53 protein-coding genes and 1 tRNA gene (2 of these 54 running past the window's edge) are annotated in these 56,907 nt (G+C 50.1%); 32 read left to right on the forward strand and 22 right to left on the reverse strand.

Going from position 1 to position 56,907, the window contains the following annotated elements:
* The 3 genes in view from feoA to feoC are tightly spaced (at most 54 nt apart) and all read left to right on the forward strand, a layout consistent with a single transcriptional unit that may run on beyond the window.
* On the forward strand, positions 1-174 hold the 3' portion of the coding sequence (feoA, locus tag LVQ77_RS14855) for a ferrous iron transporter A (protein WP_232904789.1). Its footprint begins 51 nt before the window's first position; only the last 174 of its 225 coding nucleotides appear in the window; its start codon lies beyond the left edge, outside the window; its stop codon occupies positions 172-174.
* 54 nt (positions 175-228) lie between these two features.
* Entirely contained in the window at positions 229-2,550 is a 2,322-nt protein-coding gene (feoB, locus tag LVQ77_RS14860; protein ID WP_232904790.1) for a Fe(2+) transporter permease subunit FeoB, read from the forward strand.
* A gap of 9 nt (positions 2,551-2,559) precedes the next feature.
* A complete protein-coding gene (gene feoC / locus LVQ77_RS14865) occupies positions 2,560-2,799 on the forward strand; it encodes a [Fe-S]-dependent transcriptional repressor FeoC (protein WP_232904791.1) in 240 nt (79 codons plus the stop codon).
* 36 nt (positions 2,800-2,835) lie between these two features.
* On the opposite strand, the gene bioH is transcribed toward feoC, so the two are convergent.
* Positions 2,836-3,606, reverse strand: a complete 771-nt coding sequence (bioH, locus tag LVQ77_RS14870; RefSeq protein ID WP_232904792.1) for a pimeloyl-ACP methyl ester esterase BioH — start codon at positions 3,604-3,606, stop codon at positions 2,836-2,838.
* A 38-nt stretch (positions 3,607-3,644) separates the two neighbouring features.
* On the opposite strand from bioH, the gene gntX reads away from it, so the two are divergent.
* Both gntX and nfuA read left to right on the forward strand, forming a co-directional pair.
* Positions 3,645-4,316, forward strand: coding sequence for a DNA utilization protein GntX (gene gntX, locus LVQ77_RS14875; RefSeq protein WP_232904793.1), 672 nt, complete (start codon positions 3,645-3,647; stop codon positions 4,314-4,316).
* A gap of 58 nt (positions 4,317-4,374) precedes the next feature.
* Positions 4,375-4,950, forward strand: a complete 576-nt coding sequence (nfuA, locus tag LVQ77_RS14880; RefSeq protein ID WP_064542768.1) for a Fe-S biogenesis protein NfuA — start codon at positions 4,375-4,377, stop codon at positions 4,948-4,950.
* Between the two features lie 747 nt (positions 4,951-5,697).
* Here nfuA and malQ read toward each other — a convergent pair.
* Both malQ and malP read right to left on the reverse strand, forming a co-directional pair.
* Entirely contained in the window at positions 5,698-7,779 is a 2,082-nt protein-coding gene (malQ, locus tag LVQ77_RS14885) for a 4-alpha-glucanotransferase (protein ID WP_232863806.1), read from the reverse strand.
* An 8-nt stretch (positions 7,780-7,787) separates the two neighbouring features.
* Entirely contained in the window at positions 7,788-10,190 is a 2,403-nt protein-coding gene (gene malP, locus LVQ77_RS14890; RefSeq protein ID WP_232904795.1) for a maltodextrin phosphorylase, read from the reverse strand.
* A 376-nt stretch (positions 10,191-10,566) separates the two neighbouring features.
* On the opposite strand from malP, the gene malT reads away from it, so the two are divergent.
* Positions 10,567-13,275, forward strand: a complete 2,709-nt coding sequence (malT, locus tag LVQ77_RS14895; RefSeq protein WP_232904797.1) for an HTH-type transcriptional regulator MalT — start codon at positions 10,567-10,569, stop codon at positions 13,273-13,275.
* 41 nt (positions 13,276-13,316) lie between these two features.
* Here the strand turns inward: malT and glpD are convergent, their stop codons facing one another.
* Positions 13,317-14,825: a glycerol-3-phosphate dehydrogenase gene (gene glpD, locus LVQ77_RS14900; RefSeq protein WP_232904799.1), complete on the reverse strand. Its 1,509-nt coding sequence runs from the start codon at positions 14,823-14,825 to the stop codon at positions 13,317-13,319.
* A 194-nt stretch (positions 14,826-15,019) separates the two neighbouring features.
* Here glpD and glpE point away from each other — a divergent pair, with 194 nt between their 5' ends.
* The 3 genes from glpE to LVQ77_RS14915 all read left to right on the forward strand — a co-directional run bounded on the left by glpE (position 15,020) and on the right by LVQ77_RS14915 (position 17,026).
* Positions 15,020-15,349: a thiosulfate sulfurtransferase GlpE gene (glpE, locus tag LVQ77_RS14905; RefSeq protein WP_064514524.1), complete on the forward strand. Its 330-nt coding sequence runs from the start codon at positions 15,020-15,022 to the stop codon at positions 15,347-15,349.
* Between the two features lie 65 nt (positions 15,350-15,414).
* Entirely contained in the window at positions 15,415-16,245 is an 831-nt protein-coding gene (gene glpG, locus LVQ77_RS14910; protein WP_151993684.1) for a rhomboid family intramembrane serine protease GlpG, read from the forward strand.
* 22 nt (positions 16,246-16,267) lie between these two features.
* Positions 16,268-17,026 (forward strand): DeoR/GlpR family transcriptional regulator, encoded by a 759-nt coding sequence (locus LVQ77_RS14915; RefSeq protein WP_151993685.1) that lies wholly within the window; start codon positions 16,268-16,270, stop codon positions 17,024-17,026.
* Between the two features lie 101 nt (positions 17,027-17,127).
* Here the strand turns inward: LVQ77_RS14915 and glgP are convergent, their stop codons facing one another.
* The 6 genes from glgP to asd form a co-directional block, all read right to left on the reverse strand.
* Positions 17,128-19,575: a glycogen phosphorylase gene (gene glgP / locus LVQ77_RS14920; protein ID WP_232904801.1), complete on the reverse strand. Its 2,448-nt coding sequence runs from the start codon at positions 19,573-19,575 to the stop codon at positions 17,128-17,130.
* Between the two features lie 22 nt (positions 19,576-19,597).
* On the reverse strand, positions 19,598-21,031 hold the full coding sequence (gene glgA / locus LVQ77_RS14925) for a glycogen synthase GlgA (RefSeq protein ID WP_151993687.1): 1,434 nt from the start codon (positions 21,029-21,031) through the stop codon (positions 19,598-19,600).
* A 112-nt stretch (positions 21,032-21,143) separates the two neighbouring features.
* Positions 21,144-22,427 carry a glucose-1-phosphate adenylyltransferase gene (glgC, locus tag LVQ77_RS14930; protein WP_151993688.1) on the reverse strand — a complete coding sequence of 428 codons (1,284 nt, stop codon included), beginning with the start codon at positions 22,425-22,427 and terminating at the stop codon, positions 21,144-21,146.
* A gap of 14 nt (positions 22,428-22,441) precedes the next feature.
* Entirely contained in the window at positions 22,442-24,424 is a 1,983-nt protein-coding gene (gene glgX, locus LVQ77_RS14935; protein ID WP_232904803.1) for a glycogen debranching protein GlgX, read from the reverse strand.
* Positions 24,421-26,607, reverse strand: coding sequence for a 1,4-alpha-glucan branching enzyme (glgB, locus tag LVQ77_RS14940; protein WP_151993690.1), 2,187 nt, complete (start codon positions 26,605-26,607; stop codon positions 24,421-24,423). Before glgB ends, glgX begins: the two co-directional genes overlap by 4 nt.
* Before the next feature lie 348 nt (positions 26,608-26,955).
* A complete protein-coding gene (gene asd / locus LVQ77_RS14945; RefSeq protein ID WP_034460329.1) occupies positions 26,956-28,062 on the reverse strand; it encodes an aspartate-semialdehyde dehydrogenase in 1,107 nt (368 codons plus the stop codon).
* 143 nt (positions 28,063-28,205) lie between these two features.
* On the opposite strand from asd, the gene LVQ77_RS14950 reads away from it, so the two are divergent.
* Complete coding sequence (locus tag LVQ77_RS14950; RefSeq protein ID WP_034460330.1) at positions 28,206-28,799, forward strand: YhgN family NAAT transporter; 594 nt, start codon at positions 28,206-28,208, stop codon at positions 28,797-28,799.
* Between the two features lie 96 nt (positions 28,800-28,895).
* On the opposite strand, the gene LVQ77_RS14955 is transcribed toward LVQ77_RS14950, so the two are convergent.
* Positions 28,896-30,335: an MFS transporter gene (locus LVQ77_RS14955; protein ID WP_151993691.1), complete on the reverse strand. Its 1,440-nt coding sequence runs from the start codon at positions 30,333-30,335 to the stop codon at positions 28,896-28,898.
* 166 nt (positions 30,336-30,501) lie between these two features.
* Between LVQ77_RS14955 and LVQ77_RS14960 the strand changes: the two genes are divergently transcribed.
* Together LVQ77_RS14960 and LVQ77_RS14965 are read left to right on the forward strand one after the other, a co-directional pair.
* Positions 30,502-31,317 carry a helix-turn-helix transcriptional regulator gene (locus LVQ77_RS14960; protein WP_232864021.1) on the forward strand — a complete coding sequence of 272 codons (816 nt, stop codon included), beginning with the start codon at positions 30,502-30,504 and terminating at the stop codon, positions 31,315-31,317.
* Between the two features lie 239 nt (positions 31,318-31,556).
* Positions 31,557-31,651 (forward strand) — tRNA-Sec (locus LVQ77_RS14965).
* A gap of 57 nt (positions 31,652-31,708) precedes the next feature.
* Here the strand turns inward: LVQ77_RS14965 and LVQ77_RS14970 are convergent.
* From LVQ77_RS14970 to LVQ77_RS14980, 3 genes are all read right to left on the reverse strand, one after another.
* Positions 31,709-32,365, reverse strand: a complete 657-nt coding sequence (locus LVQ77_RS14970; RefSeq protein ID WP_232904805.1) for a nucleotidyltransferase domain-containing protein — start codon at positions 32,363-32,365, stop codon at positions 31,709-31,711.
* Between the two features lies 1 nt (position 32,366).
* Positions 32,367-33,461, reverse strand: a complete 1,095-nt coding sequence (gene halA, locus LVQ77_RS14975) for an anti-phage Hailong system effector protein HalA (protein ID WP_232904807.1) — start codon at positions 33,459-33,461, stop codon at positions 32,367-32,369.
* Between the two features lie 62 nt (positions 33,462-33,523).
* Complete coding sequence (locus LVQ77_RS14980) at positions 33,524-33,727, reverse strand: toxin-antitoxin system HicB family antitoxin (RefSeq protein ID WP_232904808.1); 204 nt, start codon at positions 33,725-33,727, stop codon at positions 33,524-33,526.
* A gap of 132 nt (positions 33,728-33,859) precedes the next feature.
* Between LVQ77_RS14980 and LVQ77_RS14985 the strand changes: the two genes are divergently transcribed.
* The 8 genes from LVQ77_RS14985 (at position 33,860) to LVQ77_RS15020 (ending at position 37,886) form a co-directional block, all read left to right on the forward strand.
* A complete protein-coding gene (locus LVQ77_RS14985) occupies positions 33,860-34,390 on the forward strand; it encodes a hypothetical protein (RefSeq protein ID WP_232904810.1) in 531 nt (176 codons plus the stop codon).
* A gap of 90 nt (positions 34,391-34,480) precedes the next feature.
* Positions 34,481-34,825: a type II toxin-antitoxin system HicB family antitoxin gene (locus tag LVQ77_RS14990; RefSeq protein ID WP_232904812.1), complete on the forward strand. Its 345-nt coding sequence runs from the start codon at positions 34,481-34,483 to the stop codon at positions 34,823-34,825.
* Positions 34,826-35,099: 274 nt separating this feature from the next.
* Positions 35,100-35,459, forward strand: a complete 360-nt coding sequence (locus tag LVQ77_RS14995; RefSeq protein ID WP_232904814.1) for a hypothetical protein — start codon at positions 35,100-35,102, stop codon at positions 35,457-35,459.
* Positions 35,460-35,631: 172 nt separating this feature from the next.
* Positions 35,632-35,853, forward strand: coding sequence for a YgdI/YgdR family lipoprotein (locus LVQ77_RS15000; protein ID WP_232904815.1), 222 nt, complete (start codon positions 35,632-35,634; stop codon positions 35,851-35,853).
* A gap of 219 nt (positions 35,854-36,072) precedes the next feature.
* On the forward strand, positions 36,073-36,315 hold the full coding sequence (locus LVQ77_RS15005) for a ribbon-helix-helix domain-containing protein (RefSeq protein WP_151993698.1): 243 nt from the start codon (positions 36,073-36,075) through the stop codon (positions 36,313-36,315).
* Positions 36,309-36,692, forward strand: coding sequence for a type II toxin-antitoxin system VapC family toxin (locus LVQ77_RS15010; protein ID WP_232904817.1), 384 nt, complete (start codon positions 36,309-36,311; stop codon positions 36,690-36,692). Before LVQ77_RS15005 ends, LVQ77_RS15010 begins: the two co-directional genes overlap by 7 nt.
* Before the next feature lie 151 nt (positions 36,693-36,843).
* Complete coding sequence (locus LVQ77_RS15015) at positions 36,844-37,320, forward strand: hypothetical protein (RefSeq protein ID WP_232904818.1); 477 nt, start codon at positions 36,844-36,846, stop codon at positions 37,318-37,320.
* Between the two features lie 5 nt (positions 37,321-37,325).
* Entirely contained in the window at positions 37,326-37,886 is a 561-nt protein-coding gene (locus LVQ77_RS15020; protein WP_232904965.1) for an RNA polymerase sigma factor, read from the forward strand.
* Positions 37,887-37,972: 86 nt separating this feature from the next.
* On the opposite strand, the gene LVQ77_RS15025 is transcribed toward LVQ77_RS15020, so the two are convergent.
* A complete protein-coding gene (locus LVQ77_RS15025) occupies positions 37,973-38,881 on the reverse strand; it encodes an alpha/beta hydrolase (RefSeq protein ID WP_232904820.1) in 909 nt (302 codons plus the stop codon).
* Between the two features lie 282 nt (positions 38,882-39,163).
* On the opposite strand from LVQ77_RS15025, the gene LVQ77_RS15030 reads away from it, so the two are divergent.
* Both LVQ77_RS15030 and LVQ77_RS15035 read left to right on the forward strand, forming a co-directional pair.
* Entirely contained in the window at positions 39,164-39,418 is a 255-nt protein-coding gene (locus tag LVQ77_RS15030; protein WP_232904821.1) for an AbrB/MazE/SpoVT family DNA-binding domain-containing protein, read from the forward strand.
* Positions 39,419-39,751, forward strand: coding sequence for a type II toxin-antitoxin system PemK/MazF family toxin (locus tag LVQ77_RS15035; RefSeq protein ID WP_232904823.1), 333 nt, complete (start codon positions 39,419-39,421; stop codon positions 39,749-39,751).
* 32 nt (positions 39,752-39,783) lie between these two features.
* On the opposite strand, the gene fdhE is transcribed toward LVQ77_RS15035, so the two are convergent.
* The 4 genes from fdhE to fdnG are packed head-to-tail and all read right to left on the reverse strand — an operon-like array spanning position 39,784 to position 45,310.
* On the reverse strand, positions 39,784-40,713 hold the full coding sequence (fdhE, locus tag LVQ77_RS15040) for a formate dehydrogenase accessory protein FdhE (RefSeq protein WP_232904825.1): 930 nt from the start codon (positions 40,711-40,713) through the stop codon (positions 39,784-39,786).
* Entirely contained in the window at positions 40,710-41,345 is a 636-nt protein-coding gene (gene fdoI, locus LVQ77_RS15045; RefSeq protein WP_232863825.1) for a formate dehydrogenase cytochrome b556 subunit, read from the reverse strand. Before fdoI ends, fdhE begins: the two co-directional genes overlap by 4 nt.
* Positions 41,342-42,247, reverse strand: coding sequence for a formate dehydrogenase subunit beta (gene fdxH, locus LVQ77_RS15050; protein ID WP_232863826.1), 906 nt, complete (start codon positions 42,245-42,247; stop codon positions 41,342-41,344). The genes fdoI and fdxH overlap by 4 nt, the downstream gene beginning before the upstream one ends.
* A 12-nt stretch (positions 42,248-42,259) precedes the next feature.
* Entirely contained in the window at positions 42,260-45,310 is a 3,051-nt protein-coding gene (gene fdnG, locus LVQ77_RS15055; RefSeq protein WP_232904826.1) for a formate dehydrogenase-N subunit alpha, read from the reverse strand.
* 172 nt (positions 45,311-45,482) lie between these two features.
* Between fdnG and fdhD the strand changes: the two genes are divergently transcribed.
* From fdhD to LVQ77_RS15100, 9 genes are all read left to right on the forward strand, one after another.
* Positions 45,483-46,307 carry a formate dehydrogenase accessory sulfurtransferase FdhD gene (gene fdhD / locus LVQ77_RS15060; protein WP_232863828.1) on the forward strand — a complete coding sequence of 275 codons (825 nt, stop codon included), beginning with the start codon at positions 45,483-45,485 and terminating at the stop codon, positions 46,305-46,307.
* 119 nt (positions 46,308-46,426) lie between these two features.
* Positions 46,427-46,795, forward strand: a complete 369-nt coding sequence (asr, locus tag LVQ77_RS15065; protein ID WP_064514407.1) for an acid resistance repetitive basic protein Asr — start codon at positions 46,427-46,429, stop codon at positions 46,793-46,795.
* 615 nt (positions 46,796-47,410) lie between these two features.
* Positions 47,411-48,391 carry a 6-phosphofructokinase gene (locus LVQ77_RS15070; protein WP_232863829.1) on the forward strand — a complete coding sequence of 327 codons (981 nt, stop codon included), beginning with the start codon at positions 47,411-47,413 and terminating at the stop codon, positions 48,389-48,391.
* Between the two features lie 11 nt (positions 48,392-48,402).
* Positions 48,403-48,717, forward strand: coding sequence for a PTS sugar transporter subunit IIB (locus LVQ77_RS15075; protein WP_034460367.1), 315 nt, complete (start codon positions 48,403-48,405; stop codon positions 48,715-48,717).
* Positions 48,710-50,077, forward strand: coding sequence for a PTS sugar transporter subunit IIC (locus LVQ77_RS15080; RefSeq protein WP_064561195.1), 1,368 nt, complete (start codon positions 48,710-48,712; stop codon positions 50,075-50,077). The genes LVQ77_RS15075 and LVQ77_RS15080 overlap by 8 nt, the downstream gene beginning before the upstream one ends.
* Entirely contained in the window at positions 50,064-50,906 is an 843-nt protein-coding gene (locus tag LVQ77_RS15085) for a class II fructose-bisphosphate aldolase (RefSeq protein WP_232904828.1), read from the forward strand. The genes LVQ77_RS15080 and LVQ77_RS15085 overlap by 14 nt, the downstream gene beginning before the upstream one ends.
* 68 nt (positions 50,907-50,974) lie before the next feature.
* A complete protein-coding gene (locus tag LVQ77_RS15090; RefSeq protein WP_232904830.1) occupies positions 50,975-51,244 on the forward strand; it encodes a hypothetical protein in 270 nt (89 codons plus the stop codon).
* Positions 51,245-51,253: 9 nt separating this feature from the next.
* Entirely contained in the window at positions 51,254-51,691 is a 438-nt protein-coding gene (locus LVQ77_RS15095) for a PTS sugar transporter subunit IIA (protein WP_232863831.1), read from the forward strand.
* The gene (locus tag LVQ77_RS15100) at positions 51,688-52,245 is read left to right on the forward strand and encodes a P-loop nucleotide/nucleoside kinase family protein (RefSeq protein WP_232863832.1); all 558 of its coding nucleotides are present in this window, start codon (positions 51,688-51,690) and stop codon (positions 52,243-52,245) included. Before LVQ77_RS15095 ends, LVQ77_RS15100 begins: the two co-directional genes overlap by 4 nt.
* Before the next feature lie 61 nt (positions 52,246-52,306).
* Here LVQ77_RS15100 and LVQ77_RS15105 read toward each other — a convergent pair whose 3' ends face one another.
* The 3 genes from LVQ77_RS15105 to LVQ77_RS15115 form a co-directional block, all read right to left on the reverse strand.
* Entirely contained in the window at positions 52,307-53,668 is a 1,362-nt protein-coding gene (locus LVQ77_RS15105) for a PTS transporter subunit EIIC (protein WP_232863833.1), read from the reverse strand.
* Between the two features lie 83 nt (positions 53,669-53,751).
* Complete coding sequence (locus tag LVQ77_RS15110; protein ID WP_232904832.1) at positions 53,752-54,822, reverse strand: SIS domain-containing protein; 1,071 nt, start codon at positions 54,820-54,822, stop codon at positions 53,752-53,754.
* 161 nt (positions 54,823-54,983) lie between these two features.
* The gene (locus LVQ77_RS15115; RefSeq protein WP_232904833.1) at positions 54,984-56,030 is read right to left on the reverse strand and encodes a LacI family DNA-binding transcriptional regulator; all 1,047 of its coding nucleotides are present in this window, start codon (positions 56,028-56,030) and stop codon (positions 54,984-54,986) included.
* Between the two features lie 165 nt (positions 56,031-56,195).
* Between LVQ77_RS15115 and LVQ77_RS15120 the strand changes: the two genes are divergently transcribed.
* Positions 56,196-56,907, forward strand: partial view of a chemotaxis protein gene (locus tag LVQ77_RS15120; RefSeq protein ID WP_232904835.1) — the 5' portion only. Its footprint extends 254 nt past the window's final position; 712 of the gene's 966 nt are visible here — the first part of the coding sequence; its start codon is at positions 56,196-56,198; its stop codon lies beyond the right edge, outside the window.

Raw genomic sequence — 56,907 nt, forward strand, 5'->3', positions numbered from 1 at the left:
ATTAGTCCGTCATACCGCCAAAAATTATTATCACTCGGTATGTTGCCTGGTTCTTCATTCAACGTTGTACGTGTTGCGCCGTTAGGCGATCCGATTCATATCGAAACACATCGCGTCAGTTTGGTACTACGTAAAAAAGATCTCGAATTACTGCACGTTGAAGCCATTGCCTGATTGGCGGGGTGAGCGCTCGCGCTCGTTGCTATTTTCTTTAAGTTCACGAAAAAAATGAAAAAATTAACTATCGGCTTAATCGGTAACCCTAACTCCGGGAAAACCACGTTATTCAACCAGCTCACCGGTTCACGCCAGCGAGTGGGTAACTGGGCGGGCGTTACCGTAGAACGTAAAGAAGGTCAGTTTTCAACGCTTGCGCATCAGGTCACACTTGTTGATCTGCCGGGTACCTACTCGCTGACCACCATTTCATCGCAAACTTCTCTGGATGAACAAATTGCCTGCCACTACATCCTGAGTGGTGATGCAGACTTACTGATAAATGTCGTCGATGCATCCAACCTTGAGCGCAATTTGTATCTGACGCTGCAATTGCTCGAACTCGGCATTCCGTGTGTCGTCGCGCTTAACATGCTCGACATCGCCGAGAAGCAAGATATTCGCATTGATATCGACGCGCTGGCCGCCCGACTGGGTTGTCCGGTTGTACCGCTGGTTTCCACTCGTGGCCGTGGCATGGAAGGCCTGAAATTGGCAATCGACCGCCGCCAGCCAAACACCCATAGCGATTTAGTGCTTTATCCGCCAAAATTAATTGAAGAAGCCGACAAACTGGCCACTGAAATGCCTTCCGATATGCCCGCACAGCAGCGCCGTTGGTTAGCGCTGCAAATGCTGGAGGGCGATATCTACAGCCGTGAATATGCCGGTCATGCCGCTGACAAACTGGACGCGGTGCGTGCACAGCTCGCTGAAGAGAACGAAGATCCAGCACTGCTGATTGCCGATGCACGTTATCAAACCATCGCCGCCATTTGTGATTCCATTAGCAACAGTCTGACCGCCGAACCGCATCGTTTAACAGCAATGATGGATAAAATCATCCTTAACCGTTTCCTCGGTTTGCCTGTGTTCCTGCTGGTGATGTACCTGATGTTCCTACTGGCGATTAACATCGGTGGCGCATTGCAGCCCATTTTTGACGGCGGTTCGGCGGCCATCTTTATCCACGGTATTCAGTGGATTGGTGCCACACTTCACTTCCCAAGCTGGCTGACGATTTTCTTAGCGCAAGGTATCGGTGGTGGTATCAACACCGTGCTGCCACTGGTGCCGCAAATCGGCATGATGTACCTGTTCCTCTCATTCCTTGAAGACTCCGGTTACATGGCGCGTGCGGCATTCGTTATGGACCGCCTGATGCAATCCCTCGGCTTGCCGGGTAAATCATTTGTCCCGTTGATCGTCGGCTTTGGCTGTAACGTGCCTTCGGTGATGGGTGCGCGTACGCTCGATGCCCCGCGTGAACGCCTGATGACCATCATGATGGCGCCGTTTATGTCATGCGGTGCACGTCTTGCCATCTTTGCAGTATTTGCCGCCGCGTTCTTCGGGCAGCAAGGCGCGCTGGTTGTCTTCTCGCTCTATATTCTGGGCATCGTGATGGCGATTCTGACCGGCCTGATGCTCAAGCACACCATCATGCGCGGTGAAGCAACACCGTTTGTGATGGAACTGCCGGTGTATCACGTTCCGCACCTGAAAAGCCTGCTGCTGCAAACCTGGCAACGCCTGAAAGGTTTCGTGCTGCGTGCCGGTAAAGTTATCGTCATCGTTAGTATTTTCATTGGTGCGCTGAATAGCTTCTCATTTAGCGGTAAAGAAGTGGACAACATCAACGATTCGGCGCTGGCATCGGTTAGCCGCGTGCTGACCCCGTTACTCAAACCGATTGGTGTCCACGAAGATAACTGGCAGGCGACCGTTGGCCTGTTTACTGGCGCAATGGCGAAAGAAGTGGTTGTCGGTACATTGAACACGCTTTACACCGCCGAAGACATGCATGAAGAACCGTTTGATGCTGCAAGCTTCAACTTGCTCGACGAGCTAGGCGGGGCTGCCGGTGAAACCTGGCAAAGCCTGAAAGACACCTTTAGCCTGAGCGTGCTGCTCAACCCAATCGAAGCCAGCAAAGGCGACGGTGAAATGGCAAGCGGCGCAATGGGCGTGATGAGCAGCAAATTTGGCAGCCCGGCTGCGGCCTATAGCTACCTGATTTTCGTTCTGCTCTACATCCCATGTATTTCGGTGATGGGCGCAGTGGCCCGTGAATCAAGCCGTGGCTGGATGATGTTCTCGGTACTGTGGGGGCTGAATATCGCTTACTCACTTTCCACGCTTTACTACCAGACAGTGACGTTCAGCGCCCATCCGCAATTCAGCCTGGTCTGTATTCTTGCGGTAGTGTTGTTCAACGTGCTGTTGATTGGCGGCCTGCGCCGGGCGCGTAGCCGTGTGGATGTCAGTATCATGTCGACTCGTAAAACAGTCACCGCGCCCTGCTGTAAAAGCAGTGCTAGCGACTGCCACTAGGGAGAAGGTATGGCGAGTTTAATTGAGATTCGTGATGCGCTGGCGCTGCAAGGCCGCCTGGATGCGACGCAAATTAGCCAACAGCTCGCCACACCTTTGCCATTGGTGAACGCCATGCTAGGTCGTCTTGAAGCAATGGGCAAAGCGATGCGCATCACCGAAGACCCGAGTGATTGCCTGACCGGCAGCTGTAAAAGCTGCCCGGAAGGTAAGAAATGTGTTCGGGAAGTGTGGGCGCTTAAGGCATGAAACTAAAAACGGCGGGCCAATCCCCGCCGTTTTCTATTAAATCTGTTTCTGAAACTCCACCACCACCCGGCAAAATTCCTGCGGATGCGAAATAAACGGCGCGTGTGCTGCTTTCGGGAAAATCACCGCTTTGCTTTGCGGCCAACGCTCATCCAGCAAGCCCGCGATTTGACGTGGTACCAGCCCATCAAGATGCCCATATAAGCGCAAGAACGGCACCGTAAGCTGACTCAACGAATCGCGCAAATCTGCCGTTTTCAGGATTTCCAGGCCGCCGTTTAGCACTTCTACAGTCGGCATAGGCTGCTCAAGCACAACCGCTTTCAGGCGGCGAGCATCCTGCCGTGCAGTTTCTGTACCCAACGTTTGCAACGCCAGAAAACGCTCCACGGTACGCTGAAAATCTTCGCTTAGTTGGTGCTGGAAGTTCGCCAGCACTTCCGGTTTGATTCCCGGCCAGTCGTCATTTGCAGCAAAACAGGGGGACGATGCAACCGTGATTAACCCTTTCACACGTTCGGGATTACCCAGCGCAATCTGACTCGCCACCAGCCCGCCCAAACTCCAGCCCATCCAGATTGCGCGTTCCGGCGCTTGCGCCAGGACAACTTCAGCCATTTCTTCAAGTGTCAGCGCGCCGAAATCCTGGCTACGGCCATAGCCCGGCAAATCGACCAGATGAAGGTGAAAATGCGAGCCGAGTTCCTCGGTAATGTAATGCCACACTTCCGCGTTCAGTCCCCATCCGTGCAGCAGCACAAGATCGACTTTTCCCTCACCTTTTGTCTGCCACCAAAGCTTGCTCATCAGTTACTGTTCTCATTTTTCTACGCAAGGAAGCGAATATGCTAACAATCCCAGGGTTGTGTTGGCTATGCCGGATGCCACTCGCGTGCGCACATTGGGGAGTTTGTTCATGCTGCGCCAAAGCATTACCCTCCCCACCGCCCTGTTGCCCGTGTTGTGGTTTGCCCAGCGCCAATACGCGTGTGGCCTGTGGTCGCTGCCTACAAAAACCGCCCGCGTGGGATTCGCTGGTGTTTGTCACCGATTATTGTTCGCCGTTAAAGCAGCTCGTTCAGCATTTTAAATTTAACGCCACCGTGGCGCTGGCTCCGGCTTTAGCGCGTTTACTGCTGCTGAAAGTGCTGGCGACCAGAGACCAGAAAGCGGATTGCATCGTTAGTGTTCCGCTGCATTCACGCCGCGTCTGGCGCCGTGGCTTTAATCAAAGTGACCTGCTGGCAAGACGCCTTGCACATTGGCTGCAATGTGACTATTTCCCACAGGGCATCAAACGAACCCGAGCCACGCAGACACAGCATCAGCTTAACGCCCGAATGCGACGCAACAATCTTAAAGGAGCTTTCAGGGTTGATTTTCCGGTGGCAGGCCGCCATATAATTATTGTGGATGATGTCGTCACGACGGGCAGTACGGTGGCGGAAATTGCGCGAATGCTGAAAAAGCAGGGCGCGGCGACTATCCAGGTGTGGTGCCTTTGTCGAACCTTGTAGACCCTCGATGATGGGCGTATTATAACCGACTAAAATAGTCAACTATTGAGCAATCGTTATGATCCGTATTTCCGATACAGCACAATCCCACTTTGCCAAACTGCTGGCAGGTCAGGAAGAAGGGACGCAAATTCGCGTATTCGTCATCAATCCTGGTACTCCAAATGCGGAGTGCGGGGTTTCTTACTGTCCGCCGGATGCGGTAGAAGCATCAGATACTGCCCTCAAATTCGAGCAGTTGACCGCATATGTCGATGAATTGAGCAAACCTTATCTTGAAGATGCTGAAATTGATTTCGTCACCGACCAGCTTGGTTCACAGCTGACGCTGAAAGCGCCAAACGCCAAAATGCGTAAAGTTTCCGATGATGCGCCTTTGATGGAGCGCGTTGAATATATGCTGCAAGCGACGGTAAACCCACAGCTGGCAGGCCACGGCGGTCGCGTTACGCTGATGGAAATCACTGACGAAGGTTTTGCGATTCTGCAATTTGGCGGCGGTTGTAACGGCTGTTCAATGGTCGACGTGACCCTGAAAGAAGGCATCGAAAAACAACTTTTGGCCGAGTTCCCTGAACTGAAAGGCGTTCGTGATTTGACCGAACACCAGCGTGGCGAACACTCTTACTACTGATTTTCACCCTCACCCCGGCCCTCTCCCGCAGGAGAGGGAGCAAAGCAAGTTCGCTCTTCTGGGCTGTCTCTTATACGCAACTTTGAAGGGCAGTTCCTGCCAATTCGGAGAAGGTTCCGTTCACCAGGCGAAAGTATATTTATGTCGCCTCGGAACAGGTGAACGTCTTAGGGTGGCCACCGTCGCCACCCTAAGAACCCGGACTCCCGGCAAATAAATCGCCGCAAGCGGTAAACCTCCATTTTGCCTCCGTGTCAGGGTCGGTTGCGATTCGTTCCCGACGATCGCGCCCTCCAGCCGTTCCCGACGGCTGGCCCCTGCCACCTGGAGTCAAAATGGAGGCGATTTAAGCCGGACCCGAAAGTCAAAGTCAAAAGCCAGATCGGTTTTGACCTTGTTCCCGGCTTCAATCGCACCGTTTTTTACCCTTCAGTTGGGGTCACGTGGTCGGGAACCACGTGAGAGAGCGATCGTCTGGAACGAATCGCGAACGACCCCGAATGTTGGGTGAAAAACGGTGTTTACCGCTTTAGCGGCGATTGATTTGCCGGGCGCCTGGATTATTAAGGAGTTGGCGTTAACTCCTTAATACGTTCACCATTTTCGGGAATTAAAGAGATAACTGAACGCACGGGTGAACGGAAAACCTGCGGGGCTTACAGATCTCGCCCCGACAAGATTGCCAGGGCGAGTTGTATATAAGAGACTGGCCTCGGGAGAAAGTTAGAGCGAGAGCGTATTACACCTTCACCTTTTCTTACGTCGCTTATCCAAATCCTTCAGCAACTTATTCACAGTTTCGTCTGCGAACATTGCTTCGAGCGATGTCGACAACTTGCGCCGCCAGTTTTTGTACTGGTAGCTGGTGCCTGGAATATTCACCGGCTCCGCCATACCTAACCAATCTTCCGGTTGCAGGCCCAACAACGCACTGTTGCTGTCGGCGATGTAGCGCTGCATTGCGCGATTAAGCGTTGAAGTCATCGCCATCAGCGAGGCTTTGTGCCCTGCTCGTTTAGGCAAACAACCATATTCGTGCAGGCTATCCAGCAAACCTTGTTTCGCACGCTCACGATCCTGATACAGCTCCGTCAGCATCTCTTCATCAGGATAAAGCCCAAGCGTTTTCCCCAGCGTCAAATCACCGCTTTCCCAGTAACCACGCAGCGTCGGTAAATCGTGGGTGGTGGCAACCGCCATCGACTGCTTCGGCCACGCTTTTGGCGAGCGGAACTGCTTTTCGTCGTCATGCTCGAAATAGAGCACTTTGTAAGAGTAAACCCCGCTATCGCGCAGTTTACCGACGATCTCAACTGGTACAGTACCCAGATCTTCACCGATCACCATGCAATTATGGCGTTTGCTTTCCAGAGCCAGGATCGACAGGAGATCGTCAACCGGGTAATGCACGTATGCGCCTTTGTCTGCGGTTTCGCCATACGGTATCCACCACAAACGCAGCATCGACATCACATGGTCAATACGCAATGCACCGCAGCTGGTCATATTGGCGCGTAGCAGCTCGATAAACGGCTGATAGGCGCGCGCAGTAATCACATGCGGGTCCATCGGCGGCAAACCCCAGTTCTGGCCTAGCGGGCCAAGAATATCCGGCGGTGCACCCACCGAGGCTTTCAGGCAGTAAAGCTCACGGTCACACCAGGTTTCAGAACCGCCTTCAGCAACACCTACCGCTAAGTCGCGATACAGGCCGATTGGCATTTTAAAGCCCTGACTGGTTTGCCAGCATGCATCGAACTGAACGTAGGCAAGGTATTGCAGCCACAGATAGAAATTCACTTCGTCACTGTGTTCGGTACAGAACTCTTTTACTTCAGGATTGTGTGCGTCGCGGAAACCTTCCGGCCACACCGGCCAGCCCCAGCGCATTTCATCTTCTTTGACCTGATAGGCATGCAGCGCATCGAACGCCGCCTGGTAATACAGGCTGTCGCCGCCTTCCTGCACAAACTTCTGGAAGGTAACAACTTGCTCATCACGCGCACCGCGCCGCGAGAATTGCTTCCACGCCATCCGCAGCGCAGCCATCTTCAGCACGGTAACGGTGGAATAATCTACCCACTGTGCATCACGAACTTCTTTAAGCATTTGCTGCGTGACCGGCATTTTCCACCAGTCTTGCGCTTCATCACTGAGCAAGAAATCATCAACCGCGTTCACATCGATATAAATCACGTTCAACCAACGACGAGACGACGGGCTGTACGGGCTGGCGCTTTCCGGATTTGCAGGATACAACGCGTGGATTGGGTTCAGGCCGATAAATGCCCCGCCGCGTTTTGCCACATCCACCAGCATGCGCTGTAAATCACCGAAATCGCCAATTCCCCAGTTATGCGCGGAACGTAAGGTGTAGAGCTGCACGCATGCGCCCCACAGTTTTTCATCCTGCATCAGAGCCGCAGGTTCATAACAGCGTTTTGGCGCAACAATCACGCGGCACTGCCAGTGGTGTTCGTTCTGGCTGACCGTCAGGTCGTGATAGCCTTCCGCCAGAGCAGAAGGGAGAGTGAGTTTTTTGCCCGCCAGCACATGACCTTTGTGCTGCTTACCGTCTTCGGTAGTCAGTTGCCAGGTGTAATCACCGTTGCCTTCCAGCACCGTCGCCATGCGAGTACCGGAGGTAAACACCAGCACATTTGCGACCGGCGTAACCGCCACCTTTTTCAAGGTGGTGGTACGGCTCATGGCTTCCAGCAAACGCTGCTTGGTGTCCGCAGGAATAGCCTGCGGTTTGCCATGGGCGTTAATGTAGTTTGGGCTAATTCCCGCCTCAAGAGCGGCGTTATCAAGACGTTTGCTGTCCATGCGTTCCCTTAGCGTTTTGCCTGCCAGATGCGTTGCTGATAATCACGGATAGAGCGATCGGAGCTGAACATGCCGCAACGTGCCGTGTTCAGAATCGCAGCGCGAGTCCATGCCTCCTGGTCGAGATACAACGCATCAGCTAATTTCTGAGCTTCGGCATAGGCGGTGAAATCGGCCATCACTAAATACGGATCGCCACCTTCTTTGCCGATACTGTGTAACATCTGATCAAAGGCGTGCTTATCGCCATCGGCGTAAATACCTTTCTCCAGCTCTTTCAGAACCGCATCCAGCGCTTTGTCTTTCTTGCGCCATTTCACCGGGTCGTAGCCTTTGGCTTTCAACGCTTTCACTTGTTCCACGGTATGACCGAAGATAAAGATGTTTTCCTCACCCACTTTCTCGGCGATTTCAACGTTCGCACCATCCAGCGTGCCGACGGTCAGTGCACCGTTGAGTGCCAGTTTCATGTTGCCGGTACCGGAAGCTTCTTTACCTGCGGTAGAGATTTGTTCAGAAATATCCGCCGCCGGGATCATCACTTCCGCCGCAGAAACGCAGTAGTCCGGCAAGAACACCACTTTCAACTGATCGCCAACGATCGGATCGTTATTGATTGCGTGCGCGACTTTGTTGATCGCAAAGATAATATTTTTAGCCAGGTAGTAACCCGGTGCTGCTTTCGCGCCGAACAGATACACACGCGGTACACGGGAAGCACCTGGGTTTTCACGAATCTCTTTGTACTGCGCCAGGATATGCAGCAGGTTCAAGTGCTGGCGTTTATATTCGTGCAGGCGTTTGATTTGCACGTCGAACAACGCATCCGGGCTTATCACGATGCCAGTGCGCGCTTTGACGAATGCCGCCAGTTTCACTTTGTTCTGGTATTTGATGTCGCGGTATTCTTTGCGGAACTTCGCGTCGTCAGCGTATTTTTCCAGCCCTTCGAGCACATCCAGATCGTTAGCCCACTCTTTCTTGAGCTTCTTATCGAGCAGCGCAGCAAGCGCTGGGTTGCACTGTTTAATCCAGCGGCGTGGCGTGATGCCGTTGGTGACGTTATGGAATTTGTTCGGCCACAACTGGTGATATTCCGGGAACAGGTCTTTCACTACCAGATCGGAGTGCAGCGCCGCCACACCGTTTACCGCAAAGCCACTGACCACGCACATGTTCGCCATGCGAACTTGTTTGTCGTAAACCACCGCCAGTTTCGCCCAAACTGCTTCATCACCCGGCCAGGTTTTAGTCACCAGTTTCTTAAAGCGTGCGTTGATCTCATTGATAATCTGCATATGACGCGGCAGCAGCGCCTTCACCAGTTTCTCGTCCCAGCACTCCAGCGCTTCCGGCATCAACGTGTGGTTGGTGTACGCGAAGGTTTTGCTGGTGATGGCCCAAGCGTCGTCCCAGCTCATCTGGTGCTCGTCGATTAATACGCGCAGCAGTTCAGGAATGGCGATAGTCGGGTGCGTGTCGTTAAGCTGAATGACTTCAAACTCCGCCAGTTCAGAAAGCTTGCGGCCCGCAAGATGGTGACGACGTAAAATATCGCCCACTGAACACGCACACTGGAAATACTGCTGCATCAGGCGCAGCTTCTTGCCGTTCAGGTGGTTGTCGTTCGGGTAGAGTACTTTCGTCAGTTTTTCAGCGTCGATACCCTGTTGTTCTGCTTTCAGGAAATCGCCGTCATTGAATTTGGTGAGGTCAAAAGGATGCGCATGTTTTGCCTGCCACAAACGCAGCGGTTGCGCCACGCCGTTACGATAGCCAAGCACCGGCAAATCCCAGGCTTCGCCGTGGAAGATAAACGCCGGCTCCCAGCGCATAGTTTTACCGTCTTTCAACACTTTGCCGCCGACGCCGACCTGCACGTCGAGCGCCGAGTTATGCTGGAACCACGGGTAGCTGCCGCGCTTCCAGTCGTCGGGCGCTTCCATCTGCTGGCCGTCTTTGAACGACTGGCGGAACAGGCCGTACTGGTAATTCAGGCCGTAACCAATCGCAGACTGGCCAACCGTTGCCATAGAGTCCAGGAAGCATGCAGCAAGACGCCCCAGGCCACCATTGCCTAGCGCCGGGTCGGTCTCTTCTTCCAGCAAATCAGTCAGGTTGATATCGAATGCTTTCAGTTCATCCGCCACTTCCTGATACCAGCCAAGGTTCAGCAAGTTGTTGCCCGTCAGACGACCAATCAAAAACTCCATTGAGATGTAGTTAACGTGGCGCTGCTTCTTCTCAGGTTTAGCCACAGGCTGCGACACCAACAGTTCTGCCAGCGCACCACTCACGGCGTGCCACCACTGTTGCTGGGTCATTTCTGAGGCTGAGTGCAGTCCATATCGCTGCCACTGACGTGTCAGTGCAGCCTGAAATTGTGCTTTATTGAAGGTCGTCTGTGACATAGGGGCTCGGGTCCTGTGATGTTCTAATTTCATTACCCGTTAGTGTGCCGGGTGGCCTGGGCTTATTCCTCCTCCTGAGGGGGATTAGGGAGGGAGGAGTAGCGGGGAGTAGCTAGAAATGTGATCGCCGCCACTTAACGGTAGGTGCTTGCTGGCAGAATGCCCACCAGCACTGAATTTTTGCTTCGACCAACTCTACGCCTCGATTGGATTCATCTAATCAATAGATTTGTGACAAAGTGCAACTTACAACGTCTGAAACCCTTAACAATCTTGCAATAAGCCGCAATCTGGTCGACCTTGTAGTTAGTATTAATTACGAAGCGTGAAAAAAATCGCATTCGTGCATATCTCATACACAGTGAAGTGATTGACCATGCTGATCCCCTCCAAATTAAGTCGTCCAGTTCGTCTGGAAAATACAGTGGTCCGCGACCGGCTGTTGATGAAATTATCAACAGCTAATAACTATCGGCTGGCGCTAATCACCAGCCCGGCGGGTTATGGGAAAACCACACTGATTTCTCAGTGGGCGGCAGGGAAAAATGAGCTAGGTTGGTACTCTCTGGATGAGGGTGATAACCAACAAGAACGATTCGCCAGCTATTTGATAGCGGCTATTCAACAAGCTACATCTGGTCATTGTGTGACCAGCGAAGTGATGGTGCAAAAACGCCAATACTCAAGCCTGACAGCCTTATTCGCACAGCTCTTTATTGAAATGGTGGAATGGCATCGCCCACTATTTTTAGTGATTGATGATTACCATCTAATTACTAACCCTGTAATTCATGAAGCTATGCGCTTTTTCATTCGCCACCAGCCAGAAAATATGACGCTGGTCGTGTTGTCACGCAATTTGCCACAGCTGGGAATCGCCAATTTACGCGTGCGCGATCAGCTGCTGGAAATTGGTAGCCAGCAACTTGCATTTACACATTCGGAAGCGAAACAATTCTTTGACCATCGGCTGAATTCTCCGCTCGAACATACCGACAGCAACAGCCTGTGTGATGATGTCGCGGGCTGGGCAACCGCACTGCAATTAATCGCGCTTTCCGCACGCCAGAACAGCAACTCATCGGCGCATCACTCTGCGCGTCGTCTTTCGGGCATTAATGCCAGCCACTTATCCGACTATCTGGCCGATGAAGTGCTGGATAATGTCGATTCGCAAACGCGTAACTTCCTGCTGCGTAGCTCAGTCCTGCGTTCGATGAATGATGCATTGATTGTGCGTGTCACGGGCGAAGAGAACGGCCAGATGCGTCTTGAAGAAACCGAACGACAGGGATTATTCATTCAACGCATGGATGACAGCGGCGAGTGGTTCCGTTTTCACCCACTGTTTGGCAATTTCTTGCGTCAGCGCTGCCAATGGGAACTGGCGACAGAACTTCCGGATATTCATCGCGCCGCCGCAGAAAGCTGGATGGCGCAGGGCTTCCCAAGCGAAGCTATTCACCACGCCCTTGCCGCAGGTGACGCCACCCTGCTACGCGACATCTTGCTGCATCATGCCTGGGCACTGTTTAATCATAGTGAACTCACGTTGCTGGAAGAGTCGTTAAAAGCGCTGCCGTGGGAAAGCCTACTGGAAAACCCAAAACTTGTTTTGCTACAGGCGTGGCTGATGCAAAGCCAACATCGCTACAGCGAAGTGAACACGCTTCTGGCGCGTGCTGAACAAGAAATGAATGTCGTGATGGACGATGTCATGCATGGCGAATTCAACGCCCTGCGTGCCCAGGTTGCCATTAATGACGGCAACCCTGACGAAGCAGAACGTCTGGCCATGATTGCTCTCGACATGCTGCCGCTTGCTAGCTTCTACAGCCGTATTGTCGCAACATCAGTTCACGGTGAAGTGCTGCACTGCAAAGGTGAGCTCACCAAATCGTTGTCTGTTATGCAGCAAACTGAGCAGATGGCGCGCCGCCACGATATGTGGCATTACGCGTTATGGGGCTTATGTCAGCAGAGCGAAATCTTACTGGCACAAGGCTTCCTTCAGTCTGCATGGGAATCGCAAGAAAAAGCCTTCGCCCTGATTGAAGAGCAGCACCTTGAGCAACTCCCCTTACATGAGTTCCTGCTCCGTATTCGTGCGCAACTCCTGTGGGCATGGTCGCGCCTGGATGAAGCTGAAGCAACCACTCGCATGGGTCTGGAAGTACTTTCAGGTTATCAACCACAACAGCAATTACAGTGCATGGCGTTATTAGTGCAATGTTCACTGGCGCGAGGCGACCTGGACAATGCGCGTAATCACCTGAACCGACTTGAAAACTTGCTGGGCAATGGTGCGTTCCATAGCGACTGGGTTTCCAACGCCGACAAAGTGCGGGTGATTTACTGGCAAATGACGGGGGATAAAAAATCTGCCGCCAACTGGCTGCGCCTGACGCCGAAGCCGGAGTTTGCCAATAACCACTTCCTGCAAAGCCAGTGGCGTAATATCGCACGTGCACAAATTTTGCTGAGTGATTTCGAACCCGCCGAAATGGTGCTCGAAGAGTTAAACGAAAATGCGCGCAGCCTGCGTTTAATGAGCGATCTTAACCGCAACCTGCTGTTGTTGAACCAGCTTTACTGGCAGGCGGGGCGTAAAAGCGATGCGCAGCGCGTGTTGCTGGAAGCACTCGCTTTAGCTAACCGTACAGGGTTTATCAGCCACTTCGTCATTGAAGGTGAAGCGATGGCGCAGCAGTTGCGCCAATTAATCCAACTCAACACACTGCCTGAGTTAGATCAACACCGCGCGCAGCGCATTTTGCGTGAAATTAACCAGCATCATCGCCATAAGTTCGCCCATTTTGATGAGAACTTTGTTAACCGTTTACTGACGCACCCTGAAGTACCGGAGCTTATTCGTACCAGTCCACTGACCCAGCGCGAATGGCAGGTTTTAGGGCTGATTTATTCAGGTTACAGCAATGAGCAAATCGCCGGAGAGCTGGATGTTGCGGCCACGACGATTAAAACGCACATTCGTAATTTGTATCAGAAGCTGGGTGTCGCGCATCGTCAGGATGCGGTGCAGCATGCGCAGAAATTGCTGAAGATGATGGGTTACGGAGTTTAAGAAATAATCCTCTCCCTAAGGGAGAGGACTGTTTAAGAGTTTTAAGACGCCAGCGATAACTTCGCCTTAACGCCCCGCTTTACTAGCCACTGCGCCACCCGCGCCTGCTGTTCTTCGGTCAACCACATCCCTAATTTGGTACGACGCCAGATGGCATCATCAACGCCACGCACCCACTCATGCTCAACCAGGTAGCGCAATTCGGCCTCGTAAAACTCATGTCCGAAATCTTCACCTAAATCACTAATGCTGGTGGCTCTGCCCAGAATCAAATCACTGTTACTACCGTAAGTACGTGAGAAACGGCGTGCCAGGCTTTCTGTCAGGAACGTGTAACGGCGGCGCAACTGCGCGGCGTAATCATCACGGTCGCCATTGATATCGCCACCCGGCAACGTACTGCCTTTGGTCCAGGCCGGGCCCATTTTTGGGTAATAGCCTTTCAGTTTATCCAGCGCGTGTTCGGCGAGTTTACGATACGTTGTGAGCTTGCCGCCAAACACAGACAGCAGCGGTGCTTTGCCCTGCTCGTCATGGATATCGAGCGTGTAGTCACGCGTGATAGCTTGTGGCGAATCAGACTCATCGTCACACAGAGGGCGCACGCCCGAATATGTCCAGACGATATCCTCGCGGCTCAGCGTCTTTTTAAAGTGCGCGTTATAAGCATTCAGCAGGTAATTAATTTCATTCTCGTCGATGTGAACATCTTTCGGATCGCCCTTATATTCCACATCGGTGGTACCAATAATAGAAAACTCATCCATCCACGGAATCACGAACACGATACGCTTATCTTCGTTTTGCAGAATGTAAGCCTGCTTCTGGTTGTGCACGCGTGGCACCACGATATGGCTGCCTTTGATCAATCGGATACCGTATGGCGAAGGCAGTTGCAGACCATCATCAAAGAAGTTCTTCACCCACGGACCGGTGGCATTTACCAGGCCACGAGCGCGCCAGGTAAAGGTTTCGCCGGTATCGATATCCTGGGCTTCAACAATCCAGTGGCCATTTTCACGACGAGCTCTGGTTGCGCGGGTACGTGTTTTCACTTCCCCACCTTCACGCGTCACCATTTGTGCGTTCGCCAGAACCAGGCGAGCATCGTCTACCCAGCAGTCAGAATATTCGAAACCGCGCACGATATTCGGTTTCAGCACCGAATCTGCACCAAAACGCAAACCGGTAGAGGCAGGCAAACTGGTGCGTTTACCCAAATGATCGTACATAAACAGGCCAATTCGAATCATCCACGCCGGGCGCAGATGTGGGCGATGTGGCAAACGAAAGCGCATTGGGAAGGCGATATGTGGCGCCATATTGAGCAGCACTTCGCGCTCGGCTAATGCTTCGCTCACTAAACGAAACTCGTAATGTTCCAGGTAGCGTAGGCCACCATGAATCAATTTCGAGCTATTAGATGATGTAGCACTGGCCAGATCCTGCGCTTCGAGCATCAACACGGATAAACCACGGCCTGCGGCGTCAGCGGCGATACCTGCCCCGTTAATTCCTCCGCCAATCACAATCAGATCTTTAGTTTCCATGTTGCCCTCACACGCTTTCGTTAAAGTTCAAATATGTTCGTTATCGCTCATACTAGCAAGACTACGCGCGGTTTGTAACGAAAAAAAAACATTACTGCGTGATATGGATAACATAATGACGTTAATATCAGCGGGCAAAGGGCTGATTCCCTTAATATGGCGTAAGCCGATTCAATAGAGTGACGAGTAAATTCATGGAAACTTTTGAGTGTATTGGTGTGGAAGAAGCACACCAGAAATTGCAGCAAAAACACGCTGTGTTAGTGGATATCCGCGATCCACAAAGCTTTGCGATGGGCCACACGCCGGGCGCGTTTCATCTGACAAATGACCGTTTAGTTGCCTTTATGCAGCAAACTGATTTTGAAACGCCGGTGATGGTGATGTGCTATCACGGCAACAGCAGCAAAGGTGCGGCGCAGTATCTGCTGCAACAGGGTTATGACCAGGTGTACAGCGTCGACGGTGGTTTTGACGCATGGCATCGCCATTTCCCGTCAGAAGTCGCGCACGGCGCTTCTTAAATCGTCAGGAAATGGCGGCGTTGCGGGTATACTGCTTCCTTTTGTACGGATTTGGTTGAAACCTTATGATCATGATTACCTCGTTTGCCAACCCGCGAGTCGCGCAGGCATTTGTCGACTATATGGCGACGCAGGGGATTATCCTCACAATTCAAACCCATGAACAAACGGATATCTGGCTGGCAAACGACAGCCAGGAATCGCGCGTTCGTGCCGAGCTTGAACAATTCCTCGCAAACCCTGGTGACTCACGCTATCTGGCAGCAAGCTGGAATACAGGTCATACAGGTGGTGGTTTGCGTTATCAGCGCTACCCTTTCCTGGCCACAATTTCGCAAAAAGCGGGCCCCTTCACGATGGTCATTATGGCCGCCTGTGTGTTGGTCTACCTGCTGATGCAAATCGTAGGCGATCGTGCGGTCATGACCTGGTTAGCCTGGCCATACAAAGACAGTTTGCACTATGAATTGTGGCGCTATTTCAGCCATGCGTTGATGCACTTTTCTATTATGCATATCGCGTTTAACTTGCTGTGGTGGTGGTATCTCGGCGGCCCGGTGGAAAAGCGCCTCGGCAGCGGTAAACTCATCACATTAACGCTGGTTTCTGCACTGTTGAGCGGTTTCGTGCAGGCGAAATTCGGCGGCCCGTTGTTTGGTGGCTTATCCGGCGTGGTTTATGCGCTGATGGGTTATGTCTGGCTACGTGGCGAACGCGATCCAGAAAGCGGCATCTATATGCAGCGCGGCCTGATGGGCTTTGCGTTATTGTGGATTGTGATAGGATTTTTCGATGTTTTAGGAATGTCGATCGCCAACGCTGCACACATCACCGGCCTGGTTGTTGGGCTCGCGATGGCGCTGGTTGATACAATGCATGCGCGAAAACGAACATAGCATTTCAGGAGAATAAAACAGCGTGAAGCAAACACAACGTCATGATGCGATTGTCGAATTGGTTAAAAAACAAGGCTATGTCAGTACCGAAGAGCTCGTCGAACAGTTTGCAGTCAGCCCGCAAACTATTCGTCGCGATCTAAACGATCTGGCAGACCAGAATCTGATCATGCGCCATCACGGTGGCGCCGCTCTGCCTTCAAGTTCTGTGAATACGCCGTGGCACGATCGTAAGGCGACCCAGACGGCGGAAAAAGAGCGTATCGCGCAAAAGGTTGCCAGCCAGATCCCTAACGGTGCCACGCTGTTTATTGATATCGGCACCACACCGGAAGCCGTCGCTCATGCGTTGTTGAATCACAGCAATTTGCGCGTGGTAACCAATAACTTGAACGTGGCTAACACGCTCAAGGTTAAAGAAGACTTCCGCATTATTCTGGCCGGCGGCGAATTACGCAGCCGCGACGGTGGCATTATCGGCGAGGCGACACTCGATTTTATCTCTCAGTTCAGGTTGGATTTCGGCATTCTGGGGATTAGCGGCATCGACGGTGACGGTTCGCTGCTGGAGTTTGATTATCACGAAGTTCGCACCAAACGCGCCATCATTGAAAACTCACGCTGCGTGATGTTGGTTGTCGATCACTCGAAGTTTGGCCGTAATGCGATGGTGAATCTGGGCAGTATTGCTTTGGTGGATGCGGTATATACCGATGCCATTCCACCAGCAGGCGTGATGCAGGTGATTGCTGAGAATAATGTGCAACTGGAGTTGTGCTGAGATTGTTTTGCGGTGGATGACGCGTTGCGTATCCACCCTACGTTCAGAATTGTAGGGCGGATACGCGCAGCGTCATCCGCCACTACTTATCCGCCCATGGATTACAATCTCACCGGCTTGATATGCCAAATCTCATCGGCGTATTCCTGAATCGTCCTGTCAGACGAGAAATAACCCATGTTGGCAATATTGTGCATGGTTCGAATGGTCCACTCTTCTGGCTGGCGATACAGCTCATCTACTCTGTCCTGGCAATCCACATAACTGCGGTAATCTGCCAGCACCTGATAGTGGTCACCAAAGTTAATCAGTGAGTCCAGCAGGTCACGGTAGCGCGTTGGCTCACCCGGGCTAAAGGTACCCGTACCGATTTGCGTCAGCACCTGGTGTAACTCTTCATCTTTCTCGTAATACTCACGCGGCTTATAGCCTTCGCGCCGTAGCGTTTCGACCTCTTCCGCCGTATTACCAAAGATAAAGATATTATCTGCCCCCACATGCTCCAGCATTTCGACGTTTGCCCCATCAAGCGTGCCGATAGTCAGCGCGCCGTTCAGGCCAAACTTCATATTACTGGTGCCGGATGCTTCAGTTCCCGCCAGAGAGATCTGCTCGGAGAGATCCGCCGCAGGGATAATGATCTGCGCAAGGCTGACGCTGTAGTTCGGGATAAACACCACTTTCAGGCGATCTTTCACGTCCGGATCATTGTTGATCACCGCCGCCACATCATTGATGAGGTGAATAATGTGTTTTGCCATGTAATACGCCGACGCCGCTTTACCGGCGAAGATATTCACGCGCGGCACCCAATCGGCTGTCGGATCGGCCTTAATGCGGTTGTAGCGCGTGATCACATGCAGCACGTTCATTAACTGACGTTTGTACTCGTGAATACGTTTGATCTGCACATCAAACAGCGCATTTGGGTTAACTACCACATTGAGCTGCTGGCCGATGTAACTTGCCAGACGCTTCTTGTTGGCAAGCTTCGCCTTGCGCACATCCTGATGCACCGTTGGGTAATCAATATGCTGTTTCAGGTCGTTCAACTGGCTAAGATCGGTACGCCAGGTGCGGCCAATATTTTCATCCAACACTTTTGAAAGCGGTGGGTTAGCTAAAGCCAACCAGCGACGTGGTGTCACGCCGTTCGTTTTATTACAAAAACGCATCGGGAAGATGGCAGCAAAATCAGCAAATAACGACTGAACCATCAGGTTGGAGTGCAGTTCAGAAACGCCATTCACTTTGTGGCTGACTACCACTGCAAGCCACGCCATACGAACTTTACGGCCATTGGATTCATCAATAATCGAAGTGCGTCCCAGTAGAGCGGTATCGTTTGGATGCTGCTCCTGAAGGGTTTTCAGGAAGTAGTCGTTAATCTCGAAGATTATCTGCAAATGGCGCGGCAGAATTTTGCCCAGCATATCTACCGGCCAGGTTTCCAGCGCCTCGCTCATCAAGGTGTGGTTGGTGTACGAGAATGCCTGGCAGCAAACCTCAAAGGCATCTTCCCAGCTGAACTTATGCTCATCGATTAACAAACGCATCAGCTCAGGAATCGCTAATACCGGATGTGTGTCGTTGAGGTGGATGGCGATTTTATCCGCCAGATTGTCATAGGTTTTATGTAGCTGGAAATGGCGGCTAAGAATGTCCTGCACTGTTGATGAGACCAGGAAATACTCCTGGCGCAAACGCAGTTCACGGCCTGAATAGGTCGAGTCATCCGGGTAGAGCACGCGCGAGACGTTTTCTGAATGGTTTTTATCTTCGACCGCCGCGAAATAGTCGCCCTGGTTAAATTTACCCAGGTTGATTTCGCTACTGGCCTGCGCATTCCACAGGCGCAGCGTGTTGGTTGCATCGGTATCGTAGCCAGGGATTATCTGGTCATACGCGACCGCAAGTATTTCTTCAGTTTCTACCCAGCGGAATTTTTTGGCTTCAAGCTGCACGCGTCCACCAAAGCGCACTTTGTAGCGTGTGTTGTGGCGCTTGAACTCCCACGGGTTACCGTACTCGAGCCAGTAGTCCGGGGACTCTTTCTGCCGGCCATCAACGATATTTTGTTTGAACATGCCATAGTCGTAGCGAATACCATAACCACGGCCTGGCAAACCGAGCGTTGCCAGTGAATCGAGGAAACAGGCGGCGAGACGACCGAGCCCGCCATTACCGAGGCCGGGGTCGTTCTCTTCGTCAATCAACTCTTCAAGATCCAGCCCCATCTCTTCCAGTGCGTTTTTGACATCCTCATAAATACCTAATGAAAGCAGCGCATTAGAGAGCGTACGGCCAATCAAAAACTCCATCGACAGATAGTAAACCTGGCGAACTTCCTGGGATAGCTGAGCACGGTTAGAACGCAGCCAGCGCTCTACCAACCTGTCACGAACCGCAAACAACGTGGCGTTTAGCCACTCATGTTTGTTCGCAATGGCAGGGTCTTTGCCAACCGTAAACATCAGTTTATAGGCGATTGAGTGCTTTAGAGCCTCAATACTGAGCGTCGGTGAAGCATAGGAAAAGGGTGCGTTCATATCAGTGATTCCTGGTGGATGGCTACAGCAAACGTTGGTACAGATCGCGGTAGGAATGCGCCGCTACCTGCCAGCTAAAATCCATGCCCATTGCCTGACGTTGAACAAATCGCCACAGCGAAGGGCGAGACCACAACACGAAGGCACGCCGGATCGCTCTTAACAGCGACCAGGCATTACTGTCTTCAAACACGAATCCACTGGCGATACCGTCAGCCAGGTTTTCCAGCGAACTGTCAGACACGGTATCTGCAAGCCCGCCTGTACGCCGCACCAATGGCAATGTGCCGTACTTAAGGCCATACAATTGCGTTAAGCCGCAAGGTTCAAAACGACTCGGCACCAGAATGACATCTGCCCCGCCTATAATGCGGTGCGAGAAAGCTTCGTGATAACCAATTTGAACACCCACCTGCCCGGGATGCTCTGCCGCCGCCGCAAGGAATCCTTCCTGCATCACCGAATCACCCGCGCCGAGTAACGCCAGTTGCCCACCTTGCTCGAGTAACCCCGGCAACGCTTCCAGCACCAAATCCAGGCCTTTCTGGCTGGTTAAACGGCTGACGACTGCAAACAGCGGCGCTTTATCGTTAACCTTCAGTCCCATCGCCACCTGCAGTTGGCGTTTGTTCTCAGCCTTTTCCTCCAGCGTGTCGCGGGTATAGCGAGCAGCCAGAAGCAAGTCATGAGCCGGGTCCCAAATTTTCTCATCCACACCGTTAAGAATGCCTGACAGCCGTCCCTCACGGTGGCGCTGGCGCAACAGCCCTTCCATGCCGTAGGCAAATTGCGGTTCGGTTATCTCGCGGGCATAAGTCGGGCTGACCGCCGTAATATGATCAGCATAGTAAAGGCCAGCTTTCAAGTACGAAATTTGACCATTGAACTCCAGACCGTTCATGTCATAGAACGACCAGGGTAGATCAATTTCATTCATATGATGGGCGTAAAACAGCCCCTGATACGCCAGGTTATGGACAGTAAATACCGATTTTGCCGGGCGACCACGCGCTTCCAGGTACGCAGGTACCAGGCCCGCATGCCAGTCATGCGCATGCACAATATCCGGGCGCCAGAAGGGGTCCAGACCACATGCCATCTCAGCGCCGACCCAACCCAACAATGCAAAACGGTGCACGTTGTCGGTGTAAGCGAACTGATTGGTGTCGTGATATGGGCTACCGGGACGATCGTATAAATGTGGGGCGTCAATCAGGTAAATTCCCACGCCGTTGAAGTGGCCATATAACAAAGTCATATGACCCGCGAAGGTGTCGCGATGTGCCACAACCTGCGCATCAACAATGCCACGACGAATGTCAGGGAAAGCAGGCAGCAAGACTCGCGTCTCAACACCGCCTGCAATTTGTGCCGCCGGTAACGCGCCAAGCACATCCGCAAGACCACCCGTTTTCAGCAGTGGAAACATTTCAGAACATACATGTAAGACCTGCATTATCGCTCCCATATGGAAAGTCGCAGCGCTCTCATCAAGTAAACTTCAGGAGCGCCAAACGATAAAACTTCACCGTGCAACCCTTGCTGCACGGTGATCAATCCTTTAAAACTTAACCAGGCAGCTTGGCCAGCATTTCACGGGTGACAAGCACAATGCCTTCTTCAGAACGGTAGAAACGGCGTGCATCTTCTTCGGCGTTTTCCCCGACAACCATCCCTTCAGGAATGACGCAGGCGCGGTCGATAATGCAACGGCGTAAACGGCACGAACGCCCGACGATGACGTCTGGCAACAATACTGAGGAATCAATATTGCAAAACGAGTTAACGCGCACGCGGGGGAACAACACTGACTGAACCACCACGGAGCCCGAAATAATGCAGCCGCCAGACACCAGCGAGTTCAGCGTCATACCGTGGCTGCCGGAGCGGTCTTGCACAAATTTCGCCGGAGGCAACGGTTCCATGTGGGTGCGAATCGGCCAGTCGCGGTCGTACATATCCAGTTCCGGCGTCACCGAGGCGAGGTCGAGGTTGGCTTTCCAGTAAGCTTCCAGGGTACCAACATCGCGCCAGTACGGTTCGGCATCCGGGTCTGATTGCACACAAGAAAGCGGGAATGGGTGGGCAAACGCCGAACCTGATTTCATCACGTACGGGATGATATCTTTCCCGAAGTCGTGGCTTGAGTTTTCGTCTTTGTCGTCAGTTTCCAGCAATTCGTACAAGTAATCGGCATCGAAAACGTAGATACCCATGCTGGCGAGCGCTTTCGTGTCATCGCCCGGCATAGACGGCGGATTTGCCGGTTTCTCAACGAATTCGATAATTTTCTCTTCGCTATCAACCGCCATTACGCCAAATGCAGAAGCTTCATGGAGTGGAACAGGCATACATGCCACGGTACAACGCGCACCTTTCTCCACATGGTCTATCAACATGCGTGAGTAATCTTGCTTGTAGATATGATCACCCGCGAGGATAACCACGTACTCGGCTTTGTAGCGGCGGATAATATCGAGGTTTTGCGTAACGGCATCAGCCGTGCCGCGATACCAGTTTTCACCGTGTACACGTTGCTGTGCCGGGAGCAAATCGACAAACTCGTTCATCTCTTCGCTAAAAAATGACCAGCCACGTTGGATATGTTGAACCAACGTATGTGACTGATATTGCGTAATCACGCCGATACGGCGAATACCCGAGTTAATGCAATTGGACAGCGCAAAATCAATAATGCGGAACTTGCCACCAAAGTGGACAGCAGGCTTGGCGCGCGTTGAGGTTAAATCTTTCAATCGGGTACCGCGCCCACCAGCCAGAATCAGGGCTACAGATTTATTTGGCAGTTGTCTTGCCAACATCAGAGGATCGTTCTTATCAAGCCTAACCATGACTGACTCCTTTTTTATGATTTCTGGAAAACGCATACTCCGTGCGCGGGACCATGCCATACAGCCATTACCACCGGGTTGTCTTCGCCGGCAAACGGAGGAATAGCACGCCATTCCCCTTCGGGTAGAACGATGTCAGCCACTTCTTCGGTAGCGTTAATCGTAATAAGCCAACGATCTGAGAGTTGGATTTGTAACCGATGAACCCCGTTCTCCCACTCGTCAGCATTCAGAGGTTGAGCCTCTTTATTCCACCAGCGCACATTGCCATCGCCTTCCTCCCACCAGACATTCCGGGTTAATGCCGGAATCGTCTTGCGTAGATGAATCAATGCCGCGGTAAAAGTGGTTAAGCCATCGTTGCAGTGTTCCCAGTCAAGCCATGTCAGTTGGTTATCCTGGCAATAAGCATTGTTATTACCATGCTGACTGTGACCGTGTTCATCACCGGCCAAAAGCATCGGCGTACCCTGAGAAAGCAGTAACAATGTGAGCAAGGCGTGAACACTGTCGCGCCGCCGTTCTTTAATATAAAGCGAGGCTTCCAGCCCTTCGAAGCCATAGTTATTGCTGTAGTTATTGTTGGTGCCATCACGGTTGTCTTCACCGTTCGCTTCATTGTGTTTTTGGTTGAAGCTGACACAATCGCGCAAGGTAAAACCGTCGTGAGCCGTGATTAAATTGATGCTGGTCGAAGGGAGACGCTCCCCATGTCGATAGACATCACTTGAACCGGCAAAGCGGCAAGCGAATCCACCTAACGATAAATCTTGTCGCAGCCAGAAACGCCGCATGCCATCACGAAAATGATCGTTCCATTCCGCAAATAACGGCGGGTAGTTACCGACCTGATAACCCCCCGCGCCAATATCCCACGGCTCAGCAATCAGCTTTATCTGCGACAAAACCGGATCGTTTTTGATCGCCTCAAACAACGGTGCATCCTGGCGGAACTCTGGCGTACGCCCCATGATCGAGGCAAGATCGAAGCGGAACCCGTCAATATGACAGCTGTCGACCCAATAACGCAGGCAATCCACCACCTGCGCCACCACGCCTGGCGTACTCAAATTCAAGGTGTTACCGCAACCAGTCCAGTTCTGGTAATCACCATTGTCCATTAACCAATAATAGCTACGGTTATCGATTCCGCTCAGGGAGAGGGTTGGACCGTCACGATCAAGTTCCGCGCTGTGGTTAAGAACAATGTCGAGAATCACCTCAATGCCCGCTTCGTGCAGCGCTTTCACCGCACCACGCAGCTCGTTGGCGGCCGCCAGCGGATCATGATTCACTGCGTAATAACCTTCGACGGCGTAAAACGAACGCGGGTTATAGCCCCAATAGTTGCTTAACCCTAAGTGGGCGACGCGCGGCTCAGTGATAAAATGCGCGACAGGCATCAGTTCAAGCGCCGTGATCCCGAGGCGTTTGAAATAGTTAATCATCACCGGATGGCCGAGTGCGGCATAAGTACCACGCAGCTCTTCGGGTATTTCAGGGTGTAGAAGCGTCAACCCACGAACATGCGCTTCGTAAATAACGGTGTCACCCCAAGGGGTACGCGGGTGTTCGTCGCCTTCCCAGTCAAACTTATCGCGCACCACCATGCATTTCGCCATGTGTGGGCCGCTGTCTTCCAGATTCGGCTCGTCATAGCCACCATGAAGATGCGGGTGGTTATCGACACCGCCAACAACCACTCGAGCGCAAGGGTCTAGCAGCAGTTTTGCCGGGTTAAAACGATGCCCGTTTTGCGGATCCCACGGGCCATGGACGCGATAGCCATATTTCAGGCCAGGCTTTGCATCGGGCAAATAACCATGCCAGATGTCGCCTGTACGCACCGGCAAGTCATAACGCCGCTCGTGGCCGTGTTCGTCAAAAACGCAGAGTTCGACTTTTTCTGCATGAGCCGAAAACAGCGTGAAATTGACGCCTTTGCCATCAAAAAACGAACCATACGGAGCCGGGTTCCCGGCAGTGAGTTGCGTCATTCAGCCTCCCGTACCAACCAGATAGTCGAAAGCGGAGGTAGTGTCAGACTCAGGGAGTGCTCGCGACCGTGGCTTGGAATAGCATCGCTCTGCACGGCACCGCTGTTTCCGGCATTACTGCCGTGATAATGCATTGAGTCTGTATTCAGCTCCTCGCGCCAGCGACCTGGCTGATTAATGCCAAAGCGATAGTTGTAGCGCGGCACCGGCGTGAAGTTGCTGGCGACAATAATTTCGTTACCTTTTGAATCGCGGCGTACAAAGATAAAGACGGAATTAATGTTGTCTTCCACCACCAGCCATTCAAAACCATAGCTGTCAAAATCCAGTTCATGCATCGCGGCGTGGTGGCGATATGTGTGGTTTAAATCGCGTACCAGGCGTTTCACGCCGTGGTGCCAGTTGTCGCCGCCTTCCAGCAAATGCCAGTCGAGACTACTGTCGTGGTTCCACTCTCGCCCTTGGGCAAATTCATTGCCCATAAACAGCAGTTTCTTGCCGGGGAAAGCCCACATCCAACCGTAGTAAGCACGCAGGTTGGCAAATTTCTGCCAGGCATCACCCGGCATACGGTCGAGAATGGATTTTTTGCCATGTACCACTTCATCGTGCGACAAAGGCAGTACGAAGTTTTCGGTGCTGTTGTACAACATGCCAAAAGTCATCTTGTCGTGATGATACTGGCGATGCACCGGGTCGAGTTTCATGTAATCGAGCGTGTCGTGCATCCAGCCGAGGTTCCATTTAAACCAGAAACCTAAACCCCCCATGGAAGGTGGCCGCGACACGCCAGTAAAATCGGTAGACTCTTCAGCCATGGTCACCGCACCCGGCGTTTGCTCGCCAATAATACGGTTGGTATTGCGCAGGAATTCAATCGCTTCGAGGTTTTCACGCCCGCCTTTATCGTTAGGTATCCACTCGCCAGGCTGGCGGCTGTAATCGCGATAAATCATCGATGCCACCGCATCAACGCGTAAGCCATCAATACCGAAGCGCTCAATCCAGTACAGCGCGTTACCCACCAGATAGTTGCTGACTTCGCGCCGCCCGTAGTTATAAATCAGCGTGTTCCAGTCCTGGTGATAACCTTCGCGCGGATCGCCGTGTTCATACAGCGAAGTGCCATCGAATTTCGCCAGGCCCGCGTCGTCCGTCGGGAAATGCCCTGGAACCCAGTCCAGTAAAACGTTTAAGCCCGCAGCATGCGCGGCATTAATAAAGTAGCGGAAGTCTTCACGCGTACCGAAGCGGCGTGTTGGCGCGTATAAACCTTGTGGTTGATACCCCCAACTGCCATCGAACGGGTGCTCGTTAATCGGCAACAGCTCGAGGTGAGTAAAGCCCATCTCTTTGACGTACGGCACCAGTTGATCTGCCAATTCGCGGTAACTGAGCCAGAAATTATTGTCGGCATGGCGACGCCACGAACCAAGATGTACTTCATAAATTGAAATTGGCTGATCAAAGCCATTCGCATGCTGGCGCGCAGGGCTAAGGGTAGTTTTGTCAGGCAAGCCACAAATCAGCGACGCGGTTTCCGGGCGCATTTGCGACTCAAACGCATACGGGTCAGCCTTCAGGCGCAGATGCCCTTCGGTATCAATCAGTTCGAATTTGTAGAGTTGCCCAGGATGAGCGCCAGGAATAAAGAGTTCCCAGATACCGCTTTCACGGCGCAAACGCATCGGGTGGCGACGGCCATCCCAATAGTTAAATTGCCCAACAACTGAGACACGGCGGGCGTTAGGTGCCCAAACGGAGAAACGCGTTCCGGTCACGCCGTCCATGGTGTCGGCATGCGCGCCGAGCGTTTCATAGGGGCGTAAGTGCGTGCCTTCAGACAACAGCCAACTATCCATCTCCTGAATTAGCGGCCCAAAGCGATAGGGATCATCAATAAGATTTTCATGGCCATGCCAGACAACAGCAAGTTGATAACGGAAAAGATTTTTACGTCGCGGGATAACCCCGCAAAAGAAACCACGTGAATCAATACACTCTAACTTGCCGACCTTCCCACCGGTCTTCGGGTCGATAATCCACACTTCTGTCGCGTTCGGTAACAGGGCACGAACTTCCAGCCCGGCTTCAGTTTTATGCATTCCCAGCAGAGAAAAAGGATCAGCAAAATGACCCGCAATTAGCGCATTTATCACGTCTTTTTCTGGATGAACAGACATGGTTTCGTCCTGTTTTTTGTCATTCATTGACCCTAACGGACGGCAATAACATTGTTTTCCTGCAAGCCGTTCCGCCCAACTAATCTTCATGGCGGTTTATCGCCCTGAATAAAGCATAGCCAACGCTCTGTTTTGCTCCCGAAAATTAATCAACTAAAGTCATATGCTTCATGTATACCCAAATAATTCGAGTTATGGGAAGGCGGTAAACTCAGGAATCCCAGGAGCTTACTTAAGTAAGTGACTGGGGTGACGGAGTGCAACCAACACACCCATAACGTGAAGTATGAAGGGTATATGACGTGATAAAAAAAGGGGCTGCAATGCCCCTTTAGTGAGTAAGTGTAATTATGCGAGCAAGCGCAACATTCTACGTAACGGTTCGGCAGCGCCCCACAGCAACTGGTCGCCAACAGTGAAGGCAGACAAGTACTCAGGACCCATATTCAGTTTACGCAAACGTCCGACTGGAGTAGTGAGCGTGCCAGTTACCGCAGCAGGCGTCAGCTCACGCATAGTGATATCACGGTCGTTTGGCACGACTTTGACCCAATCGTTATGCCCGGCCAGCATCGCTTCGATGGTTGGCAAAGAGACATCTTTTTTCAGTTTGAGGGTGAATGCCTGGCTGTGGCAGCGCAGCGCGCCAACACGGACACAAAGGCCATCAACTGGAATGATAGTGCCGGTATTAAGGATTTTGTTGGTCTCAGCCTGGCCTTTCCACTCTTCGCGGGTCTGACCATTATCAAGCTGCTTGTCGATCCATGGGATCAGGCTGCCAGCCAATGGCACACCGAAGTTATCCGTTGGCAGGCTGCCGCTACGAGCCAGATCAGTCACTTTACGTTCGATGTTCAAAATGGCAGATGCAGGATCAGCAAGCTCGCTGGCAACGTGGCTATGCAACTGGCCCATCTGGGTCAACAGTTCACGCATATGGCGCGCGCCACCGCCGGATGCCGCCTGGTAAGTCGCAACAGAAACCCAGTCAACCAGGTCGTTTGCAAACAGGCCGCCAAGGGACATCAGCATCAGGCTAACGGTGCAGTTACCGCCAACAAAGGTTTTCACGCCATTATTCAGACCTTCCTGAATAACGTGCTGGTTAACCGGGTCGAGGATGATAATCGCGTCATCTTTCATACGCAGTGAAGATGCAGCATCAATCCAGTAACCTTGCCAGCCGCTTTCACGAAGCTTTGGATAGATTTCGTTGGTATAATCGCCGCCCTGGCAGGTAATGATAATGTCCAGTGCCTTCAGCGCTTCCAGGTCGTAGGCATCTTGCAGTGTGCCGTTGTTCTGGCCTGCAAATGATGGGGCCGGGAGGCCTAACTGAGAAGTGGAGAAGAAAACTGGGCGAATGGCGTCAAAATCGCGTTCTTCAACCATGCGTTGCATGAGAACGGAACCGACCATACCGCGCCAACCGATAAAACCAACATTTTTCATAGCGACTAATCCTGCAGAGGTATTTGCGTTGAGTGCATTCAAGGGAATATGTCCCACATTACAAAATGCTACCAAAGTCGCAAGTGAAATTAATCAATGATCTGCAAGCTATTAGAAATACAACTTATTAGAGACAACTATTCATGACCGAAATCATTTCTGCGGCAGTATTGTTAATCCTGATTATGGACCCGTTGGGGAACCTGCCGATTTTTATGTCAGTGCTCAAGCATACTGAGCCGAAGCGCCGCCGGGCCATCATGATCCGCGAGCTGCTTATTGCACTGATCATCATGTTGATCTTCCTGTTTGCCGGGGAAAAAATCCTTGCGTTTCTTAACCTGCGTGCGGAAAGCGTGTCGATTTCTGGCGGGATTATCCTGTTCCTGATTGCCATCCGAATGATCTTCCCAAGCCATGAAGGCAACGCCTCTGGCCTGCCTGCTGGCGAAGAGCCATTTATCGTGCCGCTGGCTATTCCGCTGGTTGCCGGGCCAACGTTACTGGCAACATTAATGCTGTTATCACACCAGTATCCAAACCAGATGGGGCACCTGGTTGCTGCGTTGATGCTGGCCTGGGGCGGCACCGTGGTGATTTTGCTGCAATCATCGCTGTTCTTACGCTTACTCGGGGAAAAAGGCGTTAACGCGCTGGAGCGCCTGATGGGCCTGGTATTGGTCATGCTGGCAACTCAAATGTTCCTCGATGGGCTTAGAATTTGGATGAAGGGATAAGGCGTAGACATTCCGCTAACTCCCTTTCAGTATCAGCACAAACAAGAAAGCCGCCTTCATAAAAGGCGGCTTTCTATTATCGTAACGTCCTGAGTATCACTTCTCTGAAATCACGGGCTTGCAAAGCACAGGAGAATGAAGCTGGCGACGGCTCATCAGCGTCACCCCCGCCAATACCAGCATAACCAACGCTTCGACCAGCAAGAATCCCATCATCGCCTCCACATAGTCACCATTGCTCAGCACACGGAAATGCAGGAACAACGCACCGAGGATTGCCGGGCCAAGTCCAAGCGTTGATTGTTGCAGCGTACTTAAAATCGCACTCCCCGCACCGGCATCATTAGGGGCGATATCACGCATCCCGAGGCGATAAAAACTGTTAACGATCAGCGCCTGCCCGTAGCCAATCAACAATGTTGCAGGGGCGACAGCTAACGCGCCAGCACTGTGACCAAAGTGTTGTAACGTAGCAATGAGCGCCAATAGCCCAGCCACCTGCACCACAATGCCAGCCAGCAAAATCGTGCTCATGGAATGGCGTGCAATCAGTTTTGGGGCATAACAAGCTGAAATAAAATAGGCTACTCCAAGGGCAATAAAGCTGTTACCCGACTGCCACGGAGCCATTCCCAGCCCAGCCTGTAGCGTTAAAGCCATGCAAAACATAAAGCCCGACCAGCAGGTATAGAACATAACGGCTATCAAAATGCCAAAACGAATGCTGGTGAGTTTAAGCAATCGCGGTGGAAGCAAAGGCTGTAGGCCACGTTGTTGCTGGCTTAATGCTCCGGAACGCATCCACCAACCAAGTGGAATAATCGCTATCAACGCAGCTTGCATCTGCCATGGCCAGTGCAGTTCTGGGCCAAGTGCCATAGGAAAGAGCAGGCAGCAGAGTATTAACGCCAGGCAAAAAGTCCCCTGCCAATCGATACGCGAAACGCTTTCACTACGGGTTTCCGGCAAATAACGCTTTCCTACCATCAATACAAAGATGCAAATCGGGACATTAATAAAAAAGGCGTTACGCCAGCCAAGCCCGGCGATATCTGCTGATACCAGCCATCCCCCACCCATTTGCCCAATAATAAAAGCAATACCTCCGATGCCTCCATAAAGGCTAATGGCTTTGGTATGAGCGGTGCCTTTTAACGTGACGTGAAGTGTTGCCAAAATCTGCGGCACAATTAATGCGGCCCCCATGCCCTGCAACGTGCGTGCAGCGAGCAGCGTTCCAACAGAGCCGGCAATGCCACACAGCAAAGAGGCAATACCAAACAACGCTACACCCCACATCAGAACACGCCTGCGGCCCAGGTTATCTCCAAGCTTGCTGCCGACAGCCAGACACACGGCGAAGGCCACCCCATAGAGCGCCACAATAAGTTCCAACTCTGTATGGCTGGTACCCAATGACTGGGTGATCGAGTCCAGGGCCACGTTGGTAATCGACGTATCAATAAGCGGCAACATCTGGCTTGTCAGAAGCAAAATCAAACCTGCTCGTCCAAGGGAAAAAGGGGGAATTCTCATCATGTGCTCCATTGCACGGTTCAGGATACCGGCGTAGCATCCCCCAATGTTTAAACGGGTACCAGTTCTTGCTTATACTGGTATTGGTACTACCCTTCTGGAGTTTTCCGTGACAACCATCACAAAACTTGACCAGTGCACTACCACCCTGGAAGACAATCGAAAAATGTTGGCAGCGTTTTTACGCACCCGGCGTGAAAGTCTTGACCCTCAGCGTCTGGGTTTACCTCGCAGTGGCCGCCGCCGCACGCCAGGGCTGCGCCGTGAAGAAGTCGCGCTGTTGGCAGACGTTGGTGTGACCTGGTACACCTGGCTTGAGCAAGGACGGGATGTGAACCCCTCCGTCAGCGTGATGACGGCTATCACTAGCGCGTTGCAATGCTCTCCCGTTGAGACACGTCATTTATTTATTCTCGCGGGCTTATCACCGGCAGAGATTCCCGCCGCTGCGCTGTGTGAAAATCTCAGCCCTGCATCTCGCCGCTTACTTGATGCACTGATGCCAAACCCGGCCAGCATGCAAAAGCCCAACTTCGATCTTATTGGTTACAACCGCAATTTTTGTCTGCTAATGGGCGTGGATCTGGATGCCGTTCCGGTTGATGAACGCAACTGCATTTACCAGTATCTGACTAACGATAACTGGAGCCGCCGCCTTGGTGACAAAGAGTACATTTTGCCGTTATTTGTCGGCTACTTCCGGGCCGGGATGGCAGAACACCGAGGCGAGCCACGCTGGGAGGCATTACTGGAGTGCTTTTTCTCTGTCTCGGCAGAATTTAAAGCCCTGTGGCAGCAGCGTTATGAAGTACGCGCGATTGAAAACCATCGGAAGCAATTTATTCACCCACAAATCGGCACCATCCAGATGCAGCAAACGAACTGGTATTCAGCCCCGCGTGATGGCGCGCGCCTGTTGGTGTATTTACCGGTGGATGAAGAAGGGGAACGGCAGTTGGAACAGCTATCGAGATTCTGCTGAATATTCCTGCTTCAAACTATTTTTATGATCGCGAAAACCGGCTTTTTAAGGTTGTGAGAAATAAAGGGCGGGTAGGTCATTCAAAGAGGCTAAGAAGTGCTAAACGCGTGGTAAGTGAACGATTTAATTGATCGTGCTAATAGTATTGAAGGATTCATTGGGGAAAGGGGAAAGCATTGTTTGGTACAAGCGAAAAACCAGGTATACTGCGCACCGCCTCCATGTAGCAATCGAGGCTAGGAAGATCGTCGTCTCCGGTGAGGCGGCTGGACTTCAAATCCAGTTGGTGCCGCCAGCGGTGCCGGGCAGGTTCAACTCCTGTGATCTTCCGCCATTTTTTGTCTTTCGGTTTTGTATATTTAATCGTATGTTTTTTCGCCTAAAAATATTCCTAGTAGCCAATGACTGACGAGCCGCTGATCAGTCTAGACATACTTTTTGTAAGAAACTTGTCATTATTTTCAGATAATATTTCTTGTGAATATGCATTAAGGAACTTACTAACAAGCTCCAAATCTTTCTTTTCACTGACATGAGAAGACTTCAAGGCAATGAGTTGCATTAGTTCTTTTTCTAAAATCAAGTTATTAGAAAAAACTTGTGAAAGCTTATCTTTTGAAAAAATTGGTTCTCTTTTCATTGCGCTCATTGAAATTAATATAGTTCTGACACACCAAGATATTCTTTTGTTCATTAAGCTTTTATTTTTTATTTTCTTTTCATGCTTTAATATAAATTGTAAAAGTTTTGACGCTGTATCGATTTCATAATTATAGTGAGCTTTATATTGGAAAAGTGAAATCACCTCACTAAATAACTGTTCATTAAAATATGGCACAGCTTCTTTATTTATATGCAAAGCAAAAATACTACCCTCTTTCATTATTTTTTTTGCTAAAGAAACTGGATAGAAAGCAATATTAACACTTCCTTTTACAACCATTTTATAATAGCTTTCATCGTAAATTGCAAAACAATCAACATCAGAGTTGCTACTTCTTTCTCCTCTGGCGGTGCTTCCATATATAGCAAGACTCTTAATATTCATTTTATGTCCTTGAAGTGCATATTTTATTTATCAATGTCGGGATTAGTATACCATACCACCATAATCCGATAATCATGTTAATCAAATAAACTATCTGTTTAGCTGGGGAGATAATATTAGTAGCATGTTTTGTATAACCGGCTAAAAGCGTTATATCAAGGGACATAATTAGAGAGTTCAATATAGGAACATTGAAAAACGTAAAGTAACAACAGGCAAATGCTATAGTTATTAACAAACCTATCAATATACATTTAAATAAACTCCCGCCCCATCCATTTACAGACCCAGAAGCATTAACAATGGCCGATTCAATAATTGATGAGAGTAACCATGGATATTGCATAATATTCTTCAATATCCCAGACCGCTCAATTTTAAACTTAATATTTTCTTTCTTTGATTTTTGCTTACATTGTGAGTGTGTTTTAACAGCTTTATAATAAGCATCATCATCCGGTATTGTTGATAATGAATTCAATATTATTTTTGAAAACTTTGTCTTAGTGCCATACGACCTAAAGACCTGATACTCAGGAGTTGTCCCTTCTTTATCACAAATATCTTTATTTGTATTAATAAATAAAGCTTTTACAATCTTTTGCGCATCAATATATGTATTTAAAAATTTTGTTTCATTCCCTGAGTAGGATATTTTTTCATATTGGCAGTTATTGAACTGGCAGTTTTCGAAATTGGCCATTGAAAAACTACATTGCTTAAATTTACAGTTTGTAAATTTAACATTACTTAGGTTACTGTACCCAAAACAAACCTTCCTGAACTCACAATCTTTAAATGTTATACGTTTTCCTTTATTATCACCAAAAATATCACATTCTGTAAATATATACCCTGAAAACTGTTTATTTTCATATAATGAAACATTTTTCTTAGCTAATATTAGCTTGGTTCCCGGAGTATATAACGTAGGGGTTGTTAAATCTATTGCAACCTTTCTTGGCCCAGAGTTATTTTTTCCATTTAAGTTTAAATCTGCAACATCCCAAGATTGAAAATCATCAAGAGAAATTTCTGGATCATAAGTTACGTCCCAAAAATTTTTTAATCTATGCTGACGAATAGAACCACTCATATGAATGTCATCCAATTACTAGTTGAGATTATGTTTTTCAATACATACTTAAAATAATTCTCTCATTCTTCATTATTAAAAACTATTTGTATTTTTAACCTGTCCAACTCCTTCCTCCCCAGAGTCTTCAACCAATTTCCCAAACTCATACCCGCATCTTTCGCTGCAACTTCAAACTGAGCTTTCAGCTCTGGTGAGATCCTGATCTGAAAAGCAGGATTTTTACCGGAAGCGGACTGTTTAGTATCATATTTGACCGTTGACATGTATGTACCCTTAGGAATAGCGTGGTCGTTAAGGTACACACCCTATCATAGGGTTACCTGAAAAAAAACGCCCCCGAAAGGTATTACGAGTACCAGCCGGGGGCTCACCACTAACGTTAAGGACCTAACGCAATGGCTAACACCAATACTACCACAACCGCTCGCGCTGAAATCCTGTGCACTCAACCAGTAATTGAATCCGCAATCACGACATTACTAAAAACCCCGCTCGGTGCCACGCATGATCTCTTCCAGGTGCTCGACGCCTGCCAGCATTATGTTGATGCGATTATTGAAAACGACGACAACACCGAACGCATGGCATTGTGTGGGCGTTTGCTTGCCGCACTTGAAGTATTGAAAGTTACGCTAAAAGCACCGTTACCCGTGCATTTAATCGAGCGCCTGACGGTGGATGTGGCAGAACCCGATAATTATCGCGGCCCGCTTTCAACCGATTCCGAGACTCTGCGCGAGTACTGTTCCGCTCTCACCATCTTGTTGCTGCAACGCCAGCAGTTGCCTGAGCAGGAAGAACAGATCACCGGTTTATTGTTCGAGTTGATTAACCTTCTGGTCGAGGATTTGAAAACGCCGCGTTTTGTTCGCACCGATGGTGGGCTGGCCATGATTAGTGGCGAGGCAGTGCCAGGAATTCACTAGATTTTGTAGGACGGTTAAGTACAGCGTCACTCGCCAAATACGGTGGATGGCGCTTATCCACCCAACGAATACTGGTCCGGGAATCAAACCATGAATAACATTATTAAAATTGACGGCCACACCGCCATTGTTAGCTTCAACCCAGACATTGAAATGTTTCGCGGCGAGTTCGTTGGCTTAAACGGCGGTGCAGATTTTTACGCCTATAGTGTGCAGGAACTGAAAACAGAGGGAGCCGAATCTCTGAAATTCTTTCTTGATACATGTCGTGCAAAAAACATTGAGCCTTATAAATCATACAGCGGGAAGATTTCTGCTCGTCTAACGCCTGAAGACCATGCAGCTCTTGAACTTATCGCGCTGGCATGCGGCGAGCGTATTAATCAGTTACTCAATCAGGGCGCAAAATTAATCATTAAGCAACATGATGCGTGATTAGCGGTGCCAGGAATTAATCAGGTTTTGTAGGGCAGATTAGCTCGCGACATCCGCCATTTTTTTAAAGCAACGCCTTCATCCATACGCCCCCTGTACGCTCTTCTTTGTCACTCCAGCATGTGAGATACTGCGCCAATATTATTTCCGCCACATAAGCAAAAGAATCAGTCCGTTAGACTTACCTGGCGTAAACAAAATAAAACAAGGGGTTACGTGATGCGTAGCCCTTTTTTAATGCCTGATAAAGCAGGCAGCAATTTAAGAGGTTTTTATGAATTGGGATGTGTTGAAGTGGTTGATTGGCATCTACTTTGGCTATTTTTTTGGTCTTCTCAAAGTCGCCTACTCAGACCCGAAATTTTATCTGGAATACATAGATAAAAAGCTCACCTGGTTCTGTTACACCTGCATGATTGCCTTCAGCGCTTTCTGGTACGGGTTATATGCCTGTAAGAGCTACACCATTGATAACATCGACCTGATATCAGAACAGCTAGCCCATTTAGACAAAGAATATAACTACGTTACTTCTTACCTTCTTGTCCTAATTATTGCGTCCTGTTTGTCTTTTGCTGCCAGCATTTTGTATATCGACGTCGCGCGTAGAAAACAAGCTCATTTGAGCTCTTAAAAAGCGCTAACACCTTGAACAGGTAAAAAAACCGTATGGAAAAACCATGCGGTTTTTTTGTTTTGTAGCAAAGCAGCGCCATAGCTCCAAAAACCCTTCGTCATACACCTTAACAATCTGTCTTGAGCGCAGCAGGTAGAATCCCCTTCTTATTTAAAAGGGATATTTCAGCATGAAAAAATTGATGGCAGCTCTGCTGTTAAGCGGTGTGGCGCTTTCGGTCACGGCGTGTTCGAGCGATTACGTTATGTCGACCAAAACAGGCGATATGATTGTGACGCAGGGGAAACCGCAAGTGGATTCAGATACTGGCCTGATTAGTTACACCGACCAGCAAGGTAACGAGCACCAGATTAATGACGACCAAATCGTGCAAATGATTAAGAAGGACTGATTTTGCCATTTATACCAGCCAGTACATGCTGGCTGGTATTTTCATCCCCCATTATTTCCCTTTCCTGGCAAACAAACTCCGAAAGTAAACGTTCTGGAATGCAGCCCGTAAAAACGAAAACTCGCCAAATCAATGTCTTAATAACCCCTATTGATCTGTGTATTATTTACGCACAAGAAAGGTGAAAAATTAAACAGGGATGATATATTGAGGTGATATATGGCTACGATTTTTGGAGAGATGATGGGACGAATTCTTCTGGATCTGTCTGATGAGGCAATCAGCCGCCTTGATAGCCTTAAACAGAAACGCAATTTACCGCGAGCAGAGCTTTTACGGGAAGCAGTCGAGGAGTATCTGGAAAGGCAGGCTCAAACCAGTATCAAAGAAGCATTTGGTCTTTGGGGCGAAGATGCACCTGATGGTTTGGAATATGAACGCAAGCTTCGCGAGGAATGGTGAAGATGATGCAATCTGCTGTTTTTGATACCAATATTTTAATCGATTATCTGAAAGGGATCCCGCAAGCGCGTGCAACCATTGAAAGCTACAGTAATTCCCCGTCAATTAGCATTGTGACCTGGATGGAAATCATGGTGGGGGCAAAACACAACGATCAGGAGCAGCAGACCCGGCACTTCCTGAGTGGATTTGAAATTTTGCCGGTCAATCATGCGGTGGCAGAACACTCTGTAGCGCTACGTCAGCAATATGGAATGAAACTACCTGATGCAATTATTTTGGCCAGTACTCAGATCAGTGCCAGAAAACTCATCACTCGAAATTCAAAAGACTTTAAGGATCTGCCAGGTGTTATTTTGCCTTATTCCCTGGGATAAATACCCCTTGCTTCGCAAAAGCACACGTTGCCGATAACGCCCTTTTATTCCAGCCCGCAAAAAAATTTCATTTTTCTGACAATATTTCTGCTTCTCATTCGTCTACCTCATCAGAAGCAATAATTAACTAATCTGATGAGGAGTAAAAACGATGAGAGATTTTGATATGCGTGGACCAGGCCGGGAGCGCGGCCACGGTTTCAGTGGTCACCCGATGGCTAAACCACTGCTAATCGGCATTGTGTTTATTGCAGCGTTGAGCCTGCTGGTGATGTCTCTGTGGAATGCACTGCTGCCTGCGATTATCGGTGTGAAAAGCATTGGTTTCTGGCAAGCACTTGGGTTGCTGGTGCTGTGCCGTATTCTGTTCGGCGGCCTTGGGCTACGTCCTGGGATGTTCGGAATGGGCCGGGATCGCCGTCGTATGCATGAACGCTGGATGCAAATGACACCAGAGCAGCGCGAACAGTTTGTGCAGCAGCGCCGTGGTGGATTCTGGCGTCATGGTCGCGGGCATTGCCATCATCGCGATGAGCATCATGGTGATAGCCATGAGCGGCACGGTGAGAATGAGCATTGCCGTCAGAAACCGGAAGATAGCGCCCAGAAACCGACGCAAGCTGAGTGACAGTAATGAAAGCCGGGACGGCAGGACATTCTCGAGTCATGTTGGCGCTCAATGCGTGTCGCACGAAGCTAAAAGCTTTTATCGTTGGCCGAACACCGGTACGCGATGACGCGGACGATATCCTGCAAGAAGTGACATGGCAGTTGATGAAAGTGGAGCAACCGGTAGAGAACGTCGCCGCCTGGTTATTTCGCGCCGCACGTAATGAAATGACCGACAGGGCACGTAAAAAGCGCGAGCTTCCGCTTTCTGACTATTATTCTGATGACGATGAGGGTTTTCTTCCTGAAGACGAACTCGCGGAAACGTTGTTTGGCGTGCCGCATTCACCGGAAGACGAATATTTGAGTCAACTGCTCTGGGATGAGCTGGAAGATGCGATGTCGGAGCTTCCTGTGGCGCAGCGTGAGGCGTTCGAAAAAACCGAACTCCACGGCTACAGCTTTAAGGAGTTAGCGGAAGAAACCGGCATTAGCGTCCAGGCCCTGCTATCCCGCAAGCACAAGGCCGTGCTTTATCTACGAACCCGTCTTCGCAATCTTTATGATGAGCTAACTGAAGGCTGAGTTGGGAGAATCTGCGTTCTCTGAACAATAGCCCCGGCCAGCATAACTGACCGGAGTGGTGCGAGAACTTGATTGAGCTGTTGAGCTTATTGACCGACCCGCCACGCAACATCACGCATGGCGTCGCGCGCTGCCTGGCTGATACCACCAAGCTGGAAAAAGCCATGGATGACGCCGAGATAGCGTTGGCAGGTGGACTCAACGCCCTGGTCCATCAGGCACTCATGCAGCACCTCGCCTTCATTGCGAAGAGGGTCGTATTCAGCGGTGATGATATGCACCGGTGGCAGGCCTGCAAAATCTTCGCGAAATAATGGGCTGGCTTCATCATCCATTGCGTCCAGATCGGGCATATAGGCTTCGTAGCCGGAAAGCAGCGTGTCGCGGGTGATGATGTAGTCGTAGCCATTTTCCTGATAGCTGACAGATTCCGCCGTCGCGTCCAGCATCGGGTAAATCAGCATCAGCCGCGCAGGCAACCAGTTTCCCGCACTTTTCAGGCGCAGGGCAGTCACCAGGGCAATGTGCCCACCAGCGCTGTCGCCAGCGAGCGTGATTCGTTCACGATCCACTTCCAGCTGTTCAGCCGCTTGCCAGATAGCGTCCGCTGCACGTTCAGCATCATCATGTGCTGCCGGATAAGTGTGCTCTGGTGCCACGCGATACTGAACGGCAACCACCCGGCAACCACTGTGATAGCAAAGCTGGCGTAACTGATTGTCATGAGTTTCAAACCCACCGCTAACAAAGCAACCGCCGTGGTAGTAGATCACGGCAGGAAGCGATCCGGTCGCATTAAGCGGGGAAAATATGCGTAACGTGCATCCATTCAGACAGATGTCTTTCACGTCGACTCGAGTTTCAGTTTCACCCGCTAAAACAGTGCTGGCGATATACCCGGCTCGGCGTTCGGCAAATGTTTGTTGGCGTGAAGAAGGACGGCCAGAGTCGATGAATTCATCAACCAGCCCGGCGATTGCGGGTTCGAGGGACATAGAGGAATTCCTTTTATGCTGTATGGATGAACAGTTATATCGTATTTATGGGATCGCGTGAACCGAGTTTTTTTACTATTTCAGCATTCTGGAAGGCGCCTCGAACAAATGAAAACCACCAGAAAAATGCAGATAACAATACGCTTTTTGCGGTTTATAGTACCCGATAAGCTCATTCACAAAGCAACATTAGATACCGTAAATAATGTAGATGGTTAAACATTGTGCGATTTACCCATCGTGTTAAAATGAGTTTAAACATTGTTTAATTTGGTAATCATTGTGAAAACGCTGATTCGTAAATGGGGTAATTCCGCAGGGACTATTATTCCTGCTGCTGTTCTGGAGAAAGCTGGGATGAGAATAGGTGACAAAGTGGATATTGAAGCCGTTGAAGGAGGAATTATGTTGCGAGTCGCAAAGCCGATATACACGCTAAGTGAGTTACTGGCCCAATCACCTGAAGGAAGTTTCGAGCTTGATGGTGAAGACCGTGAGTGGCTGAATTCTCCTCCTGTTGGCAAGGAGATCGATTAGGTGAGTCTTTATATGCCTGATAGAGGCGATGTAGTGTGGCTCGATTTTGATCCTGCCGCAGGTCACGAACAAGCCAAAACTCGGCCTGCGCTAGTATTGTCACCAGTCGAATTTAGCCGCAAGGCTGGCATGGCGATTGTGGCACCAATAACATCTCGTGTTCGTGGCAATGCATTTGAAGTACATCTGACAGAAACTCACACCCGGGGAGTTGTCATTTGCCATCATGTTAAATCAATCGATTTCCGGGCCAGACAAATGCGTTTCATTGAAAAAGCACCGGATGAAGTGACAGAAGAAGCGCTGTCCAGAGTGAAGGTATTATTTGAATAGTTCAGCGGGATGCAAAGCACCCCGCCTATTTGTTACTCCCCTTCCCCTGGGAACAGGAAAGGATTAATGCTGCTGCGGGCAAAGCCTTCTTGCTCCATGCGTGCATCCAGCACCAGCGAGGCTAAATCGTCGGCCACGGCTTCTACTTTGGCATCTTTTTCCTGATACAAAATCTTCAGGTAAGTGCCGCAGTCGCCGCAGCTTTCCGCTTTAATTGCTGACTGTTCGCTTTCCAGCGACCAGTAGTTCAAATCGCGGGTTTGCTCGCAGTTGCTGCATTTAATGCGCACCACATGCCACTCGGTTTCGCACAGATTGCAGTGCAAATAACGCAGGCCGCTGGTGCCGCCGATTTGCACGACGCTGGATACCGGAATCGAACCGCAAACCGGGCAGAACTGGCGTTGCTCGCCATATTCCGCTTTCGCACGCCCTGGGATCAGGCTGGCCATTTGCGCCCAGTAAAGCGACAACGCAGCCCAAATGAACGGGGCTTTGTCGCTCGAAACTAGCGCAAAGTCTGAATTAAACAGCGCGGTGGCCATCTCTTCCAGCTCTTGCGAAGAAGCTTTTTCCAGGTTTTCGATAACCGCTAAAGCCTGGCCGTCCATTTCTGGTTTCAGCTCGGCAATCAGTGAATTCAGCAGGCGCTGCCAGTGTGGGTCACGCGGCAGCACATGAATATCCAACGGTGGTTTGCCCGTCTCAGAAGACTTCTGAATTAGCGCCGTTAAGTCCATTTGCAGCGGGTGGTCGTAAAGCACCACTTCCTGCGCGTGGGCGATCAGCGCGGCAAAGCGCAGGAAATCGCCCAGTGGATTATCCGTCGCCAGTTCGAGCAGGCGTTCTGCACGGCGGTTATAGAGATTTTTCAGCCGAGGGAACAGTAACGGCGGAATCATCTCCGCCGTACGTTTGTCGCTCTTCTCCAGCTGATCTTGCGGGATTATGCGAATACTCATTCCGATCGTTTTTCCTGTTTCTGGCGAACTTCACGGTACCATTTCGGATGGTGTTTCTTCGCCCAGGACGTCGTGACCCAGCCTTCCACCATCGCGGTAATCGTGCCTTTCACCCAAAGGGCGGCGTAGATGTGGACCATAATAACCACAATCAAGGCCACTGCGGCAAATGAATGCACCATCAGGGCTACGCGTATCACCGGGATTGAGAAAGCAGGAGCAAAGTACGGACGCCAGATAATCACGCCGCTCACCAGCAACAGCACCAGGAAGATAATCGCCGCCCAGAACACGCATTTCTGGCCGAAGTTATACCGCCCGGTGTCACCTACTTCCTCGTTGACGACGATCTTACGAATATTCTTCGCCCAAAAGATATCATCCCGATTGATTAGATTATGGTGCCAGTAACGGAAAAACATGATGATAAACGAGGCAAACATCACCACACCGACGAATGGGTGGAGAATGCGCGCCAGCTGCGGCGTACCCAGAATGTGCATCAGCCAGTTGAAGGATGGGAAGAAGAACCCTAATCCGCTCACCGCCGCCAGTATGAAGCAGAAGGCGGTCACCCAGTGGTTGATGCGCTCAGGCGCGCTATAACGCTGAATAGTCACTTGTTTTTTCATGGTTTGCGCACCTCGTCGTCTTCATGGTGCAAGTTGTCGTCCTCTTCTTCGGCACGGTTCGGGCCGACACCCACATAGTGGAACACGCTGGCGGCGAAGGTCGCAGCAAAGCCAATAGCAGCAAGCGGCTTCCAGACACCTTTCCAGAATTTCACGGTTGGGCTGATGGACGGATTTTCCGGCAGGCCGTGATACAGCGTCGGCTTGTCCGCATGATGCAGCACATACATAACATGTGTGCCGCCAACGCCTTCCGGGTCGTACAAACCGGCGTTGTCGTAACCGCGCGTTTTCAGCTCAGCCACGCGCTCGCCCGCCAGGGTTTTCATGTCGTCTTTCGATCCGAAATGAATCGCCCCGGTTGGGCAGGTTTTCACGCAAGCAGGCTCCTGGCCGACGGTCACACGGTCTACACACAGGGTGCATTTGTAGACACGGTTGTCCTCCGGGTTCAGGCGCGGCACGTCGAACGGGCAACCGGCGATGCAATAACCACAGCCGATGCACTGCTCGGACTGGAAATCGACAATGCCGTTGGCGTACTGAATGATGGCACCTTCCGCCGGACACGCCTTCAAGCAGCCCGGGTCCGCGCAGTGCATACAGCCATCTTTGCGGATTAACCATTCCAGTTTGTCGTTTTGCTCCACTTCCGAAAAACGCATAACCGTCCACGATTTCGCGGTTAAATCCGCCGGGTTGTCGTAAACGCCGACGTTGCTGCCGATCTCATCACGCAGGTCGTTCCACTCCGAACAGGCCACCTGGCAGGCTTTACAGCCAATGCAGGTGGTGACGTCGATAAGTTTCGCAACCTCTTGCTGATGATCCCGCGCCTGAGGCGCGGGCGTGAGGCCATTAGTGGCGGAACGACGGATAATGTCCTGAGATTGATAAGCCATAATTCGTCTCCGTTACACCTTTTCCACATTGACCAGGAACGCTTTAAATTCAGGCGTTTGCGTGTTGGCATCACCGACAAATGGCGTCAGGGTGTTAGCGATAAAGCCTTTCTTCGCCACGCCCTCATAACCCCAGTGAATCGGAATACCGATGGTATCGACTTTCTGGCCGTTCACATCGAGCTGGCGTATACGCTTGGTCACCACCGCTTTGGCTTTAATAAAGCCACGGTTGGAGGAGACTTTCACCGTGTCGCCGTGAGCAATGCCGAGTGAATTTGCGAGCTTCTCGCCAATCTCGATAAACTGCTCTGGCTGCGCGATGGCGTTCAGTACCGCGTGTTTGGTCCAGTAGTGGAAGTGCTCGGTCAGGCGATAAGTGGTGCCGACATACGGGAATTTGTCGTGCTTGCCCATCGCTTCCAGGTCACCTTTAAACACGCGTGCCGCTGGGTTAGAAACCACGTTCGGGTGCAGCGGGTTGGTGCCAAGCGGTGTTTCAAACGGCTCGTAGTGCTCAGGGAACGGCCCTTCTGCCATCTTGTCGATAGCAAACAAGCGCCCTAAACCTTCCGGCTGCATGATGAATGGCCCAACGTCAGTGCCCGGTGCGGCAGTGCTGTAGTCGGCGATATCCGCACCGCTCCACTTCGCGCCATCCCAGGAAATCAGGCGGCGTTTTTCATCCCACGGTTTACCCGCTGGATCAGCAGAGGCACGGTTATACAGAATGCGGCGGTTGAGCGGCCATGCCCAGGCCCAGCCTAACGTGTTACCCAAACCTGACGGGTCGGCGTTATCACGACGTGCCATCTGGTTGCCGTCTGGCGTCCAGGAACCGGCAAAAATCCAGCAACCGCTGGAAGTGGTGCCGTCGTCACGCAGTTGTGCGAACGAGCTAAGTTGCTGGCCTTTTTTCACCAGAACCGCACCGGTTGCCGGGTCGACAACGTCCTGCAACGCTTTACCGTTGCTCTCCATCGCCACTTCTTCCGGTGCCGGGTTGTCCGGTGTCTGGTAATTCCAGGTCATATTCAGCACTTGCTCAGGCAGCGCACCGCCTTCGCTCTGATACATGTGGCGCATACGGCTGAAGATACCCGCAAGGATTTCGCCGTCGTTCAGCGCTTCCCCTGGGGCGTCCGCACCTTTCCAGTGCCACTGCAACCAGCGGCCGGAGTTAACGATAGAACCGTTTTCCTCAGCAAAGCAGGTCGACGGCAGGCGGAACACTTCGGTCTGGATTTTCGACGGGTCGACATCGTTAAACTCGCCGTGGTTTTGCCAGAAGTTCGCGGTTTCGGTGTTCAGCGGGTCGATGGTCACGAGGAATTTCAGCTTCGACAGTGACGCAATGACTTTGTTTTTGTTCGGGAACGACGCCACCGGGTTAAAGCCCTGGCAGAGGTAGCCGTTCACTTTGCCCTGGTTCATCATCTCGAAATATTGCAGGACGTCGTAGCCCTTATCCCACTTCGGCAACCAGTCGTAACCCCAGCTATTTTCCGCTGTGGCTTTGTCGCCAAAGAAGGCTTTCATCATCGAAACGAAGAATTTCGGGTAGTTGCCCCAGTAGTTGACCTGGCCTTCCAGCAGCGGTTTTGGCGTGTTGGCGGCAAGGTACGTCTGGAGATCGGCTTGTTTTTCATTCGGCAGCGTCATGTAGCCCGGCAGGCTTTGTGACAGCAAACCGAGATCCGTCAGCCCCTGAATATTGGAGTGACCACGCAGGGCGTTGACGCCACCGCCTGCCATTCCCATGTTGCCAAGCAGCAACTGAATCATCGCCATGGTGCGGATGTTCTGCGCGCCCACGGAGTGTTGCGTCCAGCCCAGCGCATACAAGAACGATGCGGTTTTATTTTTTGCGCTGGTTGCGGCGATGTATTCACAAACTTTCAGGAAATCATCTTTCGGGGTGCCGCAAATATTGGAAACCACTTCCGGCGTGTAGCGAGAAACGTGCTCTTTGAGCAGGTTCCACACGCAACGCGGATGAGTCAGCGTCAGGTCGCGTTTGGCGAAACCTTTTTCGTCCAACTCATAGTTCCAGGTGGTTTTGTCGTATTTACGGTTTGCCGCGTCGTAGCCCGAGAACAGGCCGTCATCGAAACTGTAATCCTCACGCACAATCAAGTTGGCGTTGGTGTAAGCCTCGACATACTCGCGGTTAAATTTATTGTTGTTTATCAGGTACAGCAGTACGCCAGACAGGAAAGCAATGTCTGAGCCAGAGCGAATTGGGGTGTAGAAATCCGCCACCGAAGCGGTTCGCGTAAAGCGCGGATCGATAACAATCAGCTTCGCGCCGTTGTGGATTTTGGCTTCCATCGCCCAGCGGAAACCGACTGGATGCGCTTCTGCCGCGTTTCCACCCATCACAATAACGAGATCGGCGTTCTTGATATCAACCCAGTGGTTGGTCATCGCACCGCGACCAAATGTTGGAGCAAGACTTGCTACCGTTGGTCCGTGTCAGACACGCGCCTGGTTATCCACGGCTAACATGCCGAGGGCGCGGGAAAATTTCTGGGTTAAATAGCCGGTTTCATTACTGGAAGCTGATGCGCACAACATGCCTGTGGAGAGCCAACGGTTTACCGTGGTTCCCTGGTCGTTCTGCGCAATAAAATTGGCATCGCGGTCAGCTTTCATCAGTTTGGCGATGCGGTCAAAGGCCGTTTCCCAACTGATTTGCTCCCACTTATCCGAGCCTGGTGCGCGGTAAGACGGGAATTTAAGACGGCTTTCGCTGTGGATGAAATCCACCAGTCCTGCACCTTTCGGGCAGAGCGCGCCGCGGTTTACCGGATGGTCCGGGTCACCTTCGATATGGAAGATAGATGCTTTGGCATTTTTCGCGCCGTCACCGAGGCTATACATTAATAACCCACAACCGACGGAACAGTATGTGCAGGTATTACGCGTTTCACGGGTACGCAGCAGTTTGTACTGCCGTGTTTCCGCGAGTGCAACGCCTGGTGCAAAGCCCAGTGCCGCTGCCGTAGTCCCTGCCATACCGCCAGCACAGATCTTAAAGAACTGTCTTCTGCTGACCTGCATGGATGCTCCTTTTTTCGACATTTTTCACATTATTATTAGGTGTATTTTTTGCGGTATTGACTGAGAAGGTTCACAATCAAGCCCGTACTGGCTATTGCCCCTAATCCCAAAGGGGTAATGTTTCCAGAATACCACATTAGAATTAAGGCTGTTCCAATCAGGTTAAGACAAAGTGAACAATTCCGACCCAAATCAGGACAAAATTGTGAACACCATCACTGGTGCGCGGACGATCGAACTATGGCAACGCCATGATTTGCTCGAGGCAAAAGGCGACTGGCTGGCTGAAGAAGTGCCGGTAGCCCTGGTCTACAATGGCATTTCCCATGTCGTGATGATGGCATCGCCCAAAGATCTGGAGCTTTTTGCGTTAGGTTTTTCCTTATCAGAAGGAATAATTGAATCCCCATCAGACATTTACGGAATTGATGTTTCACAAGTCTGTAACGGCCTGGAAGTGCAAATAGAGCTCTCAAGCCGCCGCTTTATGGGGCTGAAAGAACGCCGCCGCTCACTTGCTGGACGTACCGGTTGTGGCGTCTGCGGTGTTGAGCAACTCAACGATATTGGTCGCCCGATTACCCCTCTGCCGTTCACGCAAACCTTCGATTTGAATAATCTTGATGCAGCCTTAAACCAGATGCGCGACTACCAGCCGGTGGGGCAACTCACAGGGTGTACGCACGCAGCATTGTGGCTTAACGAAAATGGCCAGATTCTGGAAGGTAAAGAAGATATAGGCCGCCATGTGGCGCTGGATAAACTGCTCGGCGCACGCGGGCGTGAGGGCTGGCACAACGGTGCGGTTTTAGTCTCAAGCCGCGCAAGCTATGAGATGGTGCAAAAGTCAGCCCAATGTGGCGTAGAAATTCTGTTTGCCGTCTCTGCCGCCACCACGCTTGCCGTAGAAGTGGCAAGCCGCTGTAACCTCACGCTGGTTGGCTTTAGTAAACCAGGTCGAGCAACGGTTTACACCCATCCGCAGCGATTGTGTTAACAGGCTGTACATTCCGTTACGTACCGACACCAATCACTCACTGAACGTATTTGTTTGTTGGCATAGAGTTATTTCAACGGGCCAACAACCCACACATAAACAAATACGAGACTATCAAAATGAAAAAAGTATTAACTCTGATTGCTGTTGCTGTAATGGGTATGTCCTCTGTTGCTTTCGCTGCTGAAACTACTGCAGCACCTGCTCCAGCAAAACACACCACTACTGTGCACCACAAGAAACACCATAAAGCAGCTCCTGTAGCTCAGAAAGCACAAGCAGCTAAAAAGCACCACAAAAAAGCAACTACAACCGCAACTCCAGCAGCACCACAGAAAGCCCAGGCTGCTAAAAAGCACCACAAAAAAGCCGCTACTACTGCAACTCCAGTAGCGCCACAGAAAGCTCAGGCTGCTAAAAAGCACCACAAAAAAGCAGCTGCACCAGTAGCGCCAGCAGCAAAACCAGCGGTTAAACCAGCTGCATAAGTTGCAATGAAATCCCTCATTACTAGAAACACCCGGCTTGCCGGGTGTTTTTTTATCAAGCCTGAGCAACTGCTAAAACGCTTTCGGTTTGAAATCATCCTGATGATGGTCATTCTTTATGGAATGGCTGCGGTCTGCTGCTACTTTTTGTTTTTCACGCCGTCCACGACTTAAACTCCCACTGGTTTCTTATTCCACCAATCGTCTGCACATCACATTCCTGAAAAACAAAATTCCGCCTGACTGTCTTGTAAACAGTTCTTCCTCTTTCTTTCACGCCTCTTAATTAATTTCACTCCCTTTCACCCGCAGAAAAATGCGTGAGCAGTCACATTTTTGAAAGCTGATATTCTTCATTTACGACTCAAATAATATCGGTGAATTCTATTCCCCAACCGATAAGAATAATCCATTGAAATATAGAGTTTTTCTTTATTCTTCAGTCATAAATCTTATATCAAAAATTCGTGACTTAAATCACAAATATCACCACCAAGAAGTATCTGTCAACCGCTCCTCCTAATAAATGAATCCCAATTTTGTGATGTCTCTTGCAAATCCAAGGCTTGTTTAAAGGGAAAAATGTCTGCAAGGAAAATAAACGAGGCAAGTGTCATGAGAATCGGCATGGTAATTAGCGGCGGTGATGTCACGGGGATAAATAACTTTGTTTTTCAGGTTTCCCGACTGGCTCAAGCAGAAATCGTTTTGTTTAATGGTGGTATTCCGGGTCTATTGCAGAATAAACACCAGGATATTTCCATCCGCGATTTAGTGGATTTTTCCGTAGCATCCATTCCGATTATGTCTTCGGGTAGAACCAACCGTAAATTAATGGGTAGCGAATATGAAACTATCGCAAAACAGTTAAAAGCCCTGCATATCGATGTGCTTATTATGGCCGGTGGTGATGGCTCATTACAATTTCTGAATAACCTCAGTGAATATGGTGTGAATTGTTTCGGTGTCGGTATGACCATCGACAATGATGTTTACGGTAGTGATTACACCATCGGTTTTTCAACTGCATGTGAACAAGTGATTAAAGAAGTCGCCAAGCTGCGTAATACAGGCCGCGCTTTGCCAGGGCGTGTCTTTATGGTTGAACTGCTCGGCGGTTACTGCGGTGAATTGACGCTGCAATCGGCGATTAAAAGCAATGCTGATTTTGCGCTAATCCCCGAGTGCCAACAATCGTTGAGCGAACTGGCACATAAGATTAGCGCACGCCTTGAGACACAAAATAGCGTCGTGATCCTGTGCTCTGAAGGTTATACCAAAGAGTATTCCCCCGGCTTTCAAGGGGCAATTGACACCATGATTAAACAGCTTGAACCGAAAATTGGCGTACGTATTCGTAAGTCAATTATTGGTTATAGCCTGCGTAACGGTGACCCTACCTGCGAGGAAATTTATCAGGGCACGATTATGGCAGGCGAAGTCGTTCGTTGTATCCAGTCCGGCATGAGAAATAAAGCCATTATTATTAATTCGAGTAACAAACCGATCCCTATAGATTTAATCAGTATGCAAAAACGCCTCGTCGACACCGAAGGGCATCATTATAAATTAGCGAAGCAGCTCAATATTATTTGAGGAGACTTTCAATGCTTAAAATTCTTTGTGTATGCGGCTGTGGTTTAGGTTCCAGTTTCGCCATTGAAATGGCAGCAACTGCGGTACTTAAAAAACTTCAGATTCCGGCAGAAATTGATCACACCACCGTTTCAGAAGCGGGGGCCTTTAAATCTGACATTATTTTAACGCAAAAAACGTTCGCCGATATTTTAACGGCCGATGCTAGCGAAGAAGAAATTAAACGCGTCATTGTTCTACATCGCCTGACGGATAAAGACGAAATCGAACAAAAGATTGTCGCCTTTTTAAAAGATCGCAATGTGAAGGTATTCGACCATGAATAGCATCATTAACTTTATTGTTAAAGACCTGCTAGGACAGGCATCAATATTGATTGCCTTTATTGCCATGCTCGGTCTTTTGCTGCAAAAAAAATCGAAGGGTAAAGTCGCGGAAGGGACGTTTAAAACGCTGCTTGGTTTTTTAATCATGATGGCGGGTATCAACATTATTGTGGATACCCTGACTTTCTTGAACGATATCTTCACCCACGGTTTCGGCATGAAAGGCTACATCACCGATGTGGCGGCCATTGCCGGGTTGGCAAACCGCGAACTGGGTTCCGAAGTGGCACTCACGCTGATGGTGATATTTATCGTCAACATCATCATTGCCCGCATCACGCCGTTTAAATACATCTTTCTCACCGGGCAAGCACTACTTTGGATGGCAACGATTGGTGCAGTTATCGGCTATAAAGCCGGGCTGACCGGGCTGCCGTTGATTCTCACCGGTGGGATTTTCGGGGGAATTATGGCGGTGCTGATGCCTGCTCTCGCTCAACCCGTAGTGCGCCGCATTACCGGTTCTGACGATGTAGCTCTGGGTCACTTCTGCACTATTGGTTATTTGGTGCAGGCTGCGGTGGCGAAGGTTGTCGGCAAGGGTTCTAAATCTACCGAAGATTTGGTGTTGCCGGATAACTTCAAATTCTTGCAAGATACTTACCTTTCGATGGCCGTGGTGATGATCCCTATGTACCTCATCCCGGCGCTGGCGGCTGGCCCGGAATATATCGGCCAATACTCTCACGGCGTGAATTACCTGATGTTCGCCTTTATGCAGGCGATTCAATTTGTTGCCGGGGTATTTGTGCTCTACAGCGGTGTGCGTTTGCTGCTTAACGAATTGGTGCCTGCGTTCCGTGGTATTGCGATGCGCATCGTACCGGATGCGAAACCTGCGCTGGACTGCCCGGTTCTGTTCCCTTACGCCCCCAATGCCGTGATTGTTGGCTTCCTGGCCACCACCGTCGGCTCCATCATCGGCATGATTGTCTTCCCAATGTTTGGCCTGGCGATGATTCTGCCTGGCTTGTTGACCAACTTCTTTGCTGGTGGCACCGCAGGGATTTTCGGTAACGCAATGGGCGGCAGACGCGGTGCAATCATCGGTGGTGTGGTGCATGGCCTGTTTATTACCTTCCTTCCTGCCATCCTGGTGCCAATGCTTGAAAGCTACGGCTTTACCGGTGTGACTTTCAGCGATTCAGATGTGATCAGTAGTGGCCTGATTTTGGGGCATGTCTTCCAGAATAACTGGACGTTTGTCGGCTTATTCATCCTGTTCGTAGCGCTTATCGCCTGGTTCGTGAATGGCAAATCAACCAAACCTCAAGAGGAAAAAGCACATGAGTCTGTATAACTTCCCGGATTTATTACAGGTAGCCAAAGAGCGTAAATTTAAAGCGGTAGGCTCCTTTAATTTGCATTGCCTTGAAATGCTGCCCGCTTATTTTAAAGCTGCCAAAGCAACCAATAGCCCGTTAATGATTCAAATTTCTACCGGGACTGCGGAATATTTAGGTTATCGTTTATTAGTCGATTCAATTCGTTCTTTATCCGAAAGCCAGCAAATACCAACCTGCTTGCATCTGGATCACTGCTCAGATATTGAATCCATCAAAACGGCCATCGAAGCTGGGTTTAGTTCAGTAATGTATGACGGTTCTCATCTGGACATGGCGGATAATATTGCTAATACACGTAAGGTTATTGATATTGCCCGCCCGCGTAATATCTCCGTAGAAGCAGAACTGGGAGCGATTGGCGGCTCAGAAGATGGCAAAGCGGTCGCCATGGAAGATATCTGCTTTACCACCACCGAAGACGCTAAACGTTTCGTTGATGAAACCGGGGTGGATATGCTGGCGGTGTCCGTCGGTACAGTACACGGTCTGTATACTGGCAAAGCGAAAATTCAGCATCAACGCCTGGCAGATATCAGCGAAGTGACCAAAACCCCGCTGGTACTGCACGGTGGCACAGGTGTCAGTGATGAAGATATGCGCCGCGCTGTCGCCGGAGGCATTGATAAAGTCAACGTCGGTACTGAAATGAACGTGCAGTGGGTTGGGCACTGCAAAGAAACCTTTGAAAAAGGAAAAGTGAATGACAGCGTGCGCAAATTTTTAATACCGGCAAATGATGCAGTCGCTGCTGTATTAATCGAAAAGATCGCATTATTTAAATAAAGCAGGCGTTATCCTCTACTCTTCATTGTAACCCTGGTTGCGTGGCAACCGTCGGGCGGGAGCTAGCTATGTTTGGATCTTTGAAAAAACTTTTTCACGGTAATAATTCGGATACGGCACAATATGATATTCAAGCCGTACAACTTGAAACTGAATTAACTGCTTTGGAAAACACATTAACGGAAAACCCAAATAATGGCGAAACACAAAAAGCATTAATGTTGCGCTATAACCAGGCGTTACAAGTTTTTGCGAAGAGTAAAACACACCGTCAGCATATCGATGCTTTATTTGTCAAAATTGATGAGCTGAGAAATATTATTCGTAAGAATATTTAGGGAGTTCGCATGGCCATTAAAGAGTTATTAATTGAAGCCCAGGCAATACAAGTTGGCGTGCGCGAAACGGACTGGAAAAAGGTGATTAGACTTGCGGCTCAACCGCTGGTTGATAATGGTTATATCCTGCCCTCCTACTACCAGGCAGTAATTAATAATACCCTTGAGCATGGTGCGTATTACGTTTTTGAAGAGGGCGTCGCCATGCCCCACGCTCGCCCGGAATGCGGGGTGATAAAAAATGGCTTCAGTCTGGTTTTACTTGATGAACCCATCACCTTTGCCGACAGCGAAAAGGCCGATATCGTGATTATGTTTGCCGCCTGCGACAGCAATGGGCATATCGAAGAAGGTATCCGCGCGATTGTAAATTTGTTGGGCGATGACGATGTGATGGCAAAACTGCGTCGGGCAAAAGGCAAGGAAGAGGTGATCGCAATATTATGAGCCAGACCACGCGAACACAGGGCAAAACGGTAGTACTTGTGAACGGCGTACCCGCCTCAGGAAAAAGCACTATCGCCCGTTTGTTGTCCGAACATTTTACGTTACCGCTACTGACTATCGACGGTATCAAGGAACCTTTTATGGCGCAGTTCGAGGAGATAGACAGGCCGTTTAATCGCCGCCTCGGAAGTGCTGCTTATGAGGTAATTTGGTCGATAGTGGCGGATAGCCCAACGCAGTGTGTCTTTATTGTCGATGCATGGTTTGGCTTCCAGCCGAAAGAGATGCTTGAACGTTATCTAGAGCAGGCGGGCGTCACCAGAGTTCTGGAGGTATGGAACCACATTCCCGGCGCCCTTGCCGCCGAACGCTATGCGCAGCGGCTTGGCGTAAGACGCCCCGGCCACCCAGGGGAAGAATATCTGCCGGAGTTGGTAAAACTTGCGGATAGCGCTGAGCCTATGTCTCTTGGGCCGGTTTTCACTGTGGACCACCGAGAGCCGATCGACACCGCTGGTCTCCTTGCATGGCTGAGTGAAGAATTTGGAGACTAACCCGAATGTTGCTTCCGTTAGTCGGTTAAGCCCTCTGCGTTCCAGAGGGCTTAGGGAGAAATCAAGAAGCAGGTGAAGCCACGAGTTTGCGCGTCTTACCATAAATAATGGTCAGAACCGCAGGGACAGTAAATGCGACGATTATCGCAAACACTTCATAAATCATTTTTGAATCTGGGCCGCTGAATAGACCTAATTCGAACACATTGAGCACCGGCAGGAAGCTGTAAGTTTTGACGCCCAGCAAACCGGTAATACCACCGCCCAACGCGGCACCAATACAACCGAAGACAAACAACATTCTGTATTTCAGATTCACGCCATACAGCGCCGGTTCAGTAATACCGAAGAAGGCAGAAATTGAGGCAGAAATCGCAATCTGTTTGTCCTTGAGGTTGCGGGCAATAAAGATTGCGCCGAATGCCGCACCAAACTGCCCCATCACCGCCGACATAAACATCGCCATAATGGTGTCGTAGCCGTTGACCTGAATATTTATCAGCGCGAGTGGGATGATGCCCCAGTGCACACCGAACACTACAAACAGCTGGCCAATACCGGCAAGCAGCGCACCAGAAATGACCGGGCTGAGGTTATAAAGCCATGCATATCCGTTAGCAATACCGACCCCGACGTAATCCGCAATCGGGCCAATTAAGGTGAACACTACAAACCCGCAGATGATGAGCGATAAACAAGGCACAAATACAAACGCAGCCAGCTCCGGGATTATCTTTTTCAGCCAGCGTTCCACATAACTCAGGAACAACACGGCAAATACAGCAGGGATAACCGCACCGCCATAAATCTTAACGTTCAGAGCAAGCCCCATAATATGGAATGCACCGGGAACACTTGGGTCGGTTAACGGGAAAATCATCGCCGCAGTCAGTGCCAGCGCAGTAAACTTATTAGTTTTAAAACGTTCTGATGCCGTAACTGCGATAAACAATGGCAACATCACAAACACGCCGCTCGACAGCGCATTAAACACGGTGAACACATAAGAATGCGTATCCACCAGGTTCATTGTTTGCAGCAATACCACAATCCCTTTTACAACACCGACACCCGCCAGCACACCGATGTAAGGCGTGAAAATAGCGGAAAGTGTAGCCAGCAAGCGGCTTACCCATGAGCCTTGCGCAGTTGTTTCTTCAGCTACAGGCGTTTGTTCACCGAGCAGCTCTTTAATCGCTGAACATACCTGATCGACTTTCGGGCCAATCACTATCTGGAATTGACTCGGGCTATCCACTAATTTCACAACTTCAGGAAGACCATAGAGCGCTTCCGGATTCACTTTATTTTTATCTTTTAATGTAAAACGTAAACGTGTTGCGCAATGAGTAATATGCTCAATATTCTCGGACTCACCAACATGTTTAATTATTTGTTGGGCAAGCTGACTATATGTCGTCATGGTATTTCCTTAGTTTCAAGGTTTGCGCTGTATTTATTGCCCGATAAAAATATCGGACAACGTTGTAGGGTCAGACGGGTATATTAGGCGTAATCGCCAGGCTTTGTTTTACTCTTAACGGAAATACCAAAATCGGTAAAAATACGTTGTGGCAAGTTATTACCTTTCGCTTCAGCGATATGGTGCGCCAGAATCTGGAAAGGAATAACCATCAGTAACGGGGCGATAAATATATCTACATCAGCGTTAATGGCGAGAGTTCGCTCATCACTGCTTACACCTAATTTAACGGTGTAAATATAATCGGTATATTTTTTCTCATAGTCTTTCAGCAGTAACAAACGCTCACGCGCTTCTCCAGGTGTGTCGAGGAAAAACATCCGGTGATTGCCATTCACTTCAAAATAAGGGCCATGCATAAAGGCTTCCAATTCTACCCCTTGCGATGGCACGCGAATAGTTTCTGCAAACTTGGTTTCCATTTCTTTAATCACACCCACGCTCGGGCCATAGCCAATTGCCGTAAATCTTGGGGAGGCAGTTAGCTCGTCTTTCCATTTTTCGAAAAAGACTTCAGTTGTATCAATAATCTGTGGGATAGATTTTACTGCTACGGATAATTTCGCTAACTCTTCGGCTTCCTGCGTTTCAGTGATTAAACCATTGCAACGCGCGGTATAAAGACCGAGCAACATGAATTTAAAAATCGTCGCCACATAACCTTTAGTGACGTAACCCACGCGCTCTTCACCAATTTCAATATCGATGGCGTGATCAACGGTTTTCGCCAGTTCGCTGGACAGTTTGCTGGTTAAACCATAGGTCACTAACGGGAAACTTTTGCGGATGTGTTTTATCGCATTGATGGTGGATGTGCTTTCACCGCTTTGCGATACACCAAGCACCAGATCGGTCGCGACATCCATTTTTTCGTAGTGCTGGAAGTGGAACGGCTCCTCCACGGTAACGCGCACGTTCGCCAGGTTTTCAACATAGTATTTCGCGCTTTTGATGGCGTTAATACTTGAACCAGTAGCTAAAACCAACCACGTGCTCTTTCCCTTAATCTCTGGCAGATCATGTGGATAACGATCAAGCATTGCTGAAAGTGTCGCTTGCTCTTCGTGAATGTAAGTCATCATTGTCGGCTTCATTGGCCCTCCTGAAATCAAAACCTGAAAACGTTTTCAGGTTTTAGGCTAGAGGAGCTTGAGTGGGGTTGTCAATCCACTTTTCAGCAATTGTGGTGGGGATCAAAAAATATCGTATGCGGAGGTTTTGGAGCCTTCAGAAATACTGAAATGCTAAAAGGGAGCTAGCAGGACTCACCTGGTATCAGGCTCAGTTGGATTTTTTCAGGCACTACAGATTCAGTCGTATCTTTCAGCAATGTCATTAAAACTTTCATCACTGTTTTACCGATGAGTTCATTGTGATGGTTCACAGTAGTAATTCGTGGAATGAAATATTCGCTACCAGGGAAATATTCACAGCTGACAATAGCAATATCTTCAGGCACAGAAATATTTCTATCTTTTAATGCCCTAATTGCTCCTTTTGCGACATGATCATTAATCGCCACAATAGCTTCGGGCAATTTTTCACTCTGCGAGAGCAACTTATCTACCGCTTCATAGCCATGCTGTAAGTAGAAGTTATTTAATACAATGTGATTATCGTCAACCATTATATTAGCTTGCTGAAGCGTGTTTTTAAAAGAATCTATACGTTGCTGGGTAATATAAACACTTTTCGAGCCACCAATAAATCCGATTTTTTTATAGCCCTTACTTATCAGATGATTAGTTGCAAGTGCAACACACCCAGACTGATCGCGCTCTACACAAGAATAATCTACACCAACTAATTGTCGTCCAACCACGATTACCGGAATGGCCGCACAAAGTTTCTTCAACTCATGGAAATAAGAGTCTGGCACATTATTATAATCAATATTCCCACCAAGAATAATAACTCCATCAATCTGACTATCAGTAATCGAGTTGAAAATATTTTCTTCCGGAATAATTCCCCCCTGCGAAGAGGATTTATTTGCAGATTGTGTATCGTAGAGTGTGACTTTATATCCGGCCCGCAAACTCTCATTTTCGATTTGAGCAACCAGCATCACAAAATAGGGGTTACTGATATCGGAAACGACAATCGCCAGCGTCTGTGTCTTTTTGGAAATCATACCGCGCGCCAACAAATTGGGGCTGAATTGCTGCTCCTGAATAACTTTTTCAACCCTGGCGCGAGTTTTATCCGCCACCCAGCTGTTGTTATTCAGAACACGGGAAACTGTCGCAATAGATACATTGGCCAGTTCAGCAATATCCTTGATTGTTAGCGGCTTTTTCATTTTTTTGTCCCGACCCTACAAGGCGTTAATAGTAGGGCAACGCGCCGGGTGAAGCAAAGGGGGATTTTCTTCATCCAAACAGACTGCACTTTTTATTCCATCTGCCGATAACTTAAACAGGAAACGGGGCAACGATGACCCGCCGGGTTACAACCAGAGGTTAAAATGGATAGTTTTCAAAAAGATATTGATGAAAGGGCTAACCTGGCGTTATCCAACAAATTTGAGCTGTTGTTGTTCCGCTTAGGGGAAGGCCAGCACGGCGGCAAATCAGAGCTGTATGGCATCAACGTATTTAAGCTGCGCGAAATTGTGCCAATGCAGAAGATCAATCGCGCTGCTGGGATGATGTCACCGCTGCTGGGTATGGCAAATATTCGTGACCAATTTATCCCGGTTATCGACCTGCCCGCCGTTACCGGCTGCACGCCAAAAACGGGCCTGAATCTTCTTTTGATTACCGAATACGCACGCAGCACGCAGGCATTTGCAGTGGAGTCGGTGGAAAATATTATCCGCCTCGACTGGAGCCAGGTTCACGCTGCCGAATCCGGTGTGAGTAGCCGCAATATCACCAGTATCGCTTCACTCAATAGCGACGAATACAAAGGCGAACTGGCACTGGTACTCGATGTTGAACAGATTCTTTACGACATTATTCCTTCAGGCCGCAAAGTCGATATGGCGGCAATCGAAGGGAACACAAACCCTCTGAAACCGGGTGCTGTCGCGATTGTTGCCGAAGATTCAAAAGTCGCCCGCCAGATGCTTGAGCAAGGCCTGAAAGGCATGGGTATTCCGGTGATGATGCATTCCACGGGCCTCGAAGCCTGGGAGAAAATAAAAGTTATCGCCGCAGAAGCCAAAGCCGCAGGCC

This window comes from Buttiauxella cochleicola (assembly GCF_021282435.1).
Taxonomy (GTDB): domain Bacteria; phylum Pseudomonadota; class Gammaproteobacteria; order Enterobacterales; family Enterobacteriaceae; genus Buttiauxella; species Buttiauxella massiliensis.

What these genes read in the sequence shown, in the direction of transcription:
- LVQ77_RS15095 (WP_232863831.1), top strand. Translation starts at nt 51,254, where the DNA reads ATGGCCATTAAAGAGTTATTAATTGAAGCCCAGGCAATACAAGTTGGC.
- LVQ77_RS14950 (WP_034460330.1), top strand. Translation starts at nt 28,206, where the DNA reads ATGACCGAAATCATTTCTGCGGCAGTATTGTTAATCCTGATTATGGAC.
- LVQ77_RS14955 (WP_151993691.1), bottom strand. Translation starts at nt 30,335, where the DNA reads ATGAGAATTCCCCCTTTTTCCCTTGGACGAGCAGGTTTGATTTTGCTT.
- LVQ77_RS15080 (WP_064561195.1), top strand. Translation starts at nt 48,710, where the DNA reads ATGAATAGCATCATTAACTTTATTGTTAAAGACCTGCTAGGACAGGCA.
- bioH (WP_232904792.1), bottom strand. Translation starts at nt 3,606, where the DNA reads ATGAGCAAGCTTTGGTGGCAGACAAAAGGTGAGGGAAAAGTCGATCTT.
- gntX (WP_232904793.1), top strand. Translation starts at nt 3,645, where the DNA reads ATGCTAACAATCCCAGGGTTGTGTTGGCTATGCCGGATGCCACTCGCG.
- glpG (WP_151993684.1), top strand. Translation starts at nt 15,415, where the DNA reads ATGATCATGATTACCTCGTTTGCCAACCCGCGAGTCGCGCAGGCATTT.
- LVQ77_RS14970 (WP_232904805.1), bottom strand. Translation starts at nt 32,365, where the DNA reads ATGAATATTAAGAGTCTTGCTATATATGGAAGCACCGCCAGAGGAGAA.
- LVQ77_RS15020 (WP_232904965.1), top strand. Translation starts at nt 37,326, where the DNA reads ATGAAAGCCGGGACGGCAGGACATTCTCGAGTCATGTTGGCGCTCAAT.
- LVQ77_RS15085 (WP_232904828.1), top strand. Translation starts at nt 50,064, where the DNA reads ATGAGTCTGTATAACTTCCCGGATTTATTACAGGTAGCCAAAGAGCGT.
- glgB (WP_151993690.1), bottom strand. Translation starts at nt 26,607, where the DNA reads ATGTCTGTTCATCCAGAAAAAGACGTGATAAATGCGCTAATTGCGGGT.
- LVQ77_RS15090 (WP_232904830.1), top strand. Translation starts at nt 50,975, where the DNA reads ATGTTTGGATCTTTGAAAAAACTTTTTCACGGTAATAATTCGGATACG.
- LVQ77_RS15010 (WP_232904817.1), top strand. Translation starts at nt 36,309, where the DNA reads ATGGTGAAGATGATGCAATCTGCTGTTTTTGATACCAATATTTTAATC.
- LVQ77_RS15110 (WP_232904832.1), bottom strand. Translation starts at nt 54,822, where the DNA reads ATGAAGCCGACAATGATGACTTACATTCACGAAGAGCAAGCGACACTT.
- glgP (WP_232904801.1), bottom strand. Translation starts at nt 19,575, where the DNA reads ATGAACGCACCCTTTTCCTATGCTTCACCGACGCTCAGTATTGAGGCT.
- asr (WP_064514407.1), top strand. Translation starts at nt 46,427, where the DNA reads ATGAAAAAAGTATTAACTCTGATTGCTGTTGCTGTAATGGGTATGTCC.
- feoB (WP_232904790.1), top strand. Translation starts at nt 229, where the DNA reads ATGAAAAAATTAACTATCGGCTTAATCGGTAACCCTAACTCCGGGAAA.
- LVQ77_RS15000 (WP_232904815.1), top strand. Translation starts at nt 35,632, where the DNA reads ATGAAAAAATTGATGGCAGCTCTGCTGTTAAGCGGTGTGGCGCTTTCG.
- malT (WP_232904797.1), top strand. Translation starts at nt 10,567, where the DNA reads ATGCTGATCCCCTCCAAATTAAGTCGTCCAGTTCGTCTGGAAAATACA.
- LVQ77_RS14990 (WP_232904812.1), top strand. Translation starts at nt 34,481, where the DNA reads ATGAATAACATTATTAAAATTGACGGCCACACCGCCATTGTTAGCTTC.
- fdoI (WP_232863825.1), bottom strand. Translation starts at nt 41,345, where the DNA reads ATGAAAAAACAAGTGACTATTCAGCGTTATAGCGCGCCTGAGCGCATC.
- fdxH (WP_232863826.1), bottom strand. Translation starts at nt 42,247, where the DNA reads ATGGCTTATCAATCTCAGGACATTATCCGTCGTTCCGCCACTAATGGC.
- LVQ77_RS15005 (WP_151993698.1), top strand. Translation starts at nt 36,073, where the DNA reads ATGGCTACGATTTTTGGAGAGATGATGGGACGAATTCTTCTGGATCTG.
- feoC (WP_232904791.1), top strand. Translation starts at nt 2,560, where the DNA reads ATGGCGAGTTTAATTGAGATTCGTGATGCGCTGGCGCTGCAAGGCCGC.
- malP (WP_232904795.1), bottom strand. Translation starts at nt 10,190, where the DNA reads ATGTCACAGACGACCTTCAATAAAGCACAATTTCAGGCTGCACTGACA.
- LVQ77_RS14985 (WP_232904810.1), top strand. Translation starts at nt 33,860, where the DNA reads ATGGCTAACACCAATACTACCACAACCGCTCGCGCTGAAATCCTGTGC.
- LVQ77_RS14960 (WP_232864021.1), top strand. Translation starts at nt 30,502, where the DNA reads ATGTTGGCAGCGTTTTTACGCACCCGGCGTGAAAGTCTTGACCCTCAG.
- glgX (WP_232904803.1), bottom strand. Translation starts at nt 24,424, where the DNA reads ATGACGCAACTCACTGCCGGGAACCCGGCTCCGTATGGTTCGTTTTTT.
- glgC (WP_151993688.1), bottom strand. Translation starts at nt 22,427, where the DNA reads ATGGTTAGGCTTGATAAGAACGATCCTCTGATGTTGGCAAGACAACTG.
- LVQ77_RS14995 (WP_232904814.1), top strand. Translation starts at nt 35,100, where the DNA reads ATGAATTGGGATGTGTTGAAGTGGTTGATTGGCATCTACTTTGGCTAT.
- LVQ77_RS15015 (WP_232904818.1), top strand. Translation starts at nt 36,844, where the DNA reads ATGAGAGATTTTGATATGCGTGGACCAGGCCGGGAGCGCGGCCACGGT.
- fdhE (WP_232904825.1), bottom strand. Translation starts at nt 40,713, where the DNA reads ATGAGTATTCGCATAATCCCGCAAGATCAGCTGGAGAAGAGCGACAAA.
- glgA (WP_151993687.1), bottom strand. Translation starts at nt 21,031, where the DNA reads ATGCAGGTCTTACATGTATGTTCTGAAATGTTTCCACTGCTGAAAACG.
- halA (WP_232904807.1), bottom strand. Translation starts at nt 33,461, where the DNA reads ATGAGTGGTTCTATTCGTCAGCATAGATTAAAAAATTTTTGGGACGTA.
- LVQ77_RS15070 (WP_232863829.1), top strand. Translation starts at nt 47,411, where the DNA reads ATGAGAATCGGCATGGTAATTAGCGGCGGTGATGTCACGGGGATAAAT.
- malQ (WP_232863806.1), bottom strand. Translation starts at nt 7,779, where the DNA reads ATGGACAGCAAACGTCTTGATAACGCCGCTCTTGAGGCGGGAATTAGC.
- LVQ77_RS15105 (WP_232863833.1), bottom strand. Translation starts at nt 53,668, where the DNA reads ATGACGACATATAGTCAGCTTGCCCAACAAATAATTAAACATGTTGGT.
- asd (WP_034460329.1), bottom strand. Translation starts at nt 28,062, where the DNA reads ATGAAAAATGTTGGTTTTATCGGTTGGCGCGGTATGGTCGGTTCCGTT.
- LVQ77_RS15100 (WP_232863832.1), top strand. Translation starts at nt 51,688, where the DNA reads ATGAGCCAGACCACGCGAACACAGGGCAAAACGGTAGTACTTGTGAAC.
- LVQ77_RS14980 (WP_232904808.1), bottom strand. Translation starts at nt 33,727, where the DNA reads ATGTCAACGGTCAAATATGATACTAAACAGTCCGCTTCCGGTAAAAAT.
- nfuA (WP_064542768.1), top strand. Translation starts at nt 4,375, where the DNA reads ATGATCCGTATTTCCGATACAGCACAATCCCACTTTGCCAAACTGCTG.
- glpD (WP_232904799.1), bottom strand. Translation starts at nt 14,825, where the DNA reads ATGGAAACTAAAGATCTGATTGTGATTGGCGGAGGAATTAACGGGGCA.
- LVQ77_RS15025 (WP_232904820.1), bottom strand. Translation starts at nt 38,881, where the DNA reads ATGTCCCTCGAACCCGCAATCGCCGGGCTGGTTGATGAATTCATCGAC.
- LVQ77_RS15115 (WP_232904833.1), bottom strand. Translation starts at nt 56,030, where the DNA reads ATGAAAAAGCCGCTAACAATCAAGGATATTGCTGAACTGGCCAATGTA.
- LVQ77_RS15075 (WP_034460367.1), top strand. Translation starts at nt 48,403, where the DNA reads ATGCTTAAAATTCTTTGTGTATGCGGCTGTGGTTTAGGTTCCAGTTTC.
- glpE (WP_064514524.1), top strand. Translation starts at nt 15,020, where the DNA reads ATGGAAACTTTTGAGTGTATTGGTGTGGAAGAAGCACACCAGAAATTG.